Here is a 57,671-nt window from a genome sequence, read left to right on the forward strand (position 1 = left end):
ATAGACTGGCGCTGCTTTTTTCTTATTTTTTTTACTAGGGACACGCGCGCCAATTCGTTATCATGCCGCCCTGCGTTGATTAACTCGCGCGCTCCAGGCGCGCCCGAGCCAAGGATAACACTATGCTGTGGTTTAAGAATTTAATGGTTTACCGTTTGAGCCGGGAAGTTTCGCTGTCTGCGGATGAAATGGAGAAACAGCTAAGCGCCTTTAGTTTCACGCCTTGTGGTAGTCAGGATATGGCGAAAACCGGTTGGGTATCACCGATGGGTTCACACAGCGATGCATTAACTCACACCGTTAATGGTCAGATCGTTATTTGTGCGCGCAAAGAAGAGAAAATTTTACCGTCACCGGTGATTAAGCAAGAGTTGCAGGACAAAATCGAACGGTTGGAAGGTGAACAACACCGTAAACTGAAAAAAACTGAAAAAGATTCATTGAAAGATGAAGTATTGCACAGTTTGTTGCCCCGCGCATTCAGCCGTTTTAATCAAACCTTTTTGTGGATTGATACTGTCAATGACCTGATTATGGTCGATGCCGCAAGTGCTAAACGTGCTGAAGATACATTAGCTTTGCTGCGTAAAAGCCTGGGGTCGTTACCTGTTGTACCGCTAACGTTAGAAAATCCTATTGAACTGACCTTAACTGAGTGGGTCCGCTCCAAAACATTGCCCGCAGGCTTTGCTCTGATGGACGAAGCGGAACTCAAAGCAATTCTGGAAGATGGCGGCGTTATCCGCTGTAAAAAACAGGATTTATTTAGTGATGAGATCGCAGTACATATCGAAGCGGGCAAACTGGTCACTAAATTGGCTTTGGATTGGCAAGAGCGCGTACAGTTGGTGCTGTCTGACGATGGCTCATTAAAGCGTTTAAAATTCTCTGACACGCTACGTGATCAAAACGAAGATATTGATCGGGAAGATTTTGCACAACGTTTTGATGCCGATTTTATTCTAATGACCAGTGAGTTGGCCGCTTTGATTAAGAATCTCATTGAGGCCCTTGGCGGCGAAGCACAACACTAATTTCAGCACACGACAGAGCGGCTAAATATAACCAAAGTCATCGGGTTGCAGTTAGGCGGGCAACATCACATCCCGATAAGCTGGCTAAAATCGGTGACTCGGATCAATGAAAAACGAGAAGTGAGAAGTGAAAAACACTCGCTACGATACAGTTGAGAGTAAGTTAAGAAGAATCGATTAGATGTCGCCCCCTCTGGCATGGAGAGGGTGACCGATTCGCTAACTCAATGTATTCATTAGCTCAAGTATTTACACAAATATGAAGATGCTTCAGCTACTTGTAGGTTAAATTCACTTTCCCCAGGGATATAGAAGGTTTCACCCGGCATAAAGGTTTGCCAGTCAGGTGATCCCGGCATCAGTACTTTCAAAGAACCGGTGATTACTGTCATTTCCTCCGCTTTAGCTGTACTAAAGGTGTACTCACCCTTTTCCATCACCCCAACGCTGGCTGGCCCAATGCTGTCACTGTCAAAACCAATAGATTTCACTTTCCCGGTAAAATACTCATTAAATTTCAGCATAGCTTTGCACCCGCATCTTAATAAAAATGAGCTTTCATATTAGAGTTTCTGTAAACGGTCTGTCACTGATTATTATGACGAAATGGGATCATAACCAGATTCACTGCCTTGGTTGAGGAGAAAGCGTACAATTTGGTATCGTGCAATGCCTTTAAAAGGCGCGAAAGCGGATGATTCAGACAAAAAAAGTAAAGCGGCAGTTGATTAAAGATGACATAAAATAGAAAGCATTAACGTCGTGTCAAAAATGCGATCAATATCGACCAGATATGTGGGCATAAAATGTGTGTGTTGAAAGAAAAATAATTTGAAGATTTTCATTGGTCCACCTTGCGTTGCAGGCATAATTAATTAGCAATCAATCAGACTCGCTCCACACAGATCACCAATCAAGCTCCCTTTTCTTCATTATTTGACCATCTCACCAGTCAATATCTGTAAAATTTGTTCGACAACCAGTGACGGAGTTTGAGTTCCATCAAGTACATGATGGGCGACGTCCTGATACAACGCTTCACGGCTAGCCAACACATCCAGCATCTCTTCAACGATGGGTTTACCGGTCAAACTTGGCCGCTGGGTATCTTCAGGATCTTCTGCTAACCGTTTTGCCAATACGTCTGCTGACGCCCGCAGATAAATGACCCGCCCATGATCACGCATGAATGCACGGTTTTCACTGGACAGTACCGCACCACCGCCAGTGGCAATGACCGTTTTAGGTGCCGTTACTGCCTGTAATGCCATGCTTTCTCGCAGACGAAAACCATCCCAACCTTCACTCTCAACAACTTCAGCCACGGTCATCTGTGAGGTTTGTTGCATAAACAGATCTGTATCAATAAACCGATACCCCAATGCCTGCGCCAACACCTTTCCAATCGTGGTCTTACCTGCCCCGCGCGCGCCTACCATGAAGATAGTTTGTATCATTACGTGAAAGTCCTTCGCATCAACTTCTGAGGATAAATTTTCGACATCAAAAAACCGACCGTTATTATTGGCCGGCTGAACAGGTTTACTACGCGGTTCAACACCGCAGATACAAATCATACCGATAATTAGGAGTAGTGCCAACTTTACAGTGACGTAAAATTAATAATACACCAAATAAAATTAGCGTAGTGACTTGGCTCGATATGGAACCCTTATCCACACCGAATGGACAAGATATGTCGGTTAACTGGGGTGACAAATATAAACCAGCGCTGGAGGAAAGTTACGCACAACCCGTAATTTTTTCCAATTAAAATAACGAGATAGCAATGGCTCTGATAGATGACTGTATTGAAACAGCACTAAGACCCCATTGCGTGCACGTAAACGTTGCTGAGTTTGTTGTAATATTCTGATACTGATCTTGGTTGGGATCGACAGTAAAGGTAAACAACAAAAAACAACATCGTACTCTTGATCCAACTGCTCCGCGGAGCGATCTGCGATCTGTAAACGCGGGTCTTTTAGCTGGTGCAATGCATGTACAAAATGAGGTTGAATCTCATACGCTTGTAAGCTCGAATTAGCTGACATATGCGATAGAATACGCTTAGTCAGCACACCATCAGCCGCACCTAATTCAGCAATATTAAGATTTTGTGTCCAATCTATCTGGTTTAGCATCGCCTGACATAACCAAGGCGATGAAGGGACCAATGAACCAACGGTACGAGGTGAGGCAATAAAGCGCTGCAAATAGGAAAACTGACTTTTAAAATTACGCCGGACAATGTTTAGCATAACCTCTCCTCGGAAACTCAGATGGACCACAATAACACTTTATATTTCTTAAGTTCTCATTAAGATTGTTCTAATAATTAATTATTTTTATCAGATAAACAGAAAACGTTGACTCTGTAACCATTGACGCAGATGAAGTCAGTAAACCAGATTTAGCTATGACTCATTATGGTTTACTCTGGCTTATCTACTGCCTAGAAATCGCTATCACAAAGGGTTGTATCAAAATATTTCTTTATTTATCCATCTATTGTAGAAACTAATGATAACGGCTGATGTTGGCATTATAGTGACTAACTTTATCAGGCTGATCGAGGTCAATGGTTATCTTGGCAAAGCCATCAGTTATCGTTTTTTCGTTCAGCATTCACTCAATGCCGTTCTTCGATTATTGATATTAAAAGATAATCGCGCCTCATATTTTATCTATAGTGGCTTGTTCGATAAAAAAGGCTACTGGCGAAATGATGTTGTAGTAATAAGTTTAGTCACAATGACAGAGAATTTTTTCATAATAGACGCCTACGGAGAGATTCTATGTAATACTTTAGTAATATTGATTATGGATGCTGTAATGCAAGGAGACGTAATGTTGTGTAAAGAAAATAAAGCATTGTTACGATAATAAATAAAGATATAACCATATTTTCTATAATGAAAATACATTTATATATTATTACCACTATCCACATTTATTACTCATTAATCTCTTACTGCAACAATCATCATGATATCGCTGGTAAAGGAACCATCAGCCTGAATGGCATAGTAATTAATGACACCATCAGATGCTAACTTTTGTAACTCGCGAATAGCCGTAGCAAAATGTATAGGTGTACGTATTCTGACAATCCAACTGTTAAACTCCAAATGCAAGCGGTCAGAAGTCACTTCATTTATCACTAATCCGGCTTCGGTAAATAAAGATAACCATTCTCCAGAAGAATAATTTCGCACATGAGAGGTATCACGTAAAACTTCGACTGTTTGCAAATAGATATCCAATACCGGATGGCCGGGAGAAACCACATCCATAAAAATAACTTTTCCACCAGTCTCGAAGAGGCTAATTAATCCCGATGAGCTTACTTATTTTTTTAAGGTCAAGACCAGGAAGTGATTCGGGTGACAACTGTTATTGACACTTAGCGTCAGGAGCAGATTTGAACGCTGCTTGCAGCGGCCTCTAAGAGGCGAAGCCCATGGATGGGCTGAGTAACAAACGTAGCCAACGTACATACGGCTTGAAATATGACGGGTATATAGCCGGTAGGCCAATTCATCACAATAGCGTTATCTTAGACGGTACCTCTGGTTCACAGTCACTGGAGAGATGACTGATCGCACAAGGGATATTTGAGATGGAACTGCGGGTTGCCGCTGATAATCCGCGAGCAAAATTCATCAAATAATGCTGGCTAACGCGTATCTCAGCAAAATTAAACGGTTTTGTCTTCCTCAATTCGTTGTAGTTGATTTTTATACGATTTAACTTTTTGGCGTTTTTTCATCCAAGTGGCGAAAGACACTAAGAAAATCCCACCGGCCAATATTAATACACCCAATTCATGCTTGTAAAACAGCATGATAATAAAGTAGACAGCAGAAATAATTGCTACCCATTTTGCCGAATGACCAATAGCATTTTTCTCATTGGTCAGACGGCGGATACTCTCTTCTTCACTGATCCCCATAACACTGCTCTCCTTATTTAGTGAAGTTATAATATTGGGGCAGTTGTATGATAATACAACATATTTTTTCAGCTTTTATTTTGTCTTCCCAAGATAGCCTTCAAAGGCGCTCCCAGTGGATTTATAAATAATGATAAAACACGTCACACAAGCGACGGGCAACCACTCTATAGAGTGAGGCTACGGGCCTTCCTGAAATTTCCTCGCCTTAGCTGTTTGCTGTTTTTCCAGTTCAAAAATAGCACGCTGCAACTCTTTCTCCTGAACGGGGCTTAAGCGTGAGAATTTAAAACTCAAACGTTGCACTGTCAGCGTTTCCCCCTTGTTATTAACCACTTGTTTATCAAGCGCCCGGATAAATTGCAGGTCTAATTTAAAGAGGCCAAAACCACATAAATCTACCGCTGCATCCCGCAGAACACTGCACCCCTGTAGCGGAAACTCGCTACCTTTCATGGCATATAAGCCCATTCCACCTAAGGATATATCGGCCAATGTATATTTATACTGAGTGCCGTCAGGAAATTTCCCACAACAATAATAAGCTGGCCATTGCGGAATACTGATGCGAAAATATTCCCGTCGCTGAATAAAATAGAGCTGTTCGGGGATGGCAGAACTGAAGGCGGGCAGTGATAAATATTTAATATGTTTCAAATTGTTACAGGTGAATTCAATTTTTGCGCCAGTAGGCTCAACAATAATCGTGAGTTGTTCCGCACCAAGAGCCAAGACATTCTCGTTTTCTACACTGCCGAAATCGAAAATAAACTGATTAGTCTCAGGCTGTATATCCAGAATACGGCTAATAAATTGTCCACGAGCATGGGTAACCATCACTGCGGTATCATTCTTCTGTAAATCCCGAAGAATTGCACAGATCGCTAGTTTATTTTTTTTAACAAATTGCTCTTTAGACGTTTCACTCACTGGTCCCATTCCCTATTCTTAATTTATTAGTCTATCTGCTCAGATTATCATCAGAAGATGTATAAATAACAAAGAGGCTATCGGCAAATAATGAAATTACTTTAATGGTTTACCATCGGGAAGAAACAGTCCAGATGGGTAATATTTTTGACTGGAGAACGTTTTTTGCAGCATAATTTTTTTATGCAGAATAGTTTTTTATGCAGGATAATGGATAACGTTCTTTGCAGGATAACCGTTGGTTGAGTCATGCTCGATTTAAAAAAACAAAGCGACATTGGCAAATTGCCTCATGTCGCTTTACTATCTTTTTCTAATCAATCAGTTACTGATCAATGATCAACCGGTTAATAATAAATCTGTTACCAATAAGCCTACCAAAAATAAATCAGCTACGAACTAAATCGTCGCCGTAGCCTATCCATTTATACGTCGTCAGCGCATCCAATCCCATAGGACCTCGAGCATGGAGTTTTTGTGTACTCACTGCCACTTCTGCGCCCAAACCAAACTGGCCGCCATCGGTAAACCGAGTGCTAGCGTTAACATAAACAGCCGATGAATCGACAGCGCGTACAAAATACTCGGCATTACTAAGGGAACGGGTCAGGATAGCATCAGAGTGACTGGTACCATGCTCACGGATATGGTTAATGGCGGCATCAATATCAGCAACGATATCCACGTTTAAATCCAGTGATAGCCATTCATCATCGTAATCAGCGGCTTCCACTGCCACGACTTTGGCTTTGCCATCCGCCAGATAGGGCATCGCCAGCGGACTGGCATGCAATGTCACGCCAAACGCATGCATTCTGGCACTTAATAGTGGTAGGAAAGTTTTGGCAACCGCCTGATGAACCAGCAACGTCTCCAGTGAGTTACAAGCACTTGGTCGTTGTATCTTCGCGTTTTCGATCACCAATAAGGCTTTTTCAAAATCTGCGTTTTCATCAACAAAGGTATGGCAGACACCAATGCCACCAGTAATAACCGGGATAGTCGATTGCTCTCGGCACAATTTATGCAAGCCTGCGCCACCTCGTGGAATCAACATATCCACATAGCGATCCATACGTAACAGTTCATTCACCAGTTGACGGTCTGGGCTTTCAATGGCCTGAACTGCCGCGGCAGGTAGACCACATTGCTCCAGCGCCCGCTGAATAACATTCACCGTCGCCTGATTGGTATGATGCGTTTCTTTACCACCGCGCAAAATAACCGCATTACCGGTTTTCAAGCACAGACTCGCCACATCGATAGTAACATTAGGGCGAGCTTCATAAATGACACCAATCACCCCCAACGGGACACGTCGGCGTTCCAGCTTTAAGCCACTGTCCAGCAAGCTGCCATCAATGACACGCCCTACAGGGTCGTTTAGGCGGCACACCTGACGTACATCATTAGCAATGGCGGCTAAACGGGCGGGTGTCAATAACAGGCGATCAAGTAGCGCCTCGCTCATGCCACTCTCGCGTGCTGCAACCATGTCCAGCTCATTGGCCTGCAAAATAGTCTGGCTCTCTGATTCTAACAGGTTAGCGATTACCGCCAGTGCCTGATTTTTTTTGGCCGTACTCAACATCGCCAATTGCCAGGAAGCCTGTTTGGCCGCTTTCCCCATGTGTTCTAGCAGGTTCATGTTTGCTCCTTAGCTGACAATCATATCATCACGATGAACAGCCACCGGGCCGTATTCATACCCGAGAATTTCACTGATTTGTTGCGAGTGATGCCCTGCTAACATGCGCAATGCATCACTGTTATAGCGTGACACACCGTGTGCTAAATCCCGCCCATTGAGATTACGGATACGGATCACTTCACCACGGGAGAAGTCCCCTTTTACGCTGCGAATGCCTTTTGGTAGCAGCGAACTGCCCCGCTCCATGATCGCAAATACGGCACCGTCGTCCACCGTGATTTCACCTGCCGGTGGCGCACCAAAAATCCAACGCTTACGGTTTTCTAGTGGCGTTTCCAACGAGTGGAAACGGGTACCGACTGGCGAACCTTCAATCACATCGGCAATCACACCTGCCTGGCTACCTGCGGCAATCACCACATCGATACCCGCACGGCAAGCGACATCAGCCGCTTGCAGTTTAGTCGCCATGCCACCCGTCCCAAGCCCCGAAACGCTGTCCCCGGCCATCCCACGCAAGACATCATCAATGCCATGCACTTCGCGAATTAATTCTGCTTCTGGATTGTTACGTGGATCAGCGGTGTACAACCCCGTCTGATCGGTCAACAACAGTAGCTTATCGGCACTGGCCAAAATGGCCGCCAATGCGGAAAGATTATCGTTATCGCCCACTTTGATTTCAGCTGTGGCGACGGCGTCGTTCTCATTGATCACCGGTACAATGCGGTTATCAAGCAACGCATTCATGGTATCGCGAGCATTGAGAAAACGCTCACGATCCTCTAAATCTGCGCGGGTTAGCAGCATCTGGCCGATATGAATGCCATAAATTGAAAACAGTTGTTCCCAGAGCTGAATTAACCGGCTTTGCCCAACCGCGGCTAACAATTGTTTCGAGGCAATAGTGGCGGGCAATTCTGGATACCCTAAATGTTCACGACCCGCGGCAATCGCCCCAGAGGTGACAATAACAATACGATGACCTTTTGCGTGTTGCTGGGCGCATTGACGCACCAATTCAACAATATGGGCACGGTTAAGACGACGGGACCCCCCGGTCAGCACACTCGTCCCCAATTTCACAACCAATGTCTGGCTGCCATTCATAATTTTTCTACCGTTGGGATGAATAAAAGAAATGGTCTACAGGTCTTTGTAGCAGGCGCAAGGCATTATGCCAACAGGCTTGATACGAAATTACCCCCTTTATTGTGCAAAAAGGGGGTAATGGGGACAGTTTATGGCCACGGGGCTGGCCTAATCAAGCCTAAGTAAGCGTATTATCAAGCAGATAACTTAACAGGCTGATCGTTAAAATCCGCAGCAGGTTCTAACTTCATGTCAATGGAGGCTAGCATCTCTTCGAGCCGCAGATGAAAATTACGCAGTGTGCTCTCAAGTTTATCCTGAACGTCAGGATCGCTAATCTTTTCCGCGTTCCAGTTACCTTCTTTATTAAATAATCCGAGTTGATAAACATAAGTAAAGCGACCAGCCGATGGCTCCAGTTCTATCCACCACCCCCAGAACTCACGTTTCTCTGGAGCAAGCTTCACATTGACGCATACAGCTAAACAATCAAAGAAAAAATGGTCGTTCTGGCACTGCCCTTCTCGCAGGTATGGCCCCAAAGCTGCAAAACGTTTCATAAGCTTACTTTTAGGATGAGCACTGGTTAACGTCATACTTAAATCTCCTTATGTAGACGCTCCTTTTTAGCAAACTATTAAAATTTAGCAACTCATTAACGCATTTTATCTTCTAACCATTCGCTGGTTTGCAATAATGCACGGTGGAAATTCTCATAGAGCGGTTTAGACGGGATAGCTAACAATTTCCCGTCAGCAGAAGAAGAGCAGATCAATTTAGCTTCTTCTTTCGGACTGAAAGGGTCATTCTCCCAAAAACCAGCCAGCATAGGTGTCTGACAACGCCGCCCCAGCAAACCTTGGGTTTTCAGCGAATAACGGTTCATTTCGGTATTCAGCGTCTCATCTGTCGCATCCGCCATACCCAACCGGCTAGCCATGACATCCATATACATATCGGGCACTTTGCGTTGGCTATCACTGTTACACAGCAAGTGATGAACAATAGGTCCAAAGCATGCGACTGCACGCACCCGTTGTGGTTCTAAATACCCCAAACGTACGGCCACGTTGGCCCCAAAACGAAAACCAAACACACTAACTCGCTGATGGTCAACCCACGGGACATCCACTAACGCCTGTAATACTTGCTGATGTAGATAACTGGTATCTTGCGTGAGTTTCCAGCGGGATGAGGCCCCCACAGAAGGCATGTCGATGGTCAACATCGCGATACCCCTGGGTGCCAGGTAATCACGGAATAGGCGGTGGTAATCACTTTGCAACGTATCCAGACCACCACACATCAGTACCGTTGGGAAAGGTGCGCTGCCAACAGTGGGCATGTGTAAGAAACCTGGCAACGAACCCCCATCCAAAATAGAAAACGTTAGCGCTTTTAAGGTGTACGGTAGATATTTGGCCGCCTCCTCATAAGCACGGTTTGACAGCACCTCTGCCTGCTCTGACAGCTCATCGCCCTTTAGATGTGGATAACCGGCAATACTGTACAAATTAGCCGCATTCAGCCAGAACTGACCTGCGTTCATCGGATCTGTTTCTTCCATCGCTTTTTGTTGCCACATCATCCCCTGATTGGCCCACTCATAAATCCAGTTACCATTACGGTAACCCACCACGGTATCCAATAACTCGTTATCACTGTGCTCCGCTTTGGAACAGGCAATACGCGACAAGACCTCTTCTATTTCAAGGGGATCAATACCACGCCAAGTCCAGATCAGGCGATTAATCATCCGATACCAATGGTTGGTGGTATCGCCATCCAACGCCGAATGGATATTCATGACGTGGTTGCAATGGCTGCGCCGTACGAGAGTTGAGGTTTCTGGATGTTTGAATTTGGGTTTGAACAGAATTTCAGAAAGGTTGGCTTGTGCCATGGTAACAGTAGCCTCCATAAGCCGTGAGTCAGGCCCAGTAAGGGCTGATCAGATGGAGTCAAGTGTACGCATACTGAAGGGAAAATGAAACGTCCGGCAGACACCGGACGTTTAAAGAACAGTAAATTATTTGCCGCTGAGAGGCGCGACAAAAGTCACCGCCATATCCCACGGTTGTTCAATCCACGTGTTCTGAGGAATATCGACCACGTAGTCATCAACTAATGGACGACCAGCAGGTTTAGCAAAAATAGTCACAAAATGTGCTTTAGGATACATTTCACGGATAGCTGTCGCGGTGCCACCAGTATCGACCAAATCATCAATGACGATAAAACCCTCTCCGTTGCCTTCAGCCCGCTTTAAGACTTTAAGATCACGTTGATTATCATGGTCATAGCTAGATATGCACACAGTGTCTACATAACGAATACCCAACTCACGCGCCAGAATACCCGCCGGTACTAGCCCACCACGGCTGACCGCGATGATACCTTTCCATTGCTCAGTTGGCAGTAAACGCTGTGCCAGTTTGCGGGCGTGAATTTGCAACATATCCCAGGTAACGACGTATTTTTCGCTCATAAAGTGTAATCCCAGCCAGTAAAGGAGTGGCTTGCCATGATAAAGGGGAAAAAAGGTTGCGCGAGATTATAGTGAGCCAGCGACATAAAAACCAGCAATTATCCGTGTAATTCGTCGGATCGAATGCCGTGGCAACCGTGATAACGCTGGCTAACAGTACGTTTTTTAACAACTGTTTACCCGCTATTGCCCGCAAAAATGCGTAATAAATTCATCTCTCAGCATCCATCCCCCATGGCGCTCGATAGAATGAACTCTGATTGCATCAGTATAATGAGCCATAACTTTTCTTACTCATATAAATCAGCTCATGCTGTAATTAACATTACTGCATTCAATTATTGCATTTGCAATAAACCCAGTAAAACTAATAATTGAAAAACATTTAACGCACTCATTCGGAATAAAGAATCAAGGAGGGTAAAATGCAACTCAAAATTCCCGAACCAGACAGCGTTGTGATTTGGGTTATTATTGGTATCTTCGCCACTTGGGGAGGTGTTGTTAGATTATTACTACAAGATACAAAATCTAAAAACCTCCGAGAGAAGATATCAGCAATATCAACACAAGTTATTGTCTCGGGTTTTACCGGCATGCTTGGTGGATTAATTAGCTTTGAGTATGGAAGCAGCCCTTATATATCCTTTGCCATGGCAGGCATCTTTGGTTCTTTAGGAGACACTGGCTTGCTGTATATACAATCCTACTTTATAAAAAGACGTCGATAATAAAAATAGGAGATAATTAATGGCATGAATTTAAATTAAAACCACAAATTAAAAAAACATAAAAATCACTCTGCATTCATTGGTGATTATAACCCCCCACTATTCTGGGCGGGGGGGGGGTAGGATAATGAAAAAAACTTACCAAAGTGCGATTTAATAGACCAACCGCATCATCACCTATTAAATAAATATCGTAAAAGGATAATAAAATGAAATTACATTTCAATGCACAACTACATCGAAAACCTATTTTGTGGAGTATGGGGGGGATATTAGCCTCACAACTTCTTGTTATGTTACCGGTCAATAAAGCAGAAGCGCACGGCGCGGTGGGTTTCCCTATCGCCCGACAATATCAGTGCCAGCTAGAAGCAGGATTCTGGGGAGACCCTGCTAATATTCCTAACTCAGATTGTCGACAAGCCATTGAGAACCCAGGTGATTCAAGCAATCCACAACTACCGTTTACACAATGGAATGAGCTTTCAGCAAACCCGACAAATCCAAGCATACAAGCCACTGTAGAACTCGCCGTTCCCAATGGTTTGCTCTGTGCGGCAGGTGATCCACGCAAAGCCGGACTCGACAATGTACCTGCCACAAAATGGCGAAAAACGCTTATTATTCCAGATGAAAATGGCCACATGCAGCTCCGTTGGGAAAATACAACGGCCCATAACCCCGCCTACATGAAGATTTATATTACTAAACCAAGCTACGATCTGACCAAAGCGCTACGCTGGGAAGATCTTGAGCTACTTTATGCGGATAAAGCTCCTACCCCAACGGCTGGGACCGGGCAATCTCCAAGTACGAATAGCTTTTATTTTCTTGATGTTCCGTTAAAAGGCCACACCGGGAATGCCATCATTTACAGCTACTGGCAGCGTGAGGATGCAGGCAACGAAGGCTTCTTCAACTGTAGCGATGTCAACATCAGCGAAGGGAGCACACCAAGTTTCCCATGGTTAAATAACAGCCAGTTTATCGTACAAGGTTTCACGCCAGCCATTAACGACCAAATTCGTTTCCGTGTGATGGGCGGGAGTGCTAAAGGCGCGGAAGTTGTAGATGTCCGTATCCCGATCACCGCACAGAATCAGGCACAAGCAGTCTGGTCAAAACAGCTGGCTGAGACACTGAATAATAACTACCCAGAACATGTCAGGATCGGCGTACGCTCTGGCAATGATATTGCCTACAATGCAGCTAATGTTGCAACAAACAGAGTGTGGCTACAAACAGGCTTCAGTAGCGCGATGAGTATCATTAGTGAAACTACTGAACCTGACCAACCACAGCCGCCAGTAGCGCAGATTACCGCGCCAAGCAGTGTACAAGATAATGAAACAATCGCGCTTTCTGCCAGCGCATCTACAGGACAGATCGCGAGCTACCGATGGGAGTTCCAGCACTTTGAACCAAAAGTTGCGACAACTCAAAATGTCACTGTAAGGGCTGTCGCTACTCAGCAACCTTTAGCTGGAAAAGTGACACTAACAGTCACCAACAATCAAGGTGTACAAAGCAGAGCTGAAAAGACCATCAATATCTTGCCGTCAGGCGGAATTGAACAAGAGTACCCACTGTGGGACCGTAACAATGTTATTTCTTATGGCCCAGGCACAACAGTAATAGGCTTGGATGGCCAAGCCTGGACCTGTAAGCCGTTCCCATACTCTGGCTGGTGCGCTCAAACTGTACCAGATAATATACAGAGCAATAACTGGCCATACGCACCAGGAAGTGCCGCTGCCGCTACATTGCAAGAAGGGCATCGTGCATGGTTGCAGGCGGTAAGAGCACATAACTAATCGTCTCTATCAGCGGGTATTATTCTATAATACCCGCTTTTTAATTCAGAAATATCATGCTAAAAGTAAAAACTAACCTATCTCTTAACATTAAAGTCTGATCATTTGGTTAAATCATCGAATAAAAGCATCTGCTATTTATATTGTCTAATATTACCAATCATAGTTAACTCACCTCTCATCGTATTACGATAAAATCAGTGACATTACATAAAATAAAATGTTGTAAGGACACCACTGATGAAAGCTGACGTCCCTCATTTCACCTGAGTAAAAATAGCACAGTTTGATCAAAAACCAGTCGAATAAAGTAGATTCATCATTTTTATAAAGATAAAACGTCCTCTAATCCATTATCTTTATAATGTTACCATGGCTCTTTCCTTAGAATATCCAACAGAACATATAAATCATAATAACAAGTTATTATTCATTAAAAAGTAGAGGATTACGAGAATACAGAGATAACTATTACTCACTATCACCCAGTAGTGGGAGTATATTTTCTTCAAAAACATCTTTATTATTACATAAATAGTAAGCATTGCTTTTTACTTTTAATTTCTCGCCTTTATGAACGAACGGAATCAGTTTAATATTATAATTATGCATGCTGATTAATTTTTTAACCGATGAAGGCAATATCCCTATCGCGCCTCCTTGATTTATTATTGATAGATGATCATTTACGTTAGGTAATGTGATCCTTATCGGGTTCAATTTTCTACTAATTAAATAGTTAGTTAACTCATCAACTACACTACTGACGTTTTGTCTTGGATATTGGACTAGAGGATAAGAAGAGATAATATTCTCTTGGCTCATACCATCCTTGTACATATCATCCTGCAATGCAATCATCATAAATTCATCACTTAATTTACGATGTATAATGCCATGCTCTTTTGGTAAAACTCTTTGAGAGAAAAATACTTGATATACATTCTCTCTCAGCATCTGGCTAATATCTTGACTCGTACTAACCTCCAGAGAAAAATTAACATTCTCTTCATTAAAGAACCTAGCCTTAGCAATTGGTAACAAATGAGCATAATGGAAAATATCGGTACCTATATTTAACTCCAATCTTTTTTCTTCTGAAGTGACATTTAATTTATGATTGCTGATTAACTCCTTTTCAAGTTCAATTATTTCGTTATATACAGGAATTATTTTATCGTATAAAAAATGCCCATTTGATGTCAGTAAAATTCCTTTACTGGTTCGAGTAAAAAGTTCACAGCCCAACTTCATTTCAAGCTCCTTTATATTTCGACTGAGAGGAGAAGCTGTGATGCACAGTTTATCTGCGGCCAGCGTAATGGATTCTTTTTGTGCGGTAATAATGAAATACCTTAAACTTTTAGATAATAAAAGCAATTACTCACCCCCAATTTAAAAATGTAAGGTTTACGCTTACTCTGCTGAGTAAGCCGGATGGGACAATTATTATATAAATCATAATATTGAACTCCTTAACATTGCAATTTTTAGCATGTAACTTATCAAAAATGGCAATGAAAATACTCAGCCGACCTAAAAAAAAGAAGGGGATGAAGCACTAAAACAGCTATTAAAGATAAATAATAACGATTTATTATGCTCTTTATATGTTATTTTACGATTGTAAATATTGACATTCAATATAAATATAGCCCCTTAGTCCATATCGCAACCAAAGCAAAGGATTTAATTCTTATTTAGTCGTGATGAATAATTCATTGCTCTCATGTTTTTACTTTTGACAGAACAAAATTTTATACTAACATCAACTAGAAGACTTTTATTTTACTGGTCTGTACCCGTTAAGTTAATGGTGTGCCCATAGGAAAAAAGTTACGAAAAAGAGATGGTAATCACTTTAAATTCCGAACTAAGATTTTCTCTTACTGGAATGAAAATCCTTAAAGTGGTTTTTTACAATACAATCACGACACGTGGACTTGACCATTTCATGTTCATAACATAAAAAACATTATCTTTAAGCCACCGCAATCAGCCACTCACGCCAATAGCCATAGAAACTCAATGGATAGAACAGATAACAACAACAAATTAAAAATATTTTTCAGTAAAAATTCAGCCCATGGCTAAAAATTACAACATGTCCATTGGGTGAGTTGAGACAGGTGAATAGTTTGAAATACAACCAGAACCCTATTAAATTTTAATGACGATGTTAATTTAGTTAAGGACACATAAGATATATGCATTTTTTCCATTAAAAATCAGATGGAACACACCACCACCTTATGGATAAATAATTAAGCAATATCATTGGGATTGTAAAAAAATGAATGTATCAGCATGGTGGGATGTTCAATGAAAATAGACTTATTATATACCCGTCATACTTCAAGCTGCATGTGCGTTGGCTGCCTTCGTTCGCACCGGTCACTTACTGGTCGTTGACCTGAAAATAAATAAGCTCCTGTGGATTAATGAGCCTCATCCCTGATGCTCCCACTCCGGGCAGTATAAATATGGGTTTCCGACCAATTTGTCGCTCAGCTACCGTCTTCCTGCAACTAAAATTATTTACGATATAAGTGGATAGCAGTAAAATTTGATAATTAGAATAAAAAATGGGCTATAGCCTCAAGTAAGAATCTCATTTAATGCATTAAAAGAGTTAATTACCCGAGACCAAGCCCATGAAGTAAACAATAAATATAATGAAATTAACCATTCATATACTACTGTTTTTATAATTCCTATTTATTCTTCATAAACATTAAATCGTAAATATAAAAAATTCAATTTCATTTTCTATCTTCTGCTATGTCATAAAAGATAAGTGGCGTAATAACTTAACTGTATCACAATGAATAATATAGTTTTTATGAGTGATGTGGCTTCATTAACAATATTGTTTTTACCTTTGACTCTGCAGATATGATACGCCTAAAGTCAATATCTACCGCCTTATAAACCATGCGTAGCCTAATCATTGTTTTAACTTCTTGTAAACGGCAGTCCTGATTAACATTAATACAAGCCTCCCCTTCTTACTTTTCATTTCCATGTTTTGCTCACCGCTCCCGTACTTTCAAATCACTGAGTTTTGTTCTGTGCGCATTTTGCCGACTTGTAGCATTGATGACCTTAAGTATGGAGCTTAGCCCTCATGGTAGAAGCAACCTAAAATCATTAGCTGAGTGTGTTATAATTCAAGTCAGTTATAGCAAGTAAGTTAAAATAAAGATTTAATATTATCCCTCATTAAATCTTTATACATCAATTAATTATAGCCCCATCACAGGAGACTTACAGTGTCTGAACTGTCTCAACTTTCACCTCAGCCGTTGTGGGATATTTTTGCAAAAATCTGCTCTATCCCACATCCGTCTTACCATGAAGAAGCGCTGGCACAACATATTGTTACCTGGGCCAAAGAGAAGGGCCTGCACGCCGAGCGTGATCAGGTCGGTAATATCCTGCTGCGTAAGCCTGCCACCAAAGGGATGGAAAACCGCAAACCTGTCGCACTGCAAGCGCATTTAGATATGGTGCCACAGAAAAATAATGACACGGTACATGACTTTACCAAAGATCCTATTCTGCCTTATATCGACGGTGAATGGGTCAAAGCCCGTGGTACCACATTAGGCGCAGATAATGGTATTGGTATGGCATCCGCTCTGGCAGTATTATCTGATGACAGCGTTGAGCATGGGCCACTAGAAGTGTTGTTAACCATGACCGAAGAAGCCGGTATGGATGGAGCCTTCGGCCTGCAACCTAATTGGCTGAAAGCCGATATTCTGATTAATACCGATTCTGAGCAGGAAGGCGAGATCTATATGGGCTGTGCCGGTGGTATTGATTTTATCACCACGATGGTACTGCAAAGGGAAGCTGTCCCTACGGGCTATCAAACACTAAAATTGACGATAAAAGGCCTAAAAGGCGGTCACTCAGGTGCAGATATCCATTTAGGGTTAGGTAATGCCAACAAACTGCTGGCCCGCTTCCTGTTTGAACAAGCAAAAGATTTAGATCTGCGGGTGCTGGATCTAAATGGCGGAACCTTACGTAACGCAATCCCAAGGGAAGGCCACGTAACACTGGCGGTTGCCGCAGACAAAGTAGAACAGCTGAAAAGCCTGAGCCAGAATTACCTGGCAACGCTAAAAGGCGAGTTGGGCGTGGTCGAAAAAAATCTGACCCTAGTACTAGAACCAGTATCTACCGATACGAAAGCACTGACTAAAGAGACTCAACAGCGTTTTGTCGCATTACTGAATGCCACGCCAAATGGTGTGATCCGCATGAGTGATGCTGTTAAAGGTGTCGTAGAAACCTCACTTAACGTGGGTGTTGTTACTATGAATGAGAATGAAGCAGAAATTGTCTGCCTGATTCGTTCCCTGATCGACAGCGGTAAAAACTACGTGGCCAGTATGCTGACAGCAATTGGTGAATTGGCGGGTGCCAAAACATCACCAAGCGGCGGCTATCCTGGCTGGCAACCTGATCCAACTTCACCGGTAATGGCACTGGTGCGGGAAACCTACCAAAAACTGTTCAACAAAACTCCCAATATCATGGTCATCCATGCCGGTCTGGAATGTGGTTTGTTCAAAAAACCCTATCCTAATATGGATATGGTGTCGATTGGGCCAACAATGACTGGCCCTCATTCACCGGATGAACAGGTTCATATTGAGAGTGTTGGCCAATATTGGCAGTTATTAACAGCCCTGCTGAAAGCCATACCTGAACGTACATAACCGTATTTAAGCGGCTTTATAGCCAAAATAATTACTGTTACAAGCAAAGCCCGATGAGCTGGTATACGTCAGTGATTCGGGCAAGTGAGTGCGGCTTAGACCGCACGGTAGCTAGCCCCAATCAAGCAATAATTGCCGTTCAAGTTGTGGATCCAGCAACGTAACATGCAGCCCTACCAAACGCACTCCCCGCTCGGTGCGCCGTTCATTCCATGCGGCGCGGGCAATTTGCAGTAAATCTGCTTTATTCAGCACCGGCCATACATGTTCTTGCGTGGTTTGCTGAAAATCATGAAATTTCAGCTTAACGCCCTGCCGGGCAATGTGCAGGTCCGGTTTTATCTTACGCAAACGTGTTTCCAGTTCAATATAGAGTTCTTCGATCAGCGCCTCACAACTTTCCCAGTCATAAATATCCTCGGCCAGTGTTTTCTCCACACCAACGGATTTACGTAGACGATCTGGGGATATTTCACGTTCATCAATACCGTGACTACGTTCCCACAATACGCGGCCAAACTTACCAAAATGTTTTAACAAGTCTGCCAACGGATATTTTTGTATATCGCCACAGGTTATCAACCCCACCGCTTGTAAACGTTTGGCGGTGACGGCTCCAACTCCGGGAATTTTACTCAGCGGTAAATCCTGTAGGAAGGGTTGGATCTGATTCGGTGTAATCACATACTGACCATTAGGTTTATTCAGATCTGAGGCGATTTTGGCAAGAAATTTTATCGGGGCAATCCCCGCGGAGGCTGTCAGGTTCAGCTCATTAGCAATGGACTGGCGGATCTCTTGGGCTATTAATGTTGCAGAGCCACCGCACGCAAGGCTATCAGAAACATCCAGATAGGCCTCATCCAGTGACAGTGGTTCAATCAATGGGGTATAACGGGCAAAAATTTCGCGAATATGCTGTGAGGCCTCTTTATAAGCCGCCATTCTGCCAGGCAGCAATGTTAACTGTGGGCATAGTTTAAACGCCATCGCCGTAGGCATAGCGCTGCGAACACCATAACGCCGGGCAGGATAATTAGCGGTACTGATCACGCCGCGCCGCTCCTTACTGCCACCAATCGCAAGGGGGATATCACGCAGGCGTGGGTCATCGCGCATTTCTACTGCCGCGAAGAAGCAATCCATATCGATATGAATAATTTTTCGCATGAAATCCCCCCTCGCCAACAAACAACTGTATAAGTATACAGTCAAAATGAAAGGGTTCAAGATTATCCTAATCTATAGTCGCACCGATTAGTTCATACAAGGAGAAGAACCAACTGAAGTGAATCATCCAACAAACTTTGGGTTTCAAATCAAAGAGAGCGGTAGCAATTCTCCTAATCAAAACACCATGAAATTACGCAGATAACCATATTGAATTTTTTTATTCCTTTTTTTAACACCCTTTCACTTATATTTAATGAAAAACCCTTAAATTCAACAAAGCTGAAAAGCATTAGTTATATGATTAACAGTCATCTCTAAGATTTATCATCAGAAAATGAATCGGAATTTTATATTATGCGAAATTATATAATGACTACCCTACTTTTATCGTCAACATTTACAGCTATCGCTCATACCCCTCCTCTTCCAGCACCACAAATTATTGCACATCGCGCAGGTACTGCCGATGCACCTGAAAATACCGTTCCTGCCATTAGTAAAGCATTGGCAAATGGCGCTGACGTTGTCTGGATTACATTACAACTTTCTAAAGACAATATTCCTGTATTGTATCGCCCCTCTGATCTTAAGGAATTAACCAATAAATCAGGGGCTGTCTCCACTTATACTGCAAGTCAACTGGCAAAAATTGATGCGAGTGTTGCCTATAACAAGAAGCATGATATCAAGCCCTCATCAGGCTCTCTCTTCAGTATTCCCACACTTGATGAGGTACTAAAAAAATATCCAGACACAACCTTCTACCTCGATATTAAATCTCCCGATGCCGACCCTATTGTCTTGGCAAAAGCACTACAAAAAACGTTGATGGCAACCTCTAAGGGTGAGAAAAATCGCCTGACACGAACCCGCGTTTACTCCACCAATGACGATTATCTGCATGCTTTGGATTCAGTAAATAAAAGCAGTGACCCCTCTCATAAGGTTCAACGCTTTGAAAGCCGGGATACCACCAGAACAGTATTAGCCAATATCACAATGGATCATCAATGTGACTTACCAACAGATAATAAAGAACGTTGGTATGGCTTAGAACTCCATCGTAAAGTTGAAGTTGTAGAAAAATACACCTTGGGTGAAGGGCGCTCTAGCGCAATATTAAGTTGGGATAAAGAGGCTATGGATTGTTTCCGAAAGAATGCTAATGCACACATTATTCTTTTCGGTATCAATACCCAAGATGATTATAAGAAAGCCAAGGAATTACAGGCAAATGGTGTCATGGTGGATTCACCAGCGCAGTTTAAAGAAATAATCAGTAAGAGTGAGAATGTGAATTAAAAATAGGCGCTGAATTTAAGCATGATAACTATTCGCTTGTTTAATCAAAAAAGTTAAAAAGACAATAATTGAACAACAAAGCCCCCGAACAATGATGCGTTGTTCGGGGGCTTTGCCTTGTCAGATAAAAAATAGATCCTGAATTCCTATGAGTCTATTTATTTTAAGAGCAATGGCCAATAAGTGATTCAGATGGGCGAACATAGCTACCCCCAGCAATGCCAAAGACAAAGGGTATCTTTATAGAATGCGAAGCTGATCTAGCTTCTTCTTACGTGCAGCCTCTTTCGCCAGCCGCTTTTTACGCGAATCACAAGGCTCTGGGCAATCACATACCTTCTCCATCCCCAGCGCCCCGATCCCTCCGCAACTACCTTGTATGGTTTTATGTTTGACGATATAACCTAGCGACATTCCCGCGATGGCTAACAGAAAAAATAAAAAGGATGCGATAAAGACAGTCAACATATCCCCTCCTGGCTAATGTTTTGCTTGTAGATAGGGTTTAAACGCACCTGAATACTGCTCTTCAAACCCATCATCTGTTTTGATGATCATCAAGACCGGGATGCTTAGTAAATTGGCTAATGCCATTCCCCGCTCTGGCCCAAGGACACCCAACCCGGTTGAGAGACCATCCGCCGTCATACAGCTTGGGTCTAAAACAGTGATAGAGACTAAACGGTGGTTAATAGGCCGCCCGGTATCAGGATCAATAGTATGAGAATAACGGATACCGTCCTGCTCAAAATAATTACGATAATCACCAGAGGTGGCTACCGCCATCCGCCCCGGTTCAATAATCTCCTGAGCACGTGGTGTAGAACCCGCGACTGGCTTTTCAATGGCAATACGCCAAGGCTTATTTTCTCCATTGTTACCACGGGTGCGAACTTCTCCACCGATATCAACCATATAGTCCTTGATATTCTGCGCCTCCAGATATTCAGCCACTACATCAACACCGTAGCCTTTGGCGATAGAAGAGAGATCAACATACAGTTCAGGAACACGTTTTATTAATGCATTCTTATCCACTGCCAGCTTATCAATCCCTACCCACGCACGACGCTGAGTAATTTCATCCTCGGTAGGTACGATATCCGGGCGCCCTTCAGGACCAAAACCCCATAAATTGACCAACGGCCCCACAGTAACATCTAAGCCTCCATCGGTCAGACGGTTAATACGGACGGCCTCTTGTACCACTTTGGCCGTCGCTGCCGATACAGGGAAAGGTTTATTCACCTCCCGGCTTTGATTAAAACGGCTCAATTCAGAATGAGGGCGATAAGTCGACATCTGGTCATTAACCTCCTCAAGGATGAGGTCTATTTCCTGCTGTAACTTCTCTGGGGCAGCCGTTGATGAATCACTCACATACTTAATAGAATAGGAGGTTCCCATCGTTTTGCCTTCAAGGCTGACCTGCTCAGGGCCACAACCACTCAGTAGCAGGCCCCCTATCACCACCATTAAACAACGTGTTATATACTTACGCACAATCGCCCCAACCACTGTGAATTCCCGAGTGATAGCCTGATCAGCCACCGAAATCATCAAGCATAATGTTATCGTCTTCTACGCCAAGATCTTTCAGCATCTTGATTACTGCTGCGTTCATCATCGGCGGACCACACATATAAAATTCACAATCCTCTGGAGCCGGATGATTTTTCAGGTAATTTTCCAGCAATACGTTATGAATAAAGCCGGTATAACCCGTCCAGTTATCCTCAGGTTGCGGATCAGACAACGCAACGTGCCAGCGGAAATTATCATTCTCAGCCTGTAACTGGTCAAAATCCTCTTCATAAAACATTTCACGCCGCGAACGCGCACCATACCAGAAGCTGATTTTACGTTTTGAATGTAGCCGTTTAAGTTGATCGAAAATATGTGAGCGCATTGGAGCCATACCGGCCCCACCACCAATGAAGACCATTTCCGCATCGGTATCTTTTGCAAAGAACTCACCGAATGGACCTGAGATAACCACTTTATCACCCGGTTTTAATGACCAGATATAAGAAGACATAATCCCAGGTGGTGCCTCTGGTACCGATGGCGGTGGCGTGGCAATACGCACGTTAAGCAGGATGATACCGTGCTCTTCCGGGTAGTTTGCCATGGAGTAAGCCCTCACGGTGGGCTCCGTGACCACGGATTCAAACCGGAACAGGTTGAATTTATCCCAATCACCACGATATTCGGCTGGCACGTCAAAATCGGCGTATTTAACGGTATGAGGTTCGGCTTCAATTTGGATAAAGCCACCCGCGCGGAATGGCACGACATCCCCATCAGGTATTTTCAGCTTCAGCTCTTTGATAAAGGTGGCTTTGTTATCATTTGAGATAACTTCACAAGTCCATTTTTTCACCCCGAAAATTTCTTCTGGCAACTCTATTTTCAGATTCTGTTTAACATTGACCTGACAAGCCAGGCGACAACCTTCTTTTGCTTCCCGTTTCGAAATGTGTGAAAGCTCCGTGGGCAGAATATCCCCGCCACCTTCTTTAATTGTTACACGGCATTGCCCACAAGAACCGCCACCGCCACAGGCTGAAGAAACAAAAATGCCATGGCTGGACAGCATATTGAGTAATTTATCCCCAGCCGGGGCAGTAAAGCTTTTATCTTCGTCTTCATTGACTTCAACTGTAATATCACCGGTATTCACCAATTTTGATTTAGCGAATAAAATCATCACCGTCAGCGCAAGCACGATGAGGGTGAACATGACTACGCCCAGAATTATTTCCATGAATTATTCCTGCCTTTATAGGTTCACACCGGAGAAAGACATAAAACCTAATGCCATCAATCCGGTTGAGATAAAGGTGATCCCTAGCCCCTGTAAGCCCGCAGGCACATTGGCATATTTCATTTTTTCGCGGATCCCCGCTAATGCAACAATCGCCAGCATCCACCCCATACCGGAACCAAAGCCATAAACAATTGATTCAGGGAAGTTGTAATCACGCTGTGCCATAAACGATACGCCACCAAAAATGGCGCAGTTCACAGTGATTAGCGGCAGAAAAATACCCAGCGCGTTATATAACGCAGGGAAATAACGGTCGAGGATCATTTCCAACACCTGAACAATGGCGGCAATGACCCCGATAAAGGTAATAAAATTCAGGAAGCTGAGGTCAACCCCCTCAACCAAAGCGCCATCTCGCAGAACCAGGTTATAAACCAAATTATTGGCTGGCACGGAGATGCCCAGAACAACTGTTACCGCAATGCCTAAGCCAAAGGCCGTTGACACTTTTTTTGAGACGGCCAGGAAAGTACACATTCCCAGAAAGAACGCTAACGCCATATTCTCCACAAATACTGCGCGGACAAACAGACTGATATAATGTTCCATCGTCAATTACTCCTTCTCAATCTGCGCAGGCTTCAGGGTCCGTAGACCCCAAATCAGCAGACCAATAATAAAGAATGCACTAGGTGCCAACAGGAATAATCCGTTAGGCAGATACCACCCACCATTTTGCACGGTTTCCAATACTGTCACGCCAAATAGCTTGCCTGAGCCAACCAGTTCGCGGACAAAACCAACCAGAACCAGTATTACACCGTACCCCAGACCATTACCGATACCATCCATAAAACTTTCAATTGGCGGTGATTTCATCGCATAAGCTTCAGCACGGCCCATGACAATACAGTTAGTAATAATCAAGCCGACGAACACCGATAACTGCTTGGAAATTTCATAGGCATAAGCACGTAATACCTGGTCTACCACAATCACCAGCGAAGCAATGATGACCATCTGAACGATAATCCGTACGCTGTTTGGGATATGATTTCGAATCAATGAGATGAAGAAACTCGAAAACGCAGTAACCAGCGTTACTGCCAGAGTCATCACTAATGCTGTCTCCAGCTTAGTGGTCACCGCCAGTGCTGAGCAAACCCCAAGGATTTGTAAGGCAATCGGGTTGTTATCAAATAATGGGCTTAATAAGACCCGTTTAATCTCTTTGCTATCAGCCATTTTTTAACGCTCCTTCGCGCACTTTTTTCAGGAACGGGCCAAAGCCGTTTTCTCCGAGCCAGAAGTCAAAGCTATTCTGTACGCCATTGGAGGTCAGTGTTGCTCCTGACAGGCCATCAACCGCATGGGGATCATTGGCAGGGGCACGTCCTTTAACGATGCGAATAGCGGGCTGCCCTTGGTCATCAAACAACCGTTTACCGATCCATTGATTGCGCCAGATAGGGTTCTCAATTTCGCCGCCAAGTCCTGGCGTTTCCCCATGATCATAATAGGTAATTCCCCGCACGGTTTTACCATCTGTATCAATAGCAACAAAGGCATACATCATCGACCACAGACCTGAGCCATAGATCGGCAAAATAACTTTGTTAATCTGCCCACCATCACCACGCACTAGATAGATTTCAACCACATTAGCCCGGCGACGGATACCGGCAATATCTTGTGCAGGTGTCAGCGCAATACTCATTTGGTTATCACGCAGTGCCTGAGAACGGTCAAAAGTGGCGGGGTCTTGCTTGAGGAATTCGCCACTTTGCAAATCCAACAAGCGCGGTTCTATCCGTGTCGCAAACGCCTGCTGAACCTCTTCGGCTGGCATTCTCGGTTGCAGTAAACCGGCCACGGCTAAAATATTACGCTGCTTATCCAGTAGACGCTGTTCCTGCTGTTTGGCTTTCAAGCCAACGGCAGCACCGGCGACGACCACTGAACACACCAGACACAAAATCACCACCACCAGCAATGTTTTGCCAATGCTGTCATTATTTCTTGGTTTATCACTCGCCACGGGCTTTCCTCCGTTTGATGTTAGCCTGAACAACCACATAGTCGAACAGTGGTGCAAACAGGTTGGCGAATAGGATCGCCAGCATCATTCCCTCCGGATAAGCCGGATTGGCTACTCTGATTAAGATACACATCACACCAATCAAGCCGCCGTACCACCATTTCCCTTTATTGGTAAAGGATGCCGATACCGGGTCAGTTGCCATAAAGATCATGCCGAAAGCAAAACCGCCGAGGACTAAATGCCAATACCACGGCATAGCAAACAGAGGGTTAGTCGTTGAACCGATCCAGTTAAACAGGTAAGCGGTGGCAATCATCCCAATCATTACCCCAGCAACAATACGCCAGGACGCCACGCGACCAAAAATAATAATCGCACCGCCAATCAAGATCATTAACGTGGAAACTTCACCAATGGAGCCAGGGATATAACCCAGAAAAGCATCCATCCATGTGATAGGTTGCCCACTAACCGTATTGACCAAACTGTGGCTACCATTAACGCTCCACTGTGACAGTGGTGTTGCCCCAGAGAAACCATCGGCAGAAGTCCAGACCAAGTCACCGGAAATCTGTGCCGGATAAGCAAAAAACAGAAAAGCGCGCCCAGCCAATGCAGGATTAAGGAAGTTACGCCCGGTGCCACCAAAAATCTCTTTGCCGATAACTACACCGAAAGAGATCCCCAAAGCCGCTTGCCATAATGGCAACGTAGGGGGAACAATCAGGGAGAACAGAATCGAGGTAACGAAGAAGCCTTCATTGATTTCATGCTTACGGACGATGGAAAAGACCACTTCCCAAAAGCCCCCGACCAGAAAGACCACCGCGTAGATCGGCAGGAAATAAGCTGCCCCTAAGAGCATCTTACTTGCCCAGCCAGCATCTGGAGTCAACGATGCCCCCAGCATTTGTGCTAACCGATAGTGCCAGTCACCTGCAATAACCTGTTGCAGCTCCGCACCACTATAAAGTTGGTTTAAGGCCGGAATAGCCTGGTAACCGACGTTATACATCCCCCAGAACATCGCAGGGAATACAGCGAACCACACCAAAATCATCATCCGTTTCAGATCGATAGCATCACGAACATGGGATGCACCCGGCGTCACTTTACCCTGGGTGTAAAAAATGGTTGCGGCAGCTTCATACAGCGGATAGTACTTTTCTAATTTCCCACCAGCTTCAAAATGGTGTTCGATTTTCTCAAGAAAATTTTTCAGGCCCATCAGTTATCCTTCCTGCTCAATCTGGGTCAGTATGTCGCGCAGTACCGGACCGTATTCGTACTTACCGGGACAAACAAAAGTACACAAAGCCAGATCTTCTTCGTCCAACTCCAAACAACCAAGTGCTTGTGCGCTGTCGGTATCACCGGCCAATAAATCACGCAGTAGATGGGTCGCCAAGATATCCAGTGGCATGACCCGCTCATAGTTGCCAATTGGCACCATGGCGCGCTCACCACCGTGCATATCAGTCGAGAAAGCAAACAATTTGCGCTTGAAGAAGTGGCCCAGTGTCGTGCGGGTAATGGAGTATTTATCGCGCCCCGGCATCACCCAACCAAATAACTCTTTTTCACGCCCTTCGCGGATAACAGAGACTTGATGATGAAAACGCCCCAAATATCCATGGGTAGCAGAGAACGCGGTACCGCTGAGGACTGAACCTGAAATAATGCGGTTATCACCCTCTTTTAGTTTACCAGCGGTCAGTTCAGATAAGCTGGCCCCTAAACGAGTACGCAATAAAATAGGTTGATTCACCTGCGGCCCCGCCAAAGCGACGATACGGTCAGTACACAACTCACCACGGGTGAACAATTTACCGATAGCAATTACATCCTGATAGCCCACATGCCAAACCATTTTTGTCTGACTGACTGGCTCAAGAAAATGAATATGTGTACCCACCAGACCCGCAGGATGAGGGCCGGAGAATTCATTGTAAGTCACTTGCGTATTTGTATGGCGGGTCACAGCCTGCCCTGCTGCATGGCAAACGTGTACTTTACCATCCGTCAGCCGCGTCAATACGGTCAAACCATGGTTGAACGCCTCTGATTCAGTGGCAATGATAACCTGCGGATCTGCCGCCAACGGTTGAGTATCCATCGCACTGATAAAGATAGCGCGCGGGCGGCTACCTGGAATAGGTGTTTTACTGAATGGGCGAGTCCGCAGCGCAGTCCATAAACCGGATGACAACAGATGGTGTTGAACCTGCTCATCGCTCAGTTGATTAAGCTCATCAGCAGTATAATGCTCGAAAGGGATTTGTTCATCACCTTCAACTTCAATCACCACCGATTGCAATACTCGACGCTCACCACGGTTGATAGCACTGACTTTGCCACTGGCAGGGGCGGTAAACAACACGCCCGGATTCTTTTTGTCTTCAAACAGCGCCTGACCTTTTTTAACCTGGTCACCTTCTTGCACCAACATTGAAGGACGCATACCAACATACTCTTCACCGAGCAGTGCCACATGATGAATCGCTGGACCATCTTGTATCGTCTGAACGGGGGCTCCAGTAATGGGGAGATCTAGCCCTTTCTTTATTTTAATCATAGGTTTAAACGACTTCATTAGTGATATCAAATGCTGCACATAAACCCTGAAGCGTACAGCTACGTAAAGATGAGATACTTCCACTGTTCAATTAAGCGGCGGTGCAATACTGGATTGTCAGAGAATCATGCGCTTTAACTGAAAGAGAGCTGAAATTTAATGCTGATACCCGAACTCAATATGTGAGGGTGAAAATAGCTGAAACAGCCATTACACAAGCAGGTCACCAGCAGCGGGGGATTTTAGCATTTTCCGCTGATACTGTCTGGCAAATGCAGTGACTTAGCTCAAGCAAACACAAATAATTTATCGCTAAATTTTATGAATACTCGGTAAAATCGTATTATTAATTCATTTTTACCGATGTTGTACTTATTTTATACAAAACATATATTGCTAAAAAATTTCTGACTGATAATCTGCACCTATAAAAAACCTACGGCTATAACCTAGGATCAACGGCATTTTTAATATCAATATTAAGTGGGAATCATTATGGGCAAAATCGCGCTGTTATTTGCGATGATAATTTGCTTGCCTGCGGTATCCTTCACCAGCTCAGCCAGTGAGCCAGTGGCAGTATCCAAAGAGCTAAAACAGCAACTACTGGGGTCGTCGGTCTATATTCAGATATTCAAAGAAGAGCGTATCCTGGAGTTGTATGCCAAGCTGCAAGGCGAGTATCGTTTGGTGCAAAGCTATCCTATTTGTGAATTCTCAGGAGGGCTTGGGCCGAAACGCCGTGAAGGGGATTTCAAAAGCCCTGAAGGCTTTTACAGCATTAATACGCGCCATTTAAAACCCGACAGTCAGTTTTATCGGGCCATTAATATTGGCTTTCCAAATGATTATGATAAGTCGCAGGGGTATTCAGGAAAATATCTGATGATCCACGGTGCTTGTAAATCAATTGGCTGTTATGCAATGACCGATGCCTATATGGATGAGATATTTAACTACGTGAAAACAGCGTTTATATTCGGTCAGGAAAAAGTGGATATCAGTATCTACCCCTTCCGTATGACGGAACAAAATATGCAACGCCACCGTAATTCGTCCTATTCCAGCTTCTGGCGTCAACTGCAACCGGGATATGCCTATTTTGTCAAAAACCGGATGCCACCGCCCGTTTCAGTTAGCAACGGGCAGTATGTGTTAAGCCCGCCGCCGCTCACTAGTGCGCCAGTATCGCAATTGGCACTAATTAAAACCGACCCGCTCACCAAGACAGAATAAGGCAAATTCACCTGGTGCAATTTTGTGCCAGGTTTCATTACCGGTCAGTGGCTGGGTCGCAATCACCGTGACCACATCTTTAGGTGTGGTCTGCTGCTGAAAATCGATCTCAACATCTTGATCCAGCAACGTAGCTTTGCCAAAAGGCGCACGGCGGGTTATCCAGTAGAGATTAGTTGAGCAATATGCCATCACAAAACGGCCATCTGATAGCAACATATTAAATACCCCTTTGGCCCGTAATTGCTCGGATAAACTAGCAATAAAACGGAATACCGCAGGCCAGTTACCAGGGGTTCGGGGGTAGCGTTTTGCTAATTGATTGAGTAGCCAACAGAAAGCATATTCACTATCCGTCTGGCCGATGGGCCGAAAAGTCCCGGTCTCCAGTTGGCGGTACCCCTTAAGCTGACCATTATGTGCATAGGTCCAGTTACGCCCCCACATTTCACGGGTGAAGGGATGGGTATTTTCTAATGCGACTTCCCCCCGATTTGCTTGACGGATATGGGAAACCACTGCACAGGATTTTATCGGATAATCTTGCACCAAGCGGGCAATCGGCGAATTAAAACTGGGTTGAGGGTCTTTAAACGTGCGGCAGCCATTACCTTCATAGAAAGTAATACCCCAGCCATCTTTATGCGGGCCAGTCCGCCCACCACGCTGCACCAGACCGGTAAAGCTAAAGCAAATATCCGTGGGCACATTTGCGCTCATCCCAAGTAATTCGCACATAACCAACCTCCGCGACTCATCTGATACATGACCTGCCCTCTGATAAACAAGCCGTCATCTAATAGACAAACAGTAAACTAATATCCAACCAAGCCAGCAATAAAACAGGCATTACCTTTGGCGCTTTATGAGGTAACCAGAATGTTCACAGAAGATTGAGGTGATCGACTTGATTAATATCGCTGTTGATCACCCCAGCACATCAGGCTTTTACCATCTCTTTTTCGATCAACTGAATCAAGATGTGAATGACTTTGATATGAATTTCCTGAATACGATCGGCATAACCGAAATGAGGAACACGGATTTCAATATCCGCAGAACCGGCCATTTTGCCGCCATCTTTCCCCGTTAGCGTGATAACTTTCATGCCTTTAGCACGAGCAGCCTCAATCGCCTTAATGATATTACCAGAATTACCTGAAGTAGAAATGCCCAGTAACACATCCCCCTCACGACCCACAGCTTCAACATAACGAGAGAAAACATAATCGTAGCCAAAGTCATTACTGACACATGACAGATGGCTGACATCCGAAATTGCAATCGCGGGGTAACCGGGGCGGTTTTCACGATAACGCCCCGTCAACTCTTCGGCAAAATGCATGGCATCACAATGGGACCCCCCATTACCACATGACAATACTTTGCCACCCGCCTTGAAAGAGTCAGCCAGCAATACCGCGGCCCGTTGAATGGCATCAATATTGCTCTCATCTTTCAGAAAGTTTGCCAGCGTGTCTGCAGCTTCGTTCAATTCACTACGGATTAAATCGTGGTACATGAAGGCCTCTTTATGTGTCCTATAGCATCAATATTTTTCCTCAATCAGTGTACCGGATAGCATAAACAGCGAGAAGCACTGTGATGCATTAGCATGAAGGCTTTATTCTTTAATGCGACCAGTTTGTGAGATGAGTTGTAAATAACATGTAATTTTATTGATAAAAAGAATGGGATGAACTAAAACAAATGTATCACTCAACAGGTCAGACCTCTTACATCTCAGGAGCTTCATTATGATAGTTCTTAGCATTGTTGCCTTGCTGGTTCTTATTGGTGTGTTGTTCTATCACCGAGTGAACCTCTATCTCAGCAGTTTAATTCTTCTGGTCTACACCGCCGCTTTGGGCGCATCGCAGTTATGGTCATTCTGGGTATTATTACCACTGGTGATTATTCTGTTGCCGCTGACCCTAACGCCGCTGCGCAAGTCACTGTTTTCTGCGCCAGCATTACGGATTTTCCGTAGCGTCATGCCTGCCATGTCACGTACGGAAAAAGAAGCGATTGATGCAGGGACCACCTGGTGGGAAGGTGATCTATTCCGAGGGGCTCCTGACTGGAAAAAATTACACAACTATCCAAAACCGCAACTAACCGCCGAAGAGCAAGCCTTTATCGATGGGCCAGTTGAAGAAGCCTGCCGTATGGCTAATGACTTCCAGATAACCCATGAACTGGCTGATTTGCCACCAGAATTATGGGCTTACCTGAAAGAAAAACGCTTCTTCGCGATGATCATTAAGAAAGAATATGGTGGCCTTGAGTTCTCCGCTTATGCTCAAGCCCGCGTGTTACAGAAACTAGCCGGGGTCTCAGGTATTCTGGCCATCACCGTTGGCGTGCCAAACTCCCTTGGCCCAGGTGAATTACTGCAACATTACGGCACTGAAGAGCAAAAAAATCATTATCTGCCAAGATTAGCCCGGGGTGACGAGATCCCTTGCTTTGCACTGACCAGCCCGGAAGCCGGTTCTGATGCCGGTGCTATCCCTGATGTTGGTATTGTCTGTATGGGCGAGTGGCAAGGTAAACAGATTCTCGGCATGCGCCTGACCTGGAACAAACGCTATATTACGCTGGCACCCATCGCGACAGTTCTGGGACTGGCATTCAAATTATCTGACCCCGATCACTTGCTGGGCGATACGGTAGACTTGGGGATTACCTGTGCCCTGATCCCAACCCGCACCCCAGGGGTGGAGATCGGGCATCGTCACTTCCCGCTCAATATACCGTTCCAAAATGGCCCCACCCGAGGTAAGGATATCTTTGTCCCCATTGATTACATCATCGGCGGCCCTCAAATGGCCGGTCAAGGTTGGCGGATGCTGGTGGAATGTCTGTCGGTGGGGCGTGGAATCACCTTGCCTTCCAATGCCACTGGTAGCCTGAAAAGTGTGGCGATGGGGATCGGTGCTTACGCTTATATTCGCCGTCAGTTCAAAATCTCCATCGGTAAGATGGAAGGGATTGAAGAGCCACTGGCGCGGATCGCCGGTAACACTTATGTGATGGATGCAGCAGCAACCTTAATCACCAGCGGCATTATGATGGGCGAGAAACCGGCCGTCTTATCTGCCATTGTTAAATATCACTGTACACACCGTGGTCAACGCGCCGTGATGGATGCCATGGATATCGCCGGTGGTAAAGGGATCTGCCTTGGCCCTGCCAACTTTGTGGCCCGTGGTTATCAGGGCGCACCCATCGGTATCACCGTCGAAGGCGCAAATATTCTGACCCGCAGTATGATTATCTTTGGTCAGGGAGCCATCCGTTGCCATCCGTTTGTTCTGGATGAGATGGCGGCGGCACAATCCAATGACGTTGCCGCTTTCGATAAAGCTCTGTTTGGTCATCTGGGCCACGTCGGTAGCAGTAAGGTTCGTAGTTTCTGGCTGGGCCTGACCAATGGCCGTACCAGTGCAGCACCAGTCAAAGACAGCACCCGTCGTTATTATCAACAGCTAAACCGTCTGAGCGCTAACTTGGCCTTGCTGTCTGATATTTCAATGGGCGTGCTGGGCGGTAGCCTGAAGCGTCGCGAACGTATCTCTGCCCGTTTAGGCGATATCCTCAGCCAATTGTATTTGGCATCTGCCACACTGAAACGCTATGAAGATGAAGGCCGTCAGAAAGAGGACTTGCCACTGGTACATTGGGGAGTACAAGATGCTCTGTATCAGGCCGAACAAGCACTGGATGACTTACTGCGTAACTTCCCGAATAGCTTTATTGCTGGATTGATGCGCGTCGTAGTCTTCCCATTTGGCCGTGTACATCGGGCACCGTCCGATCATCTGGATCACCAGTTGGCGCAATTGCTGCAAGTTCCATCAGCCACCCGTAGCCGTATTGGCCGTGGTCAATACCTGACGCCAAGTGAATTTAACCCGGTAGGGTTATTGGAAGCGGCTTTACTGGATGTGATTGCCGCAGAACCGATCCACAAGCGCCTGAGTAAAGAAGCGGGTAAGAGCCTGCCCTTTACTTGCTTGGATCAGTTAGCTAAACAAGCCTTGGCAGAAGGTAAAATCAGCGCCGAAGAGGCCGCGTTGCTGACTAAAGCAGAAAACAGCCGTCTGCGTTCTATTAATGTGGATGAGTTTGACGCCAGCGCCTTGGCAGCAAACACCGTAGCCACAGAACCAGCTAAACAGCAGCAAACTGAAGCCGCATGATGTATCCAGCTTATTTATAATCAGTATAGAAATAATCAACTAAGCCTCCGATTAAGGAGGCTTAGTTTTATGTTTAATAAAAAAACACTTAATTCAGCAATTATTTCATCTGGTTATCTGATAAATATGCCCAAAATAATTTGAGGTGCAGGAAGGCCGCAACTCAGTGCATCACGAGGGGCTTACATCAGTAAGTGACTGGGGGGAGCGAAGGCAGCCAACGCACATGCAACTTGAAGTCTGACGAATATAAAATGGCAGTAATTGCACTACCCGCTCATTTAGACGATGTAATTTACGCATGTTCTGCCAGAAATCCTCTTGGTTCATCTTATAAACTGAACAGACCCACTCCTCCGTAGCCCCTTCAACCAGATGCCGGTGCAGTGCCGCCCGCAGCGAGATTTTAGTCACTTTGGCAATATCCATTAATAGCGTCAATTGCACCTCATCGACCTCTCCTGGGGAAATTCGCCCTCGGAACAACTCACAGGGTGAGCACTGGGCGCTCGCCGAGAGTAACGACTGCCCCTGCTGTAAATAACTGGCGACAGCATCTGATTCATAATAGTGGCTGAAATAGAGCAGCCTAAGTGCCGTCTGCCGTAATATTTGGCTGATTTCCGATTGCGTAATGCGCCCCATCAATAACAGGCGCAAACCCTGCACCCCGAGTAATCGCTGTAAAGTGGCGCGCACATTTTTATCGATGAGATTCTCATCCCATAACATGCGGTTACTGACATCAGATAAGCTAAAACCACATCCCAATAAATAGATAGCGCAGGCAGTTCGCCAAAACTGCCGCCTCAATGTGATGTGCTGTAAAATGCCGATCGGGATATCGGCAACCAAACGATGAAGTTCTTCCCCCTCCGCGGGATCCTCACATGCAGTTGTGGCCTGCCATTTCAGCATACTAATTCACATCCTGATGGCCGTTATCCAGCAAGGCACGAACGATCTGCCCGAATTGCTCGGGTTTACCGGTAAACAGCACATTATCGGGTTGAGTTTGTAACAACTGACGGCGTAGACCATTGCGCCAGTTTGTATCCGTAATTAACTGTACCGTCGCCGTAATATATTGCTCCACATTATGTGTAATCAGTTCTTCAGCCAAACCCAGACGGCGAAATAGCCCTTCATCAATATGCTCATGGACTTCCTCCCCACTCAGACAAACACCAGGCAACCCCTGCCGCACCGTATCGACGATGCCATTGGTATTGCCGAAAGGAAACGGATTAATAAACAGATCGCACTGATTAATTACCTGTAAATAACTCTGATAATTTAAGTGTTCATAAACTTTGGCTGAAGTAACAATCTCATTAACCGCTTTTTCCATAACCCGATGAGTTATACCCCAGCAAAAACCAACCAGAAAATGAAATACGACGGGCAACGGCGCTCGCAAGGCTATTTCTGCACAGGCGGCTAAAAAACGAGGGTTAATTTTCATCGCTGAAGCACAAACGGCAATATGTACCGTTTCGCGCTGAATAAATTGCTGTATGGGTTCCGGTTGAGTGATATTGGCTGGCGGCACATAAGGTAGGCAATCTTTAGGTAAAGAAACCACCTTCTCGGAGAAGCACGCGATATCGCCCAAATAATCCTCCTCCACCAACACGGCATCAATATAGTCAGAATGGGTGGTTGCCGGGTGGCCTAACGCCATCACTTGCAAGGGAGCCAGTCGTAAATTAGTCAACGCTACCGTCATCGGGAACATCCCCACACTGGGAAAATAAATGACATCCGGGCGTAACTGTTGTGCCAGCGCCATAATCGTTTCGACCGCCCCCGCTCGGCTAACCTCAGTGAAATCATCAAATACTTTTCGGGTAATATCATCTGTTGCCTCTGCAATCGCCACGCCATGAGTCGAAAACTGCTCACGAGCTGCCCGCAGAGTACTGGAGTGCGTTCGATAGATAGAATGACCACTGTTAAACCACTCTAAAATCACTAACATCAATGGTTTGCTACGCAATGGTGGCAGTTCATTCATATCAGATAATCCATTTTTGAGCATGGTTTTACGTAAATGAAAATTAATACTTCGCTTTATGGTGTGTTTTTTCGCCATGTCGGCATAACTGCAATGCATATACACATCATGCAAAATACGCTCAGGTAACCCCTCAAGACTGATCAGTGTTAAGAGTTTTTCAGGTAACCACGCCAATAAAGTCTCACGCTTTTCATGCCCCGCCGCACTCGGCAAAATTCGGGGGGATAATAAAGCCAGAAATAATGCGGCTGTTGCCTGCGGATTAAATTGCCATAATATATCCGGTTGCAGCGGAATACCTGATTCGGGTAAATACATCACACAAAATTTAAGGAAGTTATTTCGCTCGAATCGCAACGGGTGTGAGCACCCTTCTCCGGCTTCATTAAGGTTAGTGATCACATGATCAGCGTGACCAAAAGTCGATGCTGCAAAAATCAACGCAATCCAACGGTGGAAGTTGATTAGCTGAAGAAAACCTGTTTCTGAAATCACAAACCCGGGATCAGAAAATAAGCATCCGATAGCAGCAGCCAAGCGATTACAATAATATTCTTGTTGCTGTATTGGCTGTTTATTCAGAGAAAAAACATCCCAGCGCCCATATTGGGTATCTAGCTTCTCCAACATCAGTATCAATAATCTGCCCGCATCTTCATAACGCCGGGTACAGACCAAAAACTCAAAGTGAGGCAATGAAAACGCAACTGATGCCTCTACCACTGGTGTTAATTCTACTGATTTACCCGCCATTACCCGATCTCCCTATCAGCTCAGGGCTTACCCTCTATTTAGCCAAGCCCCGCTGTATCGTTAATAGTATTAAATTAATATACCCAAAATAATTCGAGTTGCAGGAAGACGGCCAACGCTCATGCAGCTTGAAGTATGGCGGGTATAACGTGTTTTACTTCTTGACCATCATGGGGAGATGGGGTTGCCCCTTGTCTAAAATATACTTATCGCAAGGTTCATGTTCAGAGGCCTCACTCAGAGGGAGACAAACCATAATTCCGGTAACGCCCGCCGCACTTTGCTCCGATTCATTGACAACAGATGAAGATAAATCACGCCCTTCAAGGGTACTCAAGATATGGTTTCGCGCCATTATCAACATGTCTAGATCCTCTCTTTTCTGATATGGGATTAACGTCGAGGTCTGTTCTGTATTTTTCTCATCATCGGTTGATGCTGGGGGCAATACAGGGTCAGTAACCGGTGGTAAAGGTGTATATTTACCCCTTGTCGGGTTATCACTTTCACGTGCCTTACTGTCTTCTGGCTGGGTCTTATCAATCGGTTTACCATTAATAGTCACGTGCTCACCGATGGTTTCAGGCAATGCTATAAATACTGGCGGTTTATATGAGCCGGTCCCTCCTCCGATAACGATGTCATTAAGTAACGCACTTTCATCGAGGAAAACACCGTGGCTATTATCTGAATGACCATTGATTTCGCCGCCACTGACAGCCCCATTAATATGTACGCCGTGGCCATCATCAGACGTTTTGCCATTAATCGTAGTATTGCCGTTATTGATTAATGAGCCATTAATCTCTACCCCATGACCGTCAGTGGCGTTGCCGCTCAGGGAGGTGTTATCAAGGGTATGATTGCCGGCCAGTTGCACCCCGGTGCCTTCCTCACCACGGGCATTGCCGCTGACCGTTAGCGGATCATCCGCACCGCCGCCGCTCAGGGTAACGTCTTTACCCACGTCGATGCCGGTGCCGTTGACCGTGTCGCCCTGCACCGCACTGCCGTGATTGCCGGACAGATTGGCCGCCAGATCGACCCCCTGGCCCTCGTTGCTGTTGCCATGGAGCGTGGCGTTATCCAGCGTGGTCTCGCCATCGACGTGGATCCCTGCGCCGCTGTCGGAAGTGCCGTTAACCGTGCCGCCGGTGATCGCGCCCTCAAGTTGCACGCCGTCACCTTTTTCAGCTTTACCGGCGAGGGTGGTATTGCCGCTATTGGTCAGCGGGCCGGTGATATCCACACCGGTGCCGTCAGTGGCGTTGCCGCTCAGCGTGGTGTTATCAAGGGTATTATTGCCGCCCAGTTGTACGCCGGTGCCTTTTTCACCACTGGCATTGCCGGTAATGGCCAATAGATCGTCTGCCCCACCACCAATGAGGTCGGGATCTTGGCTGATAGCCACCCCAACACCATTAACGGTTACACCATGTACTGCGCTGCCATTGCTGCCAGTCAGATCTGCGGTGATATTCACCCCCGCACCATCAGTACTGCTGCCGTTCAACGTAGCGTTATCGAGTGTGCTTTCGCCATCCACCTTGATACCGCTCGCCCCTGTGGAGGTGCCATTGACCGTGCCACCGGTGATCACGCCATCCAACTGCACACCGTCGCCATTATCCGCCAGGCCAGTGATCACGGTAGATCCATTATTGGTCAGCGGACCGGTGATATCGATACCGGTGCCATCGGTGGCATTACCGCTCAATGTCGTATTGTCGAGGGTGTTATTACCACCCAATGTTACGCCACTGCCTTTTTCACCAGTCGCATTACCGTTGACGGCCAACAGATCATCGGCACTACCGCCGGTAAGAATGACATCTTTATCAATAACGACACCCGTGCCATTGACCACATCACCCTGCACGGAGCTCCCCTTACTGCCCACTACATTGGCACCGATTTCAATGCCTTTACCCTCCGTACTATTACCTATCAGTGCCGTATTGCTAAGCACACTCTCGCCATCGACTTTAACCCCGCTGCCGTTGGTCGACATGCCGTTGATGCGGCTGTTTTCAAGTGATCCATTGATTTGCACACCAATGCCATTCGCCGACGTACCGTTAACCACACTATCACTTAGCGAACCATTGACCTGTGCACCGATCCCCAAACCAGAAGCAGTGCCATTTAGGATCACATTCCCTTGGTTAGCTAGTGGGCCCGTGATATCCAAAGCGATACCATCAACCGCAGAGCTATTTAAACTGGTATTACTTAAATCATTATTACCATTGAGTTTTATTCCGGTGCCAGTGCCTGTTGTCGCCATACCTTGTAGAATCAATAAGTCAGCTTCACTGGTCCCGGTAACGTTTAAGTTTTCGCCAATATCAATGCCATAACCGATACCATCAGTGGTGCCATTAACAAAACTCTGATGAATACCTTTTATATCACTGGTGACCTCCACCCCGTTGCCATTAGTACTGCTACCATTGAGCGAGGCATTATCCAGCACAGCATGGGTGGTAACACTAGAACCAGGTAGCGAATCAACTTTGATGCCGCTGCTATTAATTGATCTCCCGATCAGTACAGTATCAGTGATATTGGCATTACCACTGATGCGTAGACCTTCGGCTTGGGTTGAAATGCCAGTCACATTAATACGATTAATTTGATGCTCGCCACTGAATAAATGGACCCCTGTGCCATCGGTGCTGGCTCCTTCAATAGTGACAGGGCCAGTACTGTTATTCACTACGCCGGAAATAGCGACCCCGCCGCCTGTAACACTACTACCTTTAATGAGCGTATCACCCTCACCATTTAATACTATCGTATCATTACTGGTAGGGAAGTTAATGCCGGTACCGCTGGTTGACCGCCCCTCCATTATTAAAGAACCATTATTATTGATCGTTAATTTTTTGGGGCTGGTATAAGTTATACCATTACCACCTGCGGTAACTTGTGCGCCTTTATTTTCACCGAGGAAAAATAATTTGCTGCCTTTAGCAATATTAAGTGTATTGGCACCACTAAAATCAATCCCTCTGCGTGTTGCACCGGTGCCTTCTGTCTCGCCTTGAAATGTGGCATTCCCTTCAACAGATAAGCTACTATTGGCTCTAAACCCAACGCCTGAACCCAGTATCGTATTCAATGCTTTACCGGTTACCGAGCTATTTTGGGCTTTTATACTGATATTACCCCCCAAACTTAATGCTGAACTTAATGTAGTCGGTAAAGCAGCCTGTGTTTCAGAATAAACGGTAATGTTACCCGCTCGGGCATTCAGTGCCACATCAGTAAAATAGACATTTCTCGCCCCCTTTGATGAACCATTAATATTAATATCATTATCAGTTGATGTAAGGTTAGTATTTATCAGATAAACTGATGCTAGCGTAGCAATACCCGAGTTAGTCTTACCGCTTAAGGTAATATTCCCTTGCGCTATAATATTATTACGTGAACTCTCTGAATTCCCTTGAATAAGGAGCCCCTCACCATCACCGATGTCACCCCCCGTGGTCACTCCCACCAGATTAATATCTTTTTTAGCATTTAAAGTAGTATTGGATTTAATCACCCCCCCTTCTTTTTTTGATGTTCCATTGGCAGTAATATTACCCGTTGTTGCAGTAATATTAGAATCACGTATCGCCCATCCAGCAGACCCCGTCGAATTAGACTCAACATTAATCTCATTTGCGGTAAGATTAACATTGGCCAACGCTATACCTCTGAAACCATTGCTATTTAGCGTGAAATTTCCGCTTTTAGTTTCAATATTAGCTTCAGCAATACCAATGCCTCCACCTGAAACATTGCTAGAACTAATGACTGTTATTGATATATCGTTTCCAGCAGTGATATTGACTTTATTAGATGAGGTTCCAAGGATTGTGATTGCCTCCACAGATGGTGCAGCGGTAATAGCAACTAATGATATATTCTGACCCGCACTCACCCTACTATTTTCTTTGACAGTAAAGGATTTATCATTGGGAGCATTTAAGTTGGTTTTAATATCATTTTTAGCCGTAAGAATGGTGTTCACCAACACCACCGCATCATTAGCACTAATATTGCCATTCATTGAAATATTGTTAGCAGTTATAGTGGCATTATTAAAAGGACTACCTTTCACCCCACTAATATTTAAATCAAAGTCTCCATTCTTAGCTATTATATTGGCGTAATCTACAGAAACAGTGCTCCCAATCTCTTTCCCTTCATTAACCGCGATCAGAGAGATGTTACCATCAGCGGTAATATTGACATTGTTACTACTGGAATTACCGCTGATCTTTATTGCATCAGCACCCGGATAGGCCGAATTAGTCGTCACACCATGCAGATTAACATTACCACTGGCGTTTAAATTGGTTTTACCTGAGATCCAAATGCCTTTATTGATGGTAGTAGCATTGGCATTAATATCACCGGAGGTTGCGGTAACATTACTATCTCTTAGTAAAAAACCATCAGCTCCAGTGACATTGACTGCAAATTTAACATCCTTAGCACTGAGCTGCGAATTATTGACCTGAAGCCCATAAGCATTCTGAACAACAATATTGCCATTTATATCAAATAAAATACTGCCAGACTTTGACAAAACACTGCCATTAACAAAGTTCACTCCACCTGACGACCTCCCCGCCCCTTGGAATGTGATATTCTTATCACTGGTAATTGTTGCATTAGTGAATGACCCCATCCATGAAACATTGGAGTTAGACCTCATCGAAAAAGTCATATTTCCCACACCCGTCAAGGTCGAATTATTTGATATATCAATACCACGCCATCCTTGCCCACGGCTGTTACTACTCACGCCGGAGATGACGGTTTCGCCAGCGACGCTAATATTAGCCGCATTACTGATATTCACCCCAACTTGTGAGGCTAATGCGGTATTTCCATCCAAGGTGAAATTGCCAACATCATATCGCCCGCCCAGTAAGCTAATACGTGCCGTATTATTATCATTGGCATGTTTAGCTACAAGATCACCACCATTTAATAGCACTTGGCTATTATTCAGCGTGATGGAAGAATCCGCAGTAGTATTTCCTGCTAATAAATTTAAATTTAACTTTCCAGCATCAGCGGTAATATTATTATTAACCACTATATTACCGTCAGCATGTAACGTCAGCGTCGCATCGCCTCCAGCGGTTTTAGTGATATCGGCTTGTACGGTTATATTGCACCACTGACACCCTGATAAACTGGCGTTGCTGGTCGTTACCGTGACATTAGTGCCACTATTAAGTTGAGTATTAATACTACTATTGAGGATCTGAGCAGTATTGCTCGTTGGAATAAAAACATGGGCATTGGAAACAACCCCAGTGGGTATATTACCCGTCTCAGTCATCACACCACTCTGTGCGCCACTACCAACAATCGTCACCTCCGCAGGATCCAATAACCAATGGCCAGCATCACCACGTTCCGCACTGGCATTCACTTGCCCAAAAGCTTGTAAATTGCGTTGACTAGATGTTTCGACCAGACCGCCATCGCCCGATTGAGGCCCGCCCCTGGCTCGGATATTACCGTGAAAACCGGTGTAATCCCCAGACCATAAAACCGCAGTTCCTCCCGGCCCACTATGAGATGCCGAAACATCAATACTACTGCCTTTTTCCATCACTACAGCCGTGGCATTTTTGATCTGATTATCTTTGCCTTGCCAGCCCCCCCCCACTAAGACAGTGCCACCGCCTGCAGTGCCCTTCGCTTCAATGTTACTGTTTTTATTCAGATAAATATGTTTCCCTTCAACAACCGCACGTCCTCCACGCCCCTGCTGATTGTTAACATTGATGGTCCCCATCTGGCTGACAACCCCCTCACCACCGCCATCAAGATGAATAACACCATTTTTCGCTGACAACCCTTTAGCTTGCAGGATCCCGGTATTATCAATCACCGTATCCATCAGCATATCTTTACCCTTAGCCGTCAGTTGGATCACACCGCCATCAGCCTGAATTAGTCCACCATTTTGAATCAATGCAGCAACGGTTTCTCCCTGAATCCGTACACCTAATAAATTCCCATGATCCAGATTCAAGGTCACGCTGTGGCCGACTGCCAGCACAGTTTTCCCTTGTGGGGTGGTGATAGACCCTGAACGCTGGTTATCAATCCGGTTACCTACCAGTGCGATATACCCCCCTGGAGCTGAGCGTAAATTCGCCTGATTAATAATATCGCCTTCACGCTCGCCCCCAATCAGGCTGTAATCACCAGACTGGAAGCCCGGATTTGACATATATTTCGTGCTCGCCACCAACCCACCGACATCAACCTGAGCCTCTTTACCAAACAGTATCCCGCGAGGGTTAAGCAAGAAGATCTGACCATTTGCCTGTAAGCGGCCATAGATTTGCGATGCGCTCTGCCCTTGCACCTGATTCAATGCAATACTCTGACTATCCGGCTGGGCATAAATGACACTGTGCCCATGCGCGATATCAAAGCTGGCCCAATTAATCGCTAACTTATCCGTTTGCTGTGTCACGGTAAGCGTATTGCTTTGCTGATCCAGCATTCCTTGCCCGATGACGATATGACCATTAACCGGTAACACAGGATGGGCCAGAACCAACAAGGGAAATGTGCCAAGCGCCAAGCCCGTCATCATCGCCAAACGGCTCAAGATACCAACGGCCCGGCGGTGATTATTACCCGATTGACCGCCCTTCGACGACAAGGCTCGGCCATATGATCGGGTAAATTCTCCCACGGCAATTAAGCAACCCAGCCGACGACAAAAAATAAGTTTGTACAATTTACTGTTCATTATGCGCATCCATTAAATCTGACAAATATGCCGATAAGCGCTAAAACATCTTATAAGCGCTTAACCAAAGCTGATCGTTATCTTGATGACGGGTTACTGCCTGACCGGTTCGGTGTGCCCAGGTCAGATTCAAAAAATAATCTGCCGGGCGTGCGAGAGTGATATAGGAACCAAAGCCAGATATGTTGATATTATTTTCAGAGAGGCCCACGATAGGCTGGCGATAATAAGCCCCCCACCCTTGGTCGAAAAACGCCGCTACGGTAATTTGATGCCCATAGCCAGCCCAGTCCGGAAAATCAGGCTGCCAGCGTGTGCGCAATTCTGTGGTAAAAATTGTCCCTTTATCGACAGAGCCTTCGCCAATACCATAGGCACGAACCGCCAGTGGCCCGCCCAAGAGTAATTTTTGCGAGCTGTCCAGATTTTTACTGGCCATTTGACCGGTAAATTGATTGAAGAAAGAGAAGTGAGACCCAACGCCCTGATCATGGCCGGCGCGATAATTAAAGCGGCTAAAATTACCGCTCACATGGGTCAGTGTATTTATGCTTTGGCTGTATTCGTCATCCAGTGCAAGATCCCCTGCCGTGCCCAGTAAATTGAAATTACTGAGCCCACGGGGTAAGGCAGTAAAAGTGCCACTGATACCAAATTCGCCCGCATTCAGGTTACGTTTTTGTTCTGGTAACAGGATTAATGAATCACGCATTCTGGCCTGATAATAACCCGCATTTACATCAATCCGTGCAGCAGAGGTGCGTATCCATGGATGTCGTAAATTGATGCCCCAGGTAGTAGAGTGACCATGTGCATCTAATACGGAAAACGGCCCCGTTAACGTATAATCCAGATAGCTATAATTAAGTGCCGCCCGGGTACCATAGCTATTAATGGGAAAGTTATAATCCAGCAAGCCATTAAAGACATCTGCCGAGCTGGATAAAATTAAATCGGCCCGTAATTGATCTCCCCAGCCGGTGAGGTTATTAAGCACCCCTCCGGTTAACAGGCGATTATGACCAGAATAATCATTTCCCTGATTATCGGCTGCAAGATAAGCCATCATTTTTTTTCCGGGTGTAACATCAGCATAAATTCGGGTCATTCCAGATTGAGTACCCGGTTTTAATGCCAGAGAAGCCTCAACGCCCGGTATTTCATTCAAAATTAGCGCCGTGCGTTCAAGGCGAGATAATTCAACGGGAGACGCAGCACAATCTTTATCACCAAAGAACCCAATTTCTTTACTACAACTATTACTTTCAATCACCGCAGTAATAAAGCGAGAATTCAAACCACTTTGGTTATTTAACTGAGGTTTGTCTAATCGACCCGCAATAACGCGCACCACAATAATACCGTCTCGAATCGTTTGTGGTGGTAATATTACCTGAGCAGCGACCCACCCTTTTTTCCGATAGAAACGAGTCACGGCAAAAGTCATGGCTTGTAAATCGTTAAATGTGAGTGACCAATTTAACCAAGGAGTGATCACCGCCTGTAAATCCTTATTGTCAGCGGCAATGCCAGGCTGAAATAACGAGACATCGCCCTCAAACCTAACCCTTTTCAGGGTAATACGTTCACTCGCCAGTGCCCCCTTTAATGGGGTGGATTTACTTAATTGAGGAAGCTTGATATCCGTTTCCTCTGGTGCGTTCAATGGCTCTATTGTTGTTTGCCTAATCTCATTACTGATCGCCCCCGCATTTGGCACATTTAGCACTTGAGGTGCGGCAATTAATTGCGAGCAGAAAAGAGAAAAAAAAGCTAATGAACTGAATTTCAATGGGCACCATAACATGCCATGGAAATATAAAATCCTCATAAATACACGCCTGATAAAGATAGAAATAACGCCAGTAAAAATAACAATAAATATTATTATTTAGTACTAACCCATACGGTTGTCATTAATTAATAAATGCAGATATCAGTCTAATATAAATATTTACACAGAAAGCCACAGGATAGTGACAGGTATTAATAAGTCACATACTCAATAAAAACTCACCGTAAACTTAGACTAATTGCCGCCACAGGTTTACGACAAACAGTAATTTGAGATAGATATAAAAAAAATCATAAAAAATGATGGTAAGTCTAAAGGTGTAATTATTTTTAACTACAAGAGTATTGTTTATTAAATACAAGTAATTACACGTAAGTGAATGAATATAATGGATTATCACTTCAATCCAACACAGTGGTCATACCAGTACTCGTTATTTTTAATGAAAAAAATGATATTAAAATAAAAAAAGATAAAATAAACAATACTAATAGTTAGGTAAAGCAGTAGAAGAATATAAATAAAGAAATAAGATAAAAAACATCAATTTTATGGAGATAAACAAGATAATATCATGCGTAAAAATAAACACACTAATGGTAAATGTAAAAATAAAAAATCTATATTTGTTTGCAGGATCCTTATTATTCATTGTAACTTTCACCACCTAATTCATTGGTGCTATAGGTAGGTAACGAATGACAAATTGATCAGGAAGCAATCTGAACAGCATTTATGCTAGCTCGTAGGGTAAGCCTCAGGGATGAGGCTATTAATTTTAAGGTCAACGACAAGTAAGTGAGCCGGGTGAGTGAGCGCAGCTAACACCGCTGCGGTATCAAGGACAAAGGGGATCAGCTATATTGGCGGACGCGAGCAACAAAACCGCCTACACCATCAACATGTGGTGCCGCCAGAATCAGGGCTCGCCCCAAACTTAATGCGTGGCGCTGGCATGCACGGCGCATCTCTTCATCGTCAATAGAATCCAAATCAGCAACGTGGGCTAAACCAATGGTGCGGCGAATTAACTCACTACCACAATAACCAATAGCATCCCGCCAAACGTGCTGTAGAAATTGCGTAGCATAACCTTCCACCGCCAACGCGGGATCCTGTGTTTTTTCCTGACTTAAGACCAAAAAACGGGCGGCGAATGTTTGCCAAACCGTTTGGATATCTTTCAGTCGTTGTTCACGCCCCGCCGCCGCATCACGGGGACCCGCTAATCCCGGTAACCCACAGTAATTAAGCAGTAAATTCCCAAGCGCAGTACCAATATCAAAACCAATAGGGCCATAAAAACCAAATTCAGCATCAATAGTTTTCAAACGGCCATCAGCAACAAAAATTGAACCACTGTGAATATCGCCGTGAAGTAATGCCTCTGCCTGACTCAGGAAGCGATGTTTCAGTGAGGCTACAGCTAACTTGAGCGCCTTATCCTGTCTTAACGACAACACTTCTGGCAAAAGTACCGGATCAAAGTTATTACGTTCGTGATCAATATAGGGGTCGGTAAAGAACAGATCTTCGGTGATTTGGCATAATTCTGGGTTGGTATAACGGCTCACCGCCGCTTTTTTCGCTTGCGCAGACTGGTAGAAATCAGAGGTATGGAATAACGTCTGCGCTAAATATTCACCCAGTTGTTCTGCTGCATGTGGGTAATAATTTCCCTGAATCAACTCGTGACGCCAAATATGGTGATCAGATAAATCTTCCTGCACCATCACCGCCAATTCCGCATCATGGTGCAGCACCTTCACCGTATGTTGCGGGCAGAATTGGCTGTGTGTCAGCAATGTTTCCGCCTCAATGCGCGCACGATCCAACGTTAACGGCCAGGACTCCCCCACACAACGCACATAAGGAAGAGCCTGTTTAACGATCACACGGCTTATTCCTGCTGTATCACAAATTTTAAACACCAAATTGAGGTTTCCATCCCCAATTTCATCAGCCGTCACCAAGGCCAGTGGATCGGCCACCTGACCAAATTGGCGTGCATATTCAACCGCATCCGCAGCAGTAAACATATGGTAGCGCGACATATTCAACCTCGTTGTTCTTTACCTGATTCAGATTCACTCACCGCCAACCACTTCCTTAGCCGTGAAATTATTTCCTGTTAAAACATAAAATATTCTGCATTTAGGTGTAAAAACATATGGACGTCTATACATCCGCAAAGCATGTTGGCAGAATAAGAAACCAGATGCAATAACGCAACATGGATTTAACTGACAATGCAGACGCTTAACACCCTCGGCTTACAGACCACCAGCTTAAAAATTGTCAATGGCCAGCTTTGGATCCTTGACCAACAGGCACTGCCACAGCGTCAAGAGTGGCTGCTAGCCGATACCGTAGGTTCGCTGATTGAACATATTCAGGCGCTACGGGTACGCGGTGCGCCACTTATTGGCTTGTCAGCCAGCCTGTTACTGGCGCTACTGGCAGAACGTGGTTTATCGCAGGCGCTACTTGAGCAGGCATTGATTGCCCTGCGTGAGTCGCGACCGACGGCCGTTAACCTAATGAATAATCTGGCACGGATGCAGCAAGCTTTATTACAGCCCAATTGGGTTACTGTGATGGTCGCTGAAGCGCTACGATTAATCGATGAAGACCGTGAGTTGTGTGAGCGTATTGCCCAGCATGGCGCGGCACTGGTTAAACCCGGTAGCAACCTATTGACCCATTGCAATACTGGCGGGCTGGCCACTGCCGGGATCGGCACCGCGATTGGCGTCTTACTGCGCGCCCATCAACAGGGCAACATCCGACAGGTTTGGGTTGATGAAACCCGGCCCTTATTACAAGGTGGGCGTTTAACCGCCTGGGAATTAGGTGAATTGGGGATTCCCTATCAATTGATTTGCGATTCGATGGCCGCCAGCCTGATGGCTCAGGGCCAAGTGGATGCTATTTGGGTCGGTGCTGACCGTATTGCAGCCAACGGTGATGTGGCGAACAAAATTGGCACCTACAGTCTGGCGGTATTGGCGCATTACCACCGAATCCCATTCTATGTTGCCGCACCACACACCACCCACGATCCAGATTGCCCTGATGGGGCGGCGATCCCGATTGAGCAACGTGCTGCCAGTGAGGTGACCGGTGTCTCTGGCGGATTTGGTCATTGCCAGTGGGCACCAGAAGACGCGTCGGTGTACAACCCAGCCTTTGATGTCACCCCAGCGGCATTGATCAGTGGTTGGGTGTTAGATAGTGGAGTGATCACACCTGAACAGGTCGCGGCGGGCTTTTTTCAGCCTCACCGCTAATGATGCCTGAAGTTTTATATTTCTTAATTTAGGCGAGGATAGGCGTCGGCAATATTATCGCCGGTAGAACGTGCTATCCAGCCTTCCGGGTTATCGAACACGCGGATAGCCGTGAAATTAGGTGCTGATCCCATATCGAACCAATGAGGGATATCCGCCGGGACGGATAACAGATCATTTTTTTCGCACAGAATCTGGTAAACCTGCTCGTTCAGATGCAAACAGAACAGCCCGCTACCTTCAACAAAGAAACGCACTTCATCTTCACCGTGGGTATGCTCAGATAAAAATTTCTCTCGCAGTGCTTCACGTTGAGGATTATCGGGGCGCATGCTGATGACATCCCAGCTCTTATAGCCATTTTCTGCCACCAGCCGATCAATCTCATGCTGATAAGCCGCAATAACGGCCTCTGGCTGTGGGTTCTCACCCAGCTCACAATCTGCCTGCCAGCGCTCAAAGCGCACCCCGATAGCCGTCAACTGCTGTTGAATTTCTTCAGCATTGTGGCTCTGCCACAACGGTTTTTCTGGCTGTTGGTCGCTAAAAATCGTTAATCCGCTCATGCTGTAAACTCCCCTAAACAATCATGCTGTAAACTGACCTAGAACAATTACTCTGTAAACAGACTTAAAATAATCATTCGGTAAACGGACCTAAAATAATTATTCAGTAAACGGACCTAAAACAATCTGATCAAAACGATTAACTTGTGGATGAGCGCTGTCATTATCGGGTAGATCACGAATCAACTGACAGGTATGCCAGCCAGCAAGCTGTGCGGCATCCAGTTCTTGGCGAATATCGGATAAAAATAGCAGGGCCTGCGGCGCAATACCCAGTTGGCTGGCAATATTCTGGTAAGCGCTCACTTCTCGTTTTGCGCCCACGCGGGTATCAAAGTAGCCACTGAACAGCGGACGTAAATCCCCGGCATCGCTGTAGCCAAATAACAACTTCTGGGCCGCTACTGAACCAGAAGAATAGACATACAACTTCAGCCCCTGTTTTTGCCAATCAGCCAGTTGTTGGGCAACCTCCGGATACAAATGGCCGCGAAAATCCGCTTGCAAGTAACCCGTGCGCCAGATAATGCCTTGAATGGCCTTCAATACGGTAGATTTGCGGTCTTCGTCCATAAAACCATGCAAAACGGTAATCAATGTTTCAATATCGGCATCCGGTTGTGCAATTTCGCGGCGTAAATCGACCAGTAGAGCGGCGATATCGTCGTCCTGCTGATGCGCACGTAAGAAAGGTGTCAACCGCTCACGGGCATAAGGAAACAGCACTTGATGGACAAAACGGATGTCAGTGGTGGTGCCTTCAATATCGGTAACAATGGCCTGAATCATTTGGCCTCCACTTTAGGATTTACGTCAAATTTAGGATTCACATCAAATAAGCGACGTTGCAGCTCGCACTGGAACAAAAACTCCAGCCCTTCCAGATGGCGACGGGCTTCAACCACGTTGGTGCCCCAACAGTACAAACCATGACCACGGACCAAAAAGCCATACTGCAATGGGCTATTATCAGCATAAGCCACCACCCGCTGTGCCAATGCAGGAATATCCTGGTCATTGTCAAAAATCGGGATCACCACCGCGTCCAGATGGCTGCGCTGACCTGACAACGATTTTTGCATCTCATAGCCTTGCAACACCAACTCATTACTGCGCTCAACCCGTGACAGCACGGTGGCATTCACCGAGTGCGTGTGTAGCACCGCATGGATTTCAGGATACAGGCGATACAGCAAGGTATGCAGGCCGGTCTCTGCCGACGGCGTGCGGCCACTCGGCACATGGTTATTGGCGGTTTCTACCAGCAGGAAATCTTCTGCGGTCAGGCTGCCTTTGTCTTTACCAGATTCAGTGATTAAACAGTGGGCCAAATCCAGCCTCAGGGACATATTACCGCCAGTCGCCGGGCACCAGCCCTTCTCGCCGATCCAGTGGCAGGCGGCTAACAGCGCGCCAAGTTGTCTATTTTCGGTCATTGCATATCCCTGTTATGGTGTTTGTATTGCCAGTATTTGTACTGTTTTAGCCGTTTAAACATCTAAGCGTCTTGATTGCCAAATCTTAACATCGTGTTATATTTACGGCAACATACAGCGCCAAGAGTATTCATCCGCCATGAGCACTTTATCTTTTATTCCAGACAGTAAATTGCCTGCGCAAGGCACCACTATCTTCACGCAAATGAGTGCATTGGCACAAAAGCACCAAGCGATCAATTTGTCGCAGGGCTTCCCTGATTTTGATGGGCCGGATTACCTGAAGCAACGGCTAGCCTATCATGTCAACCAAGGTGCAAACCAATATGCTCCGATGATCGGCGTCGCACCACTGCGTCATGCTATCGCGGAGAAAACGGCCAATATCTACGGGTGGCAACCCGATGCCGAGCACGAAGTGACCGTGACCACCGGGGCCAGCGAAGCACTATTTGCTGCCATCACCGCCCTCGTTCGTCCTGGTGATGAAGTGATCTGCTTTGACCCCAGCTACGACAGCTATGCACCGGCGGTCAAACTGGCGGGTGGCGTGCTCAAGCGGATCACACTAAAACCCCCTGCTTTTACCACTGATTGGGCTGAATTTACCCGTCTGGTCTCTGAACGCACCCGCCTGGTTATCGTTAATACCCCCCATAACCCATCGGCCACCGTTTGGTGTGCAGAAGATTTTGAACAGTTGTGGCAGGTCATTGCAGAACGCAATATTTATGTATTGAGTGATGAAGTTTACGAGCACATCTGCTTTAGCCGTTCAGGTCATGCCAGTGTGTTGGCCCATCCGCAACTACGTCAGCGAGCCATTGCCGTTTCTTCGTTCGGCAAAACCTTTCATATGACGGGCTGGAAAGTGGGTTATTGCATCGCACCCGCCGCTATCAGTGCCGAAGTTCGCAAAATTCATCAGTATCTGACATTCTCCGTCTGCACACCGGTCCAGTTGGCATTGGCAGATATGCTTAATGCCGAGCCAGAACACTGGCAGCAGTTGCCTGAATTTTACCGTGCCCGCCGCGATTGTTTCGTCAATGCACTGGCGACCAGTCGCCTGAAAATTCTGCCAAGCGAGGGGACCTATTTCCTGTTGGCTGATTACAGCGGCATTTCAGATCTTGATGATGTTGAGTTCTGTCAATGGCTCACCGAGCACGTGGGCGTTGCTGCAATACCGTTATCGGTATTTTGTGAAGCTCCGTTCCCCCATAAATTGATCCGGCTGTGCTTCGCCAAACAAGATGCCACGCTGGACGCCGCCGCAGAGAGATTATGTCAACTTTAAAACTGACGTTATTGCAGCAGCCGCTGGTCTGGCTGGATACACAAGCTAATTTTCGTCATTTTGAGACGCTACTTGAACCGTTATCGTCGCGGGATGTGATTGTGTTACCGGAAATGTTTACGACCGGTTTTGCCATGAATGCCGCGGAGCATGCACCGCCAGAAGCGGAAGTTAGCGCGTGGTTAGTGCATTGGGCCACCCACACCAATGCGCTGATTGGCGGCAGTGTAGCTCTGATGACACCAGAAGGCGCGGTCAACCGTTTCCTGTTAGCGGAACCAGGTGGGCGTATCCATCATTATGATAAACGCCATTTATTCCGCATGGCCGGTGAACACCATCACTATCAGGCAGGCTCTGAGCGTAAAGTCGTGGAGTGGCGCGGCTGGCGAATTTTCCCTCAAATCTGTTATGACCTGCGCTTTCCGGTCTGGTCACGGAATCAGCAAGATTATGATTTAGCGCTGTATGTGGCTAACTGGCCGACCAAGCGGACTCAACACTGGCAAACATTATTGGCCGCTCGCGCCATTGAAAATCAGGCTTATGTCGCCGGTTGTAACCGGGTTGGTGATGATGACAACGGCCATCATTACCAGGGCGATAGTCTGATTTTGGATGCGCAAGGTGAAGTTTTGGCCCAGGCCACACCGGGGCAGGCAGCACAATTAGAGGCTGAATTGTCTTTAGAAACTTTGCAGCATTATCGTGAGGGGTTTCCTGCCTGGCGCGATGCCGACCCTTTTAAGCTGTTATAACGCCCCCTACGCGCCGGTACCTTTGGGGGGAGCCTCAGGGATGAGGCTCCCCCTCAGACTGCTGACAAACCCCGATGACGCGATCTTGAACGGTGAGGATAGGCAGAGGAGTAAAGCGTCCGCGCCAGGGAGGGCGCGGCTCGAGCCTACATGGATGTATTTACGGCGTCTTTACTATCTGCCTGTTCTCTCCGTCGCGGGCACTTTGTCAATAACCTCACCCTGAGGAGCTGACATCAGTCAGTGATTCAAGCGAGTGAGAGCCGCTAACACCGCTGCGGCGTCAAGGACGAAGGGGACGTAAGAACAGCCTCCAGATACGCCTGAATAGCCAGGGCGACATCACTACTCGTGACGGACTCATCTGGATGATGGCTGACTCCGCCTTTACAGCGGACAAATAGCATCCCGACTGGCCAGCACTCCGCCATGGCTATCGCATCATGGCCCGCACCACTGGGCAGCGCTAAACAACGGCCCTGCACCTTGCTGATACTCTGGCTGATGCACTGTTGCAAAGCACTATCACAAGCCGTTGCATTGATACGGTAAAACCCTTCGGCTGCAAATGTTATGCCACGACGGGTGGCAATCGCTTCAGCTTCAGCCAATAAACGGGTCAATAAATCATTCACCCCACGGTCATTTGGGCCGCGAATATCCAGTGTCAGCCTCACTTGACCGGGGATCACATTCACCGCACCAGGCAGACACGTCAACGTCCCTACCGTCGCTACTAAGTGTTCCCCCTGAGCCGTAGTCAATACCTCAACGGCATATATCCATTCAGCGGCACCGGCCAATGCGTCTTGCCGTTGCCCCATCGGTACGGTCCCCGCATGGCCCGCCAACCCGGTAAACTGGCAATGTAAACGGCGCGCACCGTTAATATCCGTCACCACACCCAGCGCCAGACCCGCTTTTTCTAAACACGGCCCTTGCTCAATATGCAGTTCAAGATAGGCGCAGAAGGCATTGGCTGCACGCGCAGATTGCCCGATGTCCATCGGATCTAAGCCAGCACGAACCATCGCTTGCGCGACACTGATACCCTCGGCATCGGTCGTATTTAACCACTCCATAGGCCAACGCCCTGTCACCCCTTTACTGCCGAGCAGGGTGATGCCAAACCGCGTTCCCTCTTCATCAGCAAAACCAATCACTTCAATGGCGACCGGTAACCGTTGCTGATGACGATGTAAGTACCCCACGACCTCCAGCGCAGTTAATACCCCCAACATGCCATCATAGCGGCCCGCATTACGCACCGTATCCAGATGAGAACCTAACAAGATGGCGGGGGCATCCGGTTGTAGCCCTTCATAACGACCACAAATATTCCCCACGGTATCCTGCCAAACCTGCATACCAACCGCTTGCATCCATTCACCGACTTGCCGATTTGCCTGTAAATGTTCAGGAGATAGATAGACCCGAGTCAGCCCTTCGGGGGATTCACTGATTGCCGCCAATACGTCACTACGGGCCAAGACCCGTAATGCAGCCTGTTCAGCCTCAATATCCGGCAGGGTTACGCTCATCAATTCACCCCATTCAGTTGAGCACTATTCCTTTGAGCACTATCCGCCTGATGAGCACTATCCACCTGATAGACATCCCATGCGGCTTGTAACCCTGCGCCCTGAACCGTGGTAAACCCTAAACGGTTCAATACCGCCTCCAGCGCCACTAGCGTTTGCATGACACAATCTTTACGGGCGTTATACCCCATGGTGCCGATACGCCAAATTTTGCCATTCAACGGCCCGAACGAGGTACCAATCTCAATACCAAAGTCATTCAACAGCAGTTGCCGCACTTGCTCACCGGGAATACCTTCTGGTATGACTACGCCCAGTACGTTATTCATACGATGCTTTATATCACCAAACACCGAAAGCCCCATCCCCTGAATACCGGCCAACAGTGCGCTACCGTGTAAGGCATGGCGGGCGATCCCATGATCCAGCCCTTCCTCCAATATCACCCTGGCGCATTCACGTGCGGCGAATAACATACTGGTGGCTTCGGTGTGGTGATTCAGCCGTTCCGGCCCCCAATAATCCATGATCATGCCCAGATCAAAGTAATTGGAGTAGATCATCTCCTCGTCGCCATCGATATGATCCGCAGTACGAATACCCTGCTCAATACATTTACGCCGACGAATTTGTTCGGCGAATTGTTGGCTCAGGGTAATCGGTGAACTGCCGGATGGCCCGCCAAGGCACTTTTGCAACCCAGCAGAGACCGCATCCAACCCCCAGGCATCTGTTTCTAATGGGTTCCCACCCAGTGACGCGGTGGCATCGGTATAAAACAGCACCTGATGGCGGCGACAAATATCCCCCAGCTCAGCCAACGGTTGTAACATCGTGGTAGAAGTATCGCCCTGCACGGTCAGTAGCAGGCGTGGGCGGACTTGCTTGATGGCATCTTCAATCCTATCCGGGCTGAATACCTCCCCCCACGGTGCCTCGATGATATGCACTTCAGCACGGCAACGGCGGGCAATTTCACACAATAAATGCCCAAAACGGCCAAAAACGGGTACCAGCACTTTGTCACCAGGGCGGATCACCGACATCAAAACCGCCTCGATACCCGCACGAGAGGTTCCATCGATCAACATTGTCCAGCGATTCTCCGTACGGAAAACCCCCCGATACAGCGCCATTACCTGATTCATATAATCGGTCATCGCCGGATCATATTGACCGATCAACTGGCTGGACATCGCCCGCAATACCCGTGGATCGGCATTGATAGGCCCTGGCCCCATTAATAAACGGGCAGGTGGATTTATCTGCCTGAACAAGGGATTAGGGTTTATCTCTGACATGAAAATCTCCATTCTTTATATAAAGATTACCATCAGGCAGGGTCTGATAAACCGCGGACTGACGATATAAACTGTTTCAATTCGCTGGTCTGCGGATCGGCAAATAGCGCGCGGCTCTCGCCCTGCTCCCACACCCGCCCCTGATGCATAAACACCACCCGATCACCGACCTCGCGGGCAAAATTCATCTCATGGGTGACCAGGATCAACGTCATTCCCTCCGCAGCCAACTGCTCAAGAACTTTCAAGACCTCGCCCACCAGCTCGGGATCCAGCGCAGAAGTAATTTCATCACACAGTAATACTTTCGGTTGCATCGCCAGTGCGCGGGCAATCGCAACCCGTTGCTGCTGGCCGCCAGACAGATTCGCCGGGTAATAATCCACCCGATCTGCCAGCCCGACCTTCTCCAGCATCTGTGTCGCCAGTTCACGACACTCGGTGGCCCCTTTTTTTAGTACCCGCCGCGGAGCCAGCATCACATTCTCCAGCGCCGTCATATGGGGGAATAAATTAAAATTCTGGAACACCATACCGACTGAACGGCTGATCTCACGCGCTTGCGAATCGCGGTTGGTTACCGTCATTCCGCCCAGTTTAATACTGCCGTCCTGATAATCTTCCAGCCCATTCATGCACCGTAACAAGGTGCTTTTCCCCGAGCCACTGCGACCAATGATCGAAATCACTTCACCAATCTCGATATCCAAATCCACGCCTTTAAGCACATGGTTCTTACCATAGTATTTTTGAACCTGATTAATGGTGATCAATGGCATGGAATTTCTTCTCCAGATAATGGCTATAACGCGACAAGGGATAACACATCAGGAAATAGCCCAGCGCCACCAGCCCAAAGACTTTAAATGGCTGATAAGTGACATTGTTCAGCATAGTGCCCGCTTTGGTTAGCTCGACAAAACCAATGATGGAGGCCAGCGCCGTGCCTTTGATAACCTGCACCGAAAACCCTACGGTTGGCGCAATCGCGATACGCATTGCTTGTGGAGCAATCACCCGAAAGAGCGTTTGGTGAAAACTTAGCCCCAGGCAACGTGATGCTTCCCACTGACCTTTCGGCAAGGCTGCGATACTGCCGCACCAGATATCCACCAAAAATGCACTGGTGAATAAGGTGAGTGCCATGGCCGCTGCCGTCCACGGACTAACATCGATGCCAAACAGCGCCAGACCGAAAAAGGCCAAAAATAGTTGCATCAATAACGGGGTTCCCTGGAACAGCTCTGTATATAAACGGACAAAGCGCGCCGCCCAACGCCAGTGGCTCAACCGCATCAGCATCAGCGGTAACGTCACCAACGTGCCACCGAAGAAGGCCGTGAGTGACAGTAACAACGTCCAGCGGGCCGCCAACAGCAGGTTGCGGATGATATCCCAGTCAGTAAATGTCATGAGGCATGGCTCCCAAAGTATCGACGCCCGGCCGCCAGCAATAGCTGACGCATCACAATGGCGAACAACAAATACAGCAAGGTGGTCACCAGATAGACCTCAAAACTGAGGAAAGTCCGCGACTGAATAAGATTGGCAGCGAAGGTCAGCTCTTCAAATGAGACTTGTGACACCACGGCTGAACCGAGCATAACAATGATGCATTGGCTGACCAGCGCCGGATAAATCCGCTGCAATGAAGGTGGCAGGATCACGCGGAAAAAGGTCTGGCTACGGCTCAAACCCAGAACCCGCCCGGCCTCCCACTGGCCTTTGGCACTGGCCTGAATACCTGAACGGATAATCTCCGTGCTGTAAGCGCCCAGATTGATTGTCATCGCCAGCAGGGCGGCCTGCCCGGCGCTTAACTTTAACCCCAGCACCGGTAGACCAAAAACGATGAAAAATAGCTGCACGACAAACGGGGTGTTACGAACAATTTCCACGTACCCCCCCCAAAGACACCGCAATATCACGGTGTTGCCACAACGGATCGCAGCCCCCCCGATCCCCAATGCAATGCCCCCGATGGTCGCCATAACCGTCAGCTCAATGGTAGTCAGCAGGCCCGACAATAATTCGGGCCAATAAGGCCACAGAGCCGCAAAGTCCAGCTGATAGCTCATAGCAGGCTCCCGTTATGCACCCAGATTCGCAGGTAACGGCGCTTTCAACCATTTCTCCGATAAACCATTCAGCGTGTTGTCCTGCAACGCCTCACCAATCAAGGCGTCCACTTTGGCTTTCAGTGCCGGTTCTCCCTGACGCAAGCCGATATAACACGGTGAATCTTTAAGCATAAATTTCGCTACTGGTGCCTGCTTAGGATTCTGGCGGGCCAAGGCGCTGATAACCAGATTGCCGGTTGCCAGATAATTAACCTGACCTGATAGATAGGCCGACAGCGTAGTGTTGTTATCCTCATAGCGTCTGATCTGAGCCGCT

47 protein-coding genes and 1 pseudogene (1 of these 48 only partly in view) are annotated in these 57,671 nt (G+C 46.3%); 11 read left to right on the forward strand and 37 right to left on the reverse strand.

What is annotated here, in order from left to right; all coding sequences use genetic code 11:
- Nucleotides 1–122: 122 nt before the first annotated feature.
- Entirely contained in the window at nt 123–1,034 is a 912-nt protein-coding gene (gene rdgC / locus AC971_RS06815) for a recombination-associated protein RdgC (protein WP_025382798.1), read from the forward strand.
- A gap of 236 nt (nt 1,035–1,270) precedes the next feature.
- Here the strand turns inward: rdgC and ppnP are convergent, their stop codons facing one another.
- The 11 genes and pseudogenes from ppnP to gpt form a co-directional block, all read right to left on the reverse strand.
- Nucleotides 1,271–1,558, reverse strand: coding sequence for a pyrimidine/purine nucleoside phosphorylase (ppnP, locus tag AC971_RS06820; RefSeq protein WP_025382797.1), 288 nt, complete (start codon nt 1,556–1,558; stop codon nt 1,271–1,273).
- Between the two features lie 408 nt (nt 1,559–1,966).
- A complete protein-coding gene (gene aroL / locus AC971_RS06825; protein ID WP_038402564.1) occupies nt 1,967–2,491 on the reverse strand; it encodes a shikimate kinase AroL in 525 nt (174 codons plus the stop codon).
- Nucleotides 2,492–2,737: 246 nt separating this feature from the next.
- A complete protein-coding gene (locus AC971_RS06830; RefSeq protein ID WP_025382795.1) occupies nt 2,738–3,295 on the reverse strand; it encodes a class I SAM-dependent methyltransferase in 558 nt (185 codons plus the stop codon).
- Between the two features lie 702 nt (nt 3,296–3,997).
- Nucleotides 3,998–4,348, reverse strand: a pseudogene (locus AC971_RS06840) (SAM-dependent methyltransferase); the annotation flags it as partial.
- Between the two features lie 386 nt (nt 4,349–4,734).
- Entirely contained in the window at nt 4,735–4,989 is a 255-nt protein-coding gene (locus tag AC971_RS06845) for a hypothetical protein (RefSeq protein ID WP_025382792.1), read from the reverse strand.
- Between the two features lie 180 nt (nt 4,990–5,169).
- Nucleotides 5,170–5,928, reverse strand: a complete 759-nt coding sequence (locus tag AC971_RS06850) for a flagellar brake protein (RefSeq protein WP_025382791.1) — start codon at nt 5,926–5,928, stop codon at nt 5,170–5,172.
- Nucleotides 5,929–6,307: 379 nt separating this feature from the next.
- A complete protein-coding gene (gene proA / locus AC971_RS06855) occupies nt 6,308–7,567 on the reverse strand; it encodes a glutamate-5-semialdehyde dehydrogenase (protein ID WP_025382790.1) in 1,260 nt (419 codons plus the stop codon).
- 9 nt (nt 7,568–7,576) lie between these two features.
- A complete protein-coding gene (proB, locus tag AC971_RS06860; RefSeq protein WP_025382789.1) occupies nt 7,577–8,680 on the reverse strand; it encodes a glutamate 5-kinase in 1,104 nt (367 codons plus the stop codon).
- Nucleotides 8,681–8,856: 176 nt separating this feature from the next.
- Nucleotides 8,857–9,258, reverse strand: a complete 402-nt coding sequence (gene crl / locus AC971_RS06865) for a sigma factor-binding protein Crl (protein WP_025382788.1) — start codon at nt 9,256–9,258, stop codon at nt 8,857–8,859.
- Between the two features lie 59 nt (nt 9,259–9,317).
- Nucleotides 9,318–10,565 (reverse strand): esterase FrsA, encoded by a 1,248-nt coding sequence (frsA, locus tag AC971_RS06870; RefSeq protein ID WP_025382787.1) that lies wholly within the window; start codon nt 10,563–10,565, stop codon nt 9,318–9,320.
- A gap of 126 nt (nt 10,566–10,691) precedes the next feature.
- Nucleotides 10,692–11,150: a xanthine phosphoribosyltransferase gene (gpt, locus tag AC971_RS06875; protein ID WP_025382786.1), complete on the reverse strand. Its 459-nt coding sequence runs from the start codon at nt 11,148–11,150 to the stop codon at nt 10,692–10,694.
- Nucleotides 11,151–11,575: 425 nt separating this feature from the next.
- Here gpt and AC971_RS06880 point away from each other — a divergent pair, with 425 nt between their 5' ends.
- Entirely contained in the window at nt 11,576–11,881 is a 306-nt protein-coding gene (locus AC971_RS06880; RefSeq protein WP_025382785.1) for a phage holin family protein, read from the forward strand.
- A gap of 209 nt (nt 11,882–12,090) precedes the next feature.
- Nucleotides 12,091–13,695, forward strand: coding sequence for a lytic polysaccharide monooxygenase (locus tag AC971_RS06885; protein ID WP_025382784.1), 1,605 nt, complete (start codon nt 12,091–12,093; stop codon nt 13,693–13,695).
- 471 nt (nt 13,696–14,166) lie between these two features.
- On the opposite strand, the gene AC971_RS06890 is transcribed toward AC971_RS06885, so the two are convergent.
- A complete protein-coding gene (locus AC971_RS06890) occupies nt 14,167–15,075 on the reverse strand; it encodes a LysR family transcriptional regulator (RefSeq protein ID WP_071825477.1) in 909 nt (302 codons plus the stop codon).
- 1,892 nt (nt 15,076–16,967) lie between these two features.
- On the opposite strand from AC971_RS06890, the gene pepD reads away from it, so the two are divergent.
- The gene (gene pepD / locus AC971_RS06895) at nt 16,968–18,428 is read left to right on the forward strand and encodes a beta-Ala-His dipeptidase (protein ID WP_025382782.1); all 1,461 of its coding nucleotides are present in this window, start codon (nt 16,968–16,970) and stop codon (nt 18,426–18,428) included.
- 111 nt (nt 18,429–18,539) lie between these two features.
- Here the strand turns inward: pepD and dinB are convergent, their stop codons facing one another.
- Nucleotides 18,540–19,598 carry a DNA polymerase IV gene (gene dinB, locus AC971_RS06900; protein ID WP_025382781.1) on the reverse strand — a complete coding sequence of 353 codons (1,059 nt, stop codon included), beginning with the start codon at nt 19,596–19,598 and terminating at the stop codon, nt 18,540–18,542.
- Nucleotides 19,599–19,970: 372 nt separating this feature from the next.
- Here dinB and AC971_RS06905 point away from each other — a divergent pair, with 372 nt between their 5' ends.
- Nucleotides 19,971–20,903 (forward strand): glycerophosphodiester phosphodiesterase family protein, encoded by a 933-nt coding sequence (locus AC971_RS06905; RefSeq protein ID WP_231572998.1) that lies wholly within the window; start codon nt 19,971–19,973, stop codon nt 20,901–20,903.
- Nucleotides 20,904–21,143: 240 nt separating this feature from the next.
- Here AC971_RS06905 and nqrM read toward each other — a convergent pair whose 3' ends face one another.
- From nqrM to AC971_RS06945, 8 genes are read right to left on the reverse strand one after another with little or no spacing between them, the layout of a single operon-like run.
- A complete protein-coding gene (nqrM, locus tag AC971_RS06910) occupies nt 21,144–21,371 on the reverse strand; it encodes a (Na+)-NQR maturation NqrM (protein ID WP_025382779.1) in 228 nt (75 codons plus the stop codon).
- Nucleotides 21,372–21,383: 12 nt separating this feature from the next.
- Nucleotides 21,384–22,406 carry an FAD:protein FMN transferase gene (locus AC971_RS06915; protein ID WP_072081397.1) on the reverse strand — a complete coding sequence of 341 codons (1,023 nt, stop codon included), beginning with the start codon at nt 22,404–22,406 and terminating at the stop codon, nt 21,384–21,386.
- A gap of 40 nt (nt 22,407–22,446) precedes the next feature.
- Nucleotides 22,447–23,670, reverse strand: a complete 1,224-nt coding sequence (nqrF, locus tag AC971_RS06920; RefSeq protein WP_025382777.1) for an NADH:ubiquinone reductase (Na(+)-transporting) subunit F — start codon at nt 23,668–23,670, stop codon at nt 22,447–22,449.
- A 15-nt stretch (nt 23,671–23,685) separates the two neighbouring features.
- Nucleotides 23,686–24,282: an NADH:ubiquinone reductase (Na(+)-transporting) subunit E gene (gene nqrE / locus AC971_RS06925; RefSeq protein WP_025382776.1), complete on the reverse strand. Its 597-nt coding sequence runs from the start codon at nt 24,280–24,282 to the stop codon at nt 23,686–23,688.
- Nucleotides 24,283–24,288: 6 nt separating this feature from the next.
- On the reverse strand, nt 24,289–24,918 hold the full coding sequence (locus tag AC971_RS06930; RefSeq protein ID WP_002208714.1) for an NADH:ubiquinone reductase (Na(+)-transporting) subunit D: 630 nt from the start codon (nt 24,916–24,918) through the stop codon (nt 24,289–24,291).
- Entirely contained in the window at nt 24,911–25,711 is an 801-nt protein-coding gene (locus AC971_RS06935; protein ID WP_025382775.1) for a Na(+)-translocating NADH-quinone reductase subunit C, read from the reverse strand. The genes AC971_RS06930 and AC971_RS06935 overlap by 8 nt, the downstream gene beginning before the upstream one ends.
- Nucleotides 25,701–26,942, reverse strand: a complete 1,242-nt coding sequence (locus tag AC971_RS06940) for an NADH:ubiquinone reductase (Na(+)-transporting) subunit B (RefSeq protein WP_002208716.1) — start codon at nt 26,940–26,942, stop codon at nt 25,701–25,703. Before AC971_RS06940 ends, AC971_RS06935 begins: the two co-directional genes overlap by 11 nt.
- 3 nt (nt 26,943–26,945) lie before the next feature.
- Nucleotides 26,946–28,289 (reverse strand): Na(+)-translocating NADH-quinone reductase subunit A, encoded by a 1,344-nt coding sequence (locus AC971_RS06945; RefSeq protein ID WP_025382774.1) that lies wholly within the window; start codon nt 28,287–28,289, stop codon nt 26,946–26,948.
- A 101-nt stretch (nt 28,290–28,390) separates the two neighbouring features.
- On the opposite strand from AC971_RS06945, the gene AC971_RS25070 reads away from it, so the two are divergent.
- Together AC971_RS25070 and dpaA are read left to right on the forward strand one after the other, a co-directional pair.
- On the forward strand, nt 28,391–28,570 hold the full coding sequence (locus AC971_RS25070) for a hypothetical protein (RefSeq protein WP_071825476.1): 180 nt from the start codon (nt 28,391–28,393) through the stop codon (nt 28,568–28,570).
- A 214-nt stretch (nt 28,571–28,784) separates the two neighbouring features.
- Nucleotides 28,785–29,525, forward strand: coding sequence for a peptidoglycan meso-diaminopimelic acid protein amidase (dpaA, locus tag AC971_RS06950; protein ID WP_025382773.1), 741 nt, complete (start codon nt 28,785–28,787; stop codon nt 29,523–29,525).
- Here the strand turns inward: dpaA and AC971_RS06955 are convergent.
- Nucleotides 29,490–30,263 carry a class II glutamine amidotransferase gene (locus AC971_RS06955; protein WP_025382772.1) on the reverse strand — a complete coding sequence of 258 codons (774 nt, stop codon included), beginning with the start codon at nt 30,261–30,263 and terminating at the stop codon, nt 29,490–29,492. The genes dpaA and AC971_RS06955 overlap by 36 nt on opposite strands.
- A gap of 202 nt (nt 30,264–30,465) precedes the next feature.
- Nucleotides 30,466–31,047, reverse strand: coding sequence for a D-sedoheptulose 7-phosphate isomerase (lpcA, locus tag AC971_RS06960; RefSeq protein WP_025382771.1), 582 nt, complete (start codon nt 31,045–31,047; stop codon nt 30,466–30,468).
- A 235-nt stretch (nt 31,048–31,282) separates the two neighbouring features.
- Here lpcA and fadE point away from each other — a divergent pair, with 235 nt between their 5' ends.
- Nucleotides 31,283–33,730 (forward strand): acyl-CoA dehydrogenase FadE, encoded by a 2,448-nt coding sequence (gene fadE / locus AC971_RS06965; protein WP_025382770.1) that lies wholly within the window; start codon nt 31,283–31,285, stop codon nt 33,728–33,730.
- Nucleotides 33,731–33,901: 171 nt separating this feature from the next.
- Here fadE and AC971_RS06970 read toward each other — a convergent pair whose 3' ends face one another.
- From AC971_RS06970 to mtnK, 5 genes are all read right to left on the reverse strand, one after another.
- Nucleotides 33,902–34,648 carry a PapB/FocB family fimbrial expression transcriptional regulator gene (locus AC971_RS06970; RefSeq protein ID WP_025382769.1) on the reverse strand — a complete coding sequence of 249 codons (747 nt, stop codon included), beginning with the start codon at nt 34,646–34,648 and terminating at the stop codon, nt 33,902–33,904.
- A 1-nt stretch (nt 34,649) separates the two neighbouring features.
- Nucleotides 34,650–36,503, reverse strand: a complete 1,854-nt coding sequence (locus AC971_RS06975; RefSeq protein WP_025382768.1) for a hypothetical protein — start codon at nt 36,501–36,503, stop codon at nt 34,650–34,652.
- Between the two features lie 154 nt (nt 36,504–36,657).
- Complete coding sequence (locus AC971_RS06980) at nt 36,658–43,287, reverse strand: two-partner secretion domain-containing protein (RefSeq protein WP_082160200.1); 6,630 nt, start codon at nt 43,285–43,287, stop codon at nt 36,658–36,660.
- Nucleotides 43,288–43,327: 40 nt separating this feature from the next.
- Entirely contained in the window at nt 43,328–45,118 is a 1,791-nt protein-coding gene (locus AC971_RS06985; RefSeq protein ID WP_025382766.1) for a ShlB/FhaC/HecB family hemolysin secretion/activation protein, read from the reverse strand.
- A gap of 818 nt (nt 45,119–45,936) precedes the next feature.
- The gene (gene mtnK / locus AC971_RS06990) at nt 45,937–47,136 is read right to left on the reverse strand and encodes an S-methyl-5-thioribose kinase (protein ID WP_025382765.1); all 1,200 of its coding nucleotides are present in this window, start codon (nt 47,134–47,136) and stop codon (nt 45,937–45,939) included.
- A gap of 195 nt (nt 47,137–47,331) precedes the next feature.
- Here mtnK and mtnA point away from each other — a divergent pair, with 195 nt between their 5' ends.
- Nucleotides 47,332–48,372, forward strand: coding sequence for an S-methyl-5-thioribose-1-phosphate isomerase (gene mtnA / locus AC971_RS06995; RefSeq protein ID WP_025382764.1), 1,041 nt, complete (start codon nt 47,332–47,334; stop codon nt 48,370–48,372).
- A gap of 23 nt (nt 48,373–48,395) precedes the next feature.
- Here mtnA and AC971_RS07000 read toward each other — a convergent pair whose 3' ends face one another.
- The 3 genes from AC971_RS07000 to AC971_RS07010 all read right to left on the reverse strand — a co-directional run bounded on the left by AC971_RS07000 (nt 48,396) and on the right by AC971_RS07010 (nt 50,374).
- The gene (locus tag AC971_RS07000; RefSeq protein ID WP_025382763.1) at nt 48,396–48,938 is read right to left on the reverse strand and encodes a 1,2-dihydroxy-3-keto-5-methylthiopentene dioxygenase; all 543 of its coding nucleotides are present in this window, start codon (nt 48,936–48,938) and stop codon (nt 48,396–48,398) included.
- Nucleotides 48,939–49,037: 99 nt separating this feature from the next.
- Entirely contained in the window at nt 49,038–49,727 is a 690-nt protein-coding gene (gene mtnC / locus AC971_RS07005) for an acireductone synthase (protein WP_025382762.1), read from the reverse strand.
- Nucleotides 49,724–50,374 (reverse strand): methylthioribulose 1-phosphate dehydratase, encoded by a 651-nt coding sequence (locus AC971_RS07010; RefSeq protein WP_025382761.1) that lies wholly within the window; start codon nt 50,372–50,374, stop codon nt 49,724–49,726. The genes mtnC and AC971_RS07010 overlap by 4 nt, the downstream gene beginning before the upstream one ends.
- A gap of 139 nt (nt 50,375–50,513) precedes the next feature.
- Between AC971_RS07010 and AC971_RS07015 the strand changes: the two genes are divergently transcribed.
- Nucleotides 50,514–51,674 carry a pyridoxal phosphate-dependent aminotransferase gene (locus tag AC971_RS07015; RefSeq protein ID WP_025382760.1) on the forward strand — a complete coding sequence of 387 codons (1,161 nt, stop codon included), beginning with the start codon at nt 50,514–50,516 and terminating at the stop codon, nt 51,672–51,674.
- Nucleotides 51,662–52,432, forward strand: coding sequence for an amidohydrolase (locus AC971_RS07020; RefSeq protein ID WP_025382759.1), 771 nt, complete (start codon nt 51,662–51,664; stop codon nt 52,430–52,432). The genes AC971_RS07015 and AC971_RS07020 overlap by 13 nt, the downstream gene beginning before the upstream one ends.
- Before the next feature lie 266 nt (nt 52,433–52,698).
- Here the strand turns inward: AC971_RS07020 and AC971_RS07025 are convergent, their stop codons facing one another.
- The 6 genes in view from AC971_RS07025 to AC971_RS07050 are tightly spaced (at most 32 nt apart) and all read right to left on the reverse strand, a layout consistent with a single transcriptional unit that may run on beyond the window.
- Nucleotides 52,699–53,973 (reverse strand): allantoate amidohydrolase, encoded by a 1,275-nt coding sequence (locus tag AC971_RS07025; protein WP_025382758.1) that lies wholly within the window; start codon nt 53,971–53,973, stop codon nt 52,699–52,701.
- Nucleotides 53,973–55,274, reverse strand: a complete 1,302-nt coding sequence (locus AC971_RS07030) for a pyridoxal-phosphate-dependent aminotransferase family protein (RefSeq protein ID WP_025382757.1) — start codon at nt 55,272–55,274, stop codon at nt 53,973–53,975. The genes AC971_RS07025 and AC971_RS07030 overlap by 1 nt, the downstream gene beginning before the upstream one ends.
- A gap of 32 nt (nt 55,275–55,306) precedes the next feature.
- The gene (locus AC971_RS07035) at nt 55,307–56,053 is read right to left on the reverse strand and encodes an amino acid ABC transporter ATP-binding protein (RefSeq protein ID WP_025382756.1); all 747 of its coding nucleotides are present in this window, start codon (nt 56,051–56,053) and stop codon (nt 55,307–55,309) included.
- The gene (locus AC971_RS07040) at nt 56,034–56,687 is read right to left on the reverse strand and encodes an amino acid ABC transporter permease (RefSeq protein ID WP_011191826.1); all 654 of its coding nucleotides are present in this window, start codon (nt 56,685–56,687) and stop codon (nt 56,034–56,036) included. The genes AC971_RS07035 and AC971_RS07040 overlap by 20 nt, the downstream gene beginning before the upstream one ends.
- Entirely contained in the window at nt 56,684–57,352 is a 669-nt protein-coding gene (locus tag AC971_RS07045) for an amino acid ABC transporter permease (protein WP_025382755.1), read from the reverse strand. Before AC971_RS07045 ends, AC971_RS07040 begins: the two co-directional genes overlap by 4 nt.
- Before the next feature lie 12 nt (nt 57,353–57,364).
- On the reverse strand, nt 57,365–57,671 hold the final stretch of the coding sequence (locus AC971_RS07050) for a transporter substrate-binding domain-containing protein (protein ID WP_025382754.1). The gene runs 482 nt beyond the window's last position; 307 of the gene's 789 nt are visible here — the last part of the coding sequence; its start codon lies beyond the right edge, outside the window; the stop codon is at nt 57,365–57,367.

This window comes from Yersinia similis, assembly GCF_001053095.1.
Lineage (GTDB): Bacteria > Pseudomonadota > Gammaproteobacteria > Enterobacterales > Enterobacteriaceae > Yersinia > Yersinia similis.

Coding starts and splice junctions, on each gene's coding strand:
- AC971_RS06885 (WP_025382784.1), top strand. CDS start 12,091: ATGAAATTACATTTCAATGCACAACTACATCGAAAACCTATTTTGTGG.
- AC971_RS06850 (WP_025382791.1), bottom strand. CDS start 5,928: ATGGGACCAGTGAGTGAAACGTCTAAAGAGCAATTTGTTAAAAAAAAT.
- nqrE (WP_025382776.1), bottom strand. CDS start 24,282: ATGGAACATTATATCAGTCTGTTTGTCCGCGCAGTATTTGTGGAGAAT.
- AC971_RS06970 (WP_025382769.1), bottom strand. CDS start 34,648: ATGCTGAAATGGCAGGCCACAACTGCATGTGAGGATCCCGCGGAGGGG.
- AC971_RS07030 (WP_025382757.1), bottom strand. CDS start 55,274: ATGTCAGAGATAAACCCTAATCCCTTGTTCAGGCAGATAAATCCACCT.
- AC971_RS06930 (WP_002208714.1), bottom strand. CDS start 24,918: ATGGCTGATAGCAAAGAGATTAAACGGGTCTTATTAAGCCCATTATTT.
- lpcA (WP_025382771.1), bottom strand. CDS start 31,047: ATGTACCACGATTTAATCCGTAGTGAATTGAACGAAGCTGCAGACACG.
- fadE (WP_025382770.1), top strand. CDS start 31,283: ATGATAGTTCTTAGCATTGTTGCCTTGCTGGTTCTTATTGGTGTGTTG.
- crl (WP_025382788.1), bottom strand. CDS start 9,258: ATGACGTTAACCAGTGCTCATCCTAAAAGTAAGCTTATGAAACGTTTT.
- AC971_RS07015 (WP_025382760.1), top strand. CDS start 50,514: ATGAGCACTTTATCTTTTATTCCAGACAGTAAATTGCCTGCGCAAGGC.
- AC971_RS07020 (WP_025382759.1), top strand. CDS start 51,662: ATGTCAACTTTAAAACTGACGTTATTGCAGCAGCCGCTGGTCTGGCTG.
- AC971_RS06905 (WP_231572998.1), top strand. CDS start 19,971: ATGACTACCCTACTTTTATCGTCAACATTTACAGCTATCGCTCATACC.
- AC971_RS07010 (WP_025382761.1), bottom strand. CDS start 50,374: ATGACCGAAAATAGACAACTTGGCGCGCTGTTAGCCGCCTGCCACTGG.
- AC971_RS06985 (WP_025382766.1), bottom strand. CDS start 45,118: ATGAGGATTTTATATTTCCATGGCATGTTATGGTGCCCATTGAAATTC.
- AC971_RS07040 (WP_011191826.1), bottom strand. CDS start 56,687: ATGACATTTACTGACTGGGATATCATCCGCAACCTGCTGTTGGCGGCC.
- AC971_RS06830 (WP_025382795.1), bottom strand. CDS start 3,295: ATGCTAAACATTGTCCGGCGTAATTTTAAAAGTCAGTTTTCCTATTTG.
- mtnA (WP_025382764.1), top strand. CDS start 47,332: ATGCAGACGCTTAACACCCTCGGCTTACAGACCACCAGCTTAAAAATT.
- AC971_RS06955 (WP_025382772.1), bottom strand. CDS start 30,263: ATGTGCGAATTACTTGGGATGAGCGCAAATGTGCCCACGGATATTTGC.
- gpt (WP_025382786.1), bottom strand. CDS start 11,150: ATGAGCGAAAAATACGTCGTTACCTGGGATATGTTGCAAATTCACGCC.
- AC971_RS06975 (WP_025382768.1), bottom strand. CDS start 36,503: ATGGCGGGTAAATCAGTAGAATTAACACCAGTGGTAGAGGCATCAGTT.
- AC971_RS06880 (WP_025382785.1), top strand. CDS start 11,576: ATGCAACTCAAAATTCCCGAACCAGACAGCGTTGTGATTTGGGTTATT.
- AC971_RS07025 (WP_025382758.1), bottom strand. CDS start 53,973: ATGAGCGTAACCCTGCCGGATATTGAGGCTGAACAGGCTGCATTACGG.
- dpaA (WP_025382773.1), top strand. CDS start 28,785: ATGGGCAAAATCGCGCTGTTATTTGCGATGATAATTTGCTTGCCTGCG.
- mtnC (WP_025382762.1), bottom strand. CDS start 49,727: ATGATTCAGGCCATTGTTACCGATATTGAAGGCACCACCACTGACATC.
- AC971_RS07035 (WP_025382756.1), bottom strand. CDS start 56,053: ATGCCATTGATCACCATTAATCAGGTTCAAAAATACTATGGTAAGAAC.
- nqrM (WP_025382779.1), bottom strand. CDS start 21,371: ATGTTGACTGTCTTTATCGCATCCTTTTTATTTTTTCTGTTAGCCATC.
- proB (WP_025382789.1), bottom strand. CDS start 8,680: ATGAATGGCAGCCAGACATTGGTTGTGAAATTGGGGACGAGTGTGCTG.
- AC971_RS06980 (WP_082160200.1), bottom strand. CDS start 43,287: ATGAACAGTAAATTGTACAAACTTATTTTTTGTCGTCGGCTGGGTTGC.
- AC971_RS06845 (WP_025382792.1), bottom strand. CDS start 4,989: ATGGGGATCAGTGAAGAAGAGAGTATCCGCCGTCTGACCAATGAGAAA.
- mtnK (WP_025382765.1), bottom strand. CDS start 47,136: ATGTCGCGCTACCATATGTTTACTGCTGCGGATGCGGTTGAATATGCA.
- ppnP (WP_025382797.1), bottom strand. CDS start 1,558: ATGCTGAAATTTAATGAGTATTTTACCGGGAAAGTGAAATCTATTGGT.
- proA (WP_025382790.1), bottom strand. CDS start 7,567: ATGAACCTGCTAGAACACATGGGGAAAGCGGCCAAACAGGCTTCCTGG.
- aroL (WP_038402564.1), bottom strand. CDS start 2,491: ATGATACAAACTATCTTCATGGTAGGCGCGCGCGGGGCAGGTAAGACC.
- frsA (WP_025382787.1), bottom strand. CDS start 10,565: ATGGCACAAGCCAACCTTTCTGAAATTCTGTTCAAACCCAAATTCAAA.
- nqrF (WP_025382777.1), bottom strand. CDS start 23,670: ATGGAAATAATTCTGGGCGTAGTCATGTTCACCCTCATCGTGCTTGCG.
- AC971_RS07045 (WP_025382755.1), bottom strand. CDS start 57,352: ATGAGCTATCAGCTGGACTTTGCGGCTCTGTGGCCTTATTGGCCCGAA.
- AC971_RS06940 (WP_002208716.1), bottom strand. CDS start 26,942: ATGGGCCTGAAAAATTTTCTTGAGAAAATCGAACACCATTTTGAAGCT.
- AC971_RS06945 (WP_025382774.1), bottom strand. CDS start 28,289: ATGATTAAAATAAAGAAAGGGCTAGATCTCCCCATTACTGGAGCCCCC.
- AC971_RS07000 (WP_025382763.1), bottom strand. CDS start 48,938: ATGAGCGGATTAACGATTTTTAGCGACCAACAGCCAGAAAAACCGTTG.
- rdgC (WP_025382798.1), top strand. CDS start 123: ATGCTGTGGTTTAAGAATTTAATGGTTTACCGTTTGAGCCGGGAAGTT.
- dinB (WP_025382781.1), bottom strand. CDS start 19,598: ATGCGAAAAATTATTCATATCGATATGGATTGCTTCTTCGCGGCAGTA.